59 protein-coding genes and 1 pseudogene (2 of these 60 only partly in view) are annotated in these 55,666 nt (G+C 65.8%); 27 read left to right on the top strand and 33 right to left on the bottom strand.

What is annotated here, in order from left to right; genetic code table 11:
• The 7 genes from AC1DIO_RS05040 to AC1DIO_RS05010 form a co-directional block, all read right to left on the bottom strand.
• Positions 1-698 carry the 5' portion of an ABC transporter ATP-binding protein gene (locus AC1DIO_RS05040; protein ID WP_441504715.1) on the bottom strand. The gene continues 361 nt to the left of window position 1, outside the view, so 698 of the gene's 1,059 nt are visible here — the first part of the coding sequence; its start codon is at positions 696-698; its stop codon lies off the left edge, out of view.
• A gap of 57 nt (positions 699-755) precedes the next feature.
• Entirely contained in the window at positions 756-1,580 is an 825-nt protein-coding gene (locus AC1DIO_RS05035; protein ID WP_476853188.1) for an inositol monophosphatase family protein, read from the bottom strand.
• A gap of 229 nt (positions 1,581-1,809) precedes the next feature.
• Entirely contained in the window at positions 1,810-2,811 is a 1,002-nt protein-coding gene (locus tag AC1DIO_RS05030) for a 4-hydroxyproline epimerase (RefSeq protein WP_441504713.1), read from the bottom strand.
• 12 nt (positions 2,812-2,823) lie between these two features.
• Positions 2,824-4,065 carry an NAD(P)/FAD-dependent oxidoreductase gene (locus AC1DIO_RS05025; protein ID WP_476853187.1) on the bottom strand — a complete coding sequence of 414 codons (1,242 nt, stop codon included), beginning with the start codon at positions 4,063-4,065 and terminating at the stop codon, positions 2,824-2,826.
• 87 nt (positions 4,066-4,152) lie between these two features.
• On the bottom strand, positions 4,153-5,115 hold the full coding sequence (locus AC1DIO_RS05020; RefSeq protein ID WP_476853186.1) for a dihydrodipicolinate synthase family protein: 963 nt from the start codon (positions 5,113-5,115) through the stop codon (positions 4,153-4,155).
• A gap of 123 nt (positions 5,116-5,238) precedes the next feature.
• Positions 5,239-5,946 (bottom strand): GntR family transcriptional regulator, encoded by a 708-nt coding sequence (locus tag AC1DIO_RS05015; protein ID WP_441488635.1) that lies wholly within the window; start codon positions 5,944-5,946, stop codon positions 5,239-5,241.
• A gap of 194 nt (positions 5,947-6,140) precedes the next feature.
• Positions 6,141-6,911 (bottom strand): alpha/beta hydrolase, encoded by a 771-nt coding sequence (locus tag AC1DIO_RS05010; protein WP_476853185.1) that lies wholly within the window; start codon positions 6,909-6,911, stop codon positions 6,141-6,143.
• Between the two features lie 143 nt (positions 6,912-7,054).
• Between AC1DIO_RS05010 and AC1DIO_RS05005 the strand changes: the two genes are divergently transcribed.
• Entirely contained in the window at positions 7,055-7,531 is a 477-nt protein-coding gene (locus AC1DIO_RS05005) for a MarR family winged helix-turn-helix transcriptional regulator (protein ID WP_441504709.1), read from the top strand.
• A gap of 22 nt (positions 7,532-7,553) precedes the next feature.
• On the opposite strand, the gene AC1DIO_RS05000 is transcribed toward AC1DIO_RS05005, so the two are convergent.
• Positions 7,554-8,000: a MarR family winged helix-turn-helix transcriptional regulator gene (locus tag AC1DIO_RS05000; RefSeq protein WP_441504708.1), complete on the bottom strand. Its 447-nt coding sequence runs from the start codon at positions 7,998-8,000 to the stop codon at positions 7,554-7,556.
• Between the two features lie 54 nt (positions 8,001-8,054).
• Between AC1DIO_RS05000 and AC1DIO_RS04995 the strand changes: the two genes are divergently transcribed.
• Together AC1DIO_RS04995 and AC1DIO_RS04990 are read left to right on the top strand one after the other, a co-directional pair.
• Complete coding sequence (locus AC1DIO_RS04995; protein WP_441504707.1) at positions 8,055-9,173, top strand: FAD-dependent oxidoreductase; 1,119 nt, start codon at positions 8,055-8,057, stop codon at positions 9,171-9,173.
• A gap of 146 nt (positions 9,174-9,319) precedes the next feature.
• On the top strand, positions 9,320-9,958 hold the full coding sequence (locus tag AC1DIO_RS04990) for an alpha/beta hydrolase family protein (RefSeq protein WP_441504706.1): 639 nt from the start codon (positions 9,320-9,322) through the stop codon (positions 9,956-9,958).
• Between the two features lie 72 nt (positions 9,959-10,030).
• Here AC1DIO_RS04990 and AC1DIO_RS04985 read toward each other — a convergent pair whose 3' ends face one another.
• The 4 genes from AC1DIO_RS04985 to AC1DIO_RS04970 all read right to left on the bottom strand — a co-directional run bounded on the left by AC1DIO_RS04985 (position 10,031) and on the right by AC1DIO_RS04970 (position 12,436).
• Positions 10,031-10,252, bottom strand: coding sequence for a hypothetical protein (locus tag AC1DIO_RS04985; protein WP_069876938.1), 222 nt, complete (start codon positions 10,250-10,252; stop codon positions 10,031-10,033).
• A 203-nt stretch (positions 10,253-10,455) separates the two neighbouring features.
• Entirely contained in the window at positions 10,456-11,061 is a 606-nt protein-coding gene (locus AC1DIO_RS04980) for a hypothetical protein (protein WP_441504705.1), read from the bottom strand.
• Between the two features lie 97 nt (positions 11,062-11,158).
• On the bottom strand, positions 11,159-11,830 hold the full coding sequence (locus AC1DIO_RS04975; RefSeq protein ID WP_441504704.1) for a LuxR C-terminal-related transcriptional regulator: 672 nt from the start codon (positions 11,828-11,830) through the stop codon (positions 11,159-11,161).
• A gap of 351 nt (positions 11,831-12,181) precedes the next feature.
• Complete coding sequence (locus AC1DIO_RS04970; RefSeq protein ID WP_476853184.1) at positions 12,182-12,436, bottom strand: hypothetical protein; 255 nt, start codon at positions 12,434-12,436, stop codon at positions 12,182-12,184.
• A 115-nt stretch (positions 12,437-12,551) separates the two neighbouring features.
• Between AC1DIO_RS04970 and AC1DIO_RS04965 the strand changes: the two genes are divergently transcribed.
• Genes AC1DIO_RS04965 through AC1DIO_RS04950 form a run of 4 tightly spaced genes read left to right on the top strand, consistent with a single transcriptional unit; the run spans position 12,552 to position 15,608 of the window.
• Positions 12,552-13,400: an ABC transporter substrate-binding protein gene (locus AC1DIO_RS04965; protein WP_441504702.1), complete on the top strand. Its 849-nt coding sequence runs from the start codon at positions 12,552-12,554 to the stop codon at positions 13,398-13,400.
• Positions 13,400-13,732 carry a TroA family protein gene (locus AC1DIO_RS04960; RefSeq protein WP_441504701.1) on the top strand — a complete coding sequence of 111 codons (333 nt, stop codon included), beginning with the start codon at positions 13,400-13,402 and terminating at the stop codon, positions 13,730-13,732. Before AC1DIO_RS04965 ends, AC1DIO_RS04960 begins: the two co-directional genes overlap by 1 nt.
• Before the next feature lie 11 nt (positions 13,733-13,743).
• Positions 13,744-14,817, top strand: coding sequence for a FecCD family ABC transporter permease (locus tag AC1DIO_RS04955; protein WP_441504855.1), 1,074 nt, complete (start codon positions 13,744-13,746; stop codon positions 14,815-14,817).
• Complete coding sequence (locus AC1DIO_RS04950) at positions 14,814-15,608, top strand: ABC transporter ATP-binding protein (protein ID WP_476853183.1); 795 nt, start codon at positions 14,814-14,816, stop codon at positions 15,606-15,608. Before AC1DIO_RS04955 ends, AC1DIO_RS04950 begins: the two co-directional genes overlap by 4 nt.
• Before the next feature lie 99 nt (positions 15,609-15,707).
• On the opposite strand, the gene AC1DIO_RS04945 is transcribed toward AC1DIO_RS04950, so the two are convergent.
• A complete protein-coding gene (locus AC1DIO_RS04945) occupies positions 15,708-16,739 on the bottom strand; it encodes an AraC family transcriptional regulator (RefSeq protein WP_441504699.1) in 1,032 nt (343 codons plus the stop codon).
• A 42-nt stretch (positions 16,740-16,781) separates the two neighbouring features.
• On the opposite strand from AC1DIO_RS04945, the gene AC1DIO_RS04940 reads away from it, so the two are divergent.
• The 6 genes and pseudogenes from AC1DIO_RS04940 to AC1DIO_RS04915 all read left to right on the top strand — a co-directional run bounded on the left by AC1DIO_RS04940 (position 16,782) and on the right by AC1DIO_RS04915 (position 23,307).
• Positions 16,782-17,303 carry a hypothetical protein gene (locus AC1DIO_RS04940; protein WP_441504698.1) on the top strand — a complete coding sequence of 174 codons (522 nt, stop codon included), beginning with the start codon at positions 16,782-16,784 and terminating at the stop codon, positions 17,301-17,303.
• A 1,061-nt stretch (positions 17,304-18,364) separates the two neighbouring features.
• Positions 18,365-18,778: pseudogene (locus AC1DIO_RS04935) on the top strand (cell wall hydrolase); the annotation flags it as partial.
• A gap of 88 nt (positions 18,779-18,866) precedes the next feature.
• A complete protein-coding gene (gene panB / locus AC1DIO_RS04930) occupies positions 18,867-19,682 on the top strand; it encodes a 3-methyl-2-oxobutanoate hydroxymethyltransferase (protein ID WP_441504697.1) in 816 nt (271 codons plus the stop codon).
• Between the two features lie 336 nt (positions 19,683-20,018).
• On the top strand, positions 20,019-20,993 hold the full coding sequence (locus tag AC1DIO_RS04925) for a GAF domain-containing protein (protein ID WP_441504696.1): 975 nt from the start codon (positions 20,019-20,021) through the stop codon (positions 20,991-20,993).
• Between the two features lie 158 nt (positions 20,994-21,151).
• Positions 21,152-22,669 carry an aldehyde dehydrogenase gene (adh, locus tag AC1DIO_RS04920; protein WP_476853182.1) on the top strand — a complete coding sequence of 506 codons (1,518 nt, stop codon included), beginning with the start codon at positions 21,152-21,154 and terminating at the stop codon, positions 22,667-22,669.
• A 212-nt stretch (positions 22,670-22,881) separates the two neighbouring features.
• Positions 22,882-23,307 carry a DUF779 domain-containing protein gene (locus AC1DIO_RS04915; protein WP_476853181.1) on the top strand — a complete coding sequence of 142 codons (426 nt, stop codon included), beginning with the start codon at positions 22,882-22,884 and terminating at the stop codon, positions 23,305-23,307.
• 17 nt (positions 23,308-23,324) lie between these two features.
• Here the strand turns inward: AC1DIO_RS04915 and AC1DIO_RS04910 are convergent, their stop codons facing one another.
• Positions 23,325-24,116 (bottom strand): class I SAM-dependent methyltransferase, encoded by a 792-nt coding sequence (locus AC1DIO_RS04910; protein ID WP_476768961.1) that lies wholly within the window; start codon positions 24,114-24,116, stop codon positions 23,325-23,327.
• A gap of 234 nt (positions 24,117-24,350) precedes the next feature.
• Here AC1DIO_RS04910 and AC1DIO_RS04905 point away from each other — a divergent pair, with 234 nt between their 5' ends.
• Entirely contained in the window at positions 24,351-25,241 is an 891-nt protein-coding gene (locus AC1DIO_RS04905) for a LysR substrate-binding domain-containing protein (RefSeq protein WP_476853180.1), read from the top strand.
• A 37-nt stretch (positions 25,242-25,278) separates the two neighbouring features.
• On the opposite strand, the gene AC1DIO_RS04900 is transcribed toward AC1DIO_RS04905, so the two are convergent.
• From AC1DIO_RS04900 to msrB, 4 genes are read right to left on the bottom strand one after another with little or no spacing between them, the layout of a single operon-like run.
• On the bottom strand, positions 25,279-25,692 hold the full coding sequence (locus AC1DIO_RS04900; protein WP_441504691.1) for an NUDIX hydrolase: 414 nt from the start codon (positions 25,690-25,692) through the stop codon (positions 25,279-25,281).
• A 35-nt stretch (positions 25,693-25,727) separates the two neighbouring features.
• Positions 25,728-26,480, bottom strand: coding sequence for a peptide-methionine (S)-S-oxide reductase MsrA (msrA, locus tag AC1DIO_RS04895; protein ID WP_476853179.1), 753 nt, complete (start codon positions 26,478-26,480; stop codon positions 25,728-25,730).
• A 15-nt stretch (positions 26,481-26,495) separates the two neighbouring features.
• Positions 26,496-28,328, bottom strand: a complete 1,833-nt coding sequence (locus AC1DIO_RS04890; RefSeq protein WP_441504690.1) for a cytochrome c biogenesis protein DipZ — start codon at positions 28,326-28,328, stop codon at positions 26,496-26,498.
• Between the two features lie 11 nt (positions 28,329-28,339).
• Entirely contained in the window at positions 28,340-28,822 is a 483-nt protein-coding gene (gene msrB, locus AC1DIO_RS04885) for a peptide-methionine (R)-S-oxide reductase MsrB (RefSeq protein ID WP_441488839.1), read from the bottom strand.
• Between the two features lie 444 nt (positions 28,823-29,266).
• On the opposite strand from msrB, the gene AC1DIO_RS04880 reads away from it, so the two are divergent.
• Both AC1DIO_RS04880 and AC1DIO_RS04875 read left to right on the top strand, forming a co-directional pair.
• On the top strand, positions 29,267-29,554 hold the full coding sequence (locus AC1DIO_RS04880; RefSeq protein WP_441488613.1) for a type II toxin-antitoxin system RelE/ParE family toxin: 288 nt from the start codon (positions 29,267-29,269) through the stop codon (positions 29,552-29,554).
• Complete coding sequence (locus tag AC1DIO_RS04875; RefSeq protein ID WP_441488612.1) at positions 29,554-29,856, top strand: HigA family addiction module antitoxin; 303 nt, start codon at positions 29,554-29,556, stop codon at positions 29,854-29,856. The genes AC1DIO_RS04880 and AC1DIO_RS04875 overlap by 1 nt, the downstream gene beginning before the upstream one ends.
• A gap of 6 nt (positions 29,857-29,862) precedes the next feature.
• Here the strand turns inward: AC1DIO_RS04875 and AC1DIO_RS04870 are convergent, their stop codons facing one another.
• A complete protein-coding gene (locus AC1DIO_RS04870) occupies positions 29,863-30,765 on the bottom strand; it encodes a LysR family transcriptional regulator (RefSeq protein WP_441504689.1) in 903 nt (300 codons plus the stop codon).
• A 103-nt stretch (positions 30,766-30,868) separates the two neighbouring features.
• Between AC1DIO_RS04870 and AC1DIO_RS04865 the strand changes: the two genes are divergently transcribed.
• Positions 30,869-32,284 carry an aldehyde dehydrogenase family protein gene (locus AC1DIO_RS04865; protein ID WP_476853178.1) on the top strand — a complete coding sequence of 472 codons (1,416 nt, stop codon included), beginning with the start codon at positions 30,869-30,871 and terminating at the stop codon, positions 32,282-32,284.
• Positions 32,285-32,348: 64 nt separating this feature from the next.
• On the opposite strand, the gene AC1DIO_RS04860 is transcribed toward AC1DIO_RS04865, so the two are convergent.
• Positions 32,349-33,260 carry an SDR family oxidoreductase gene (locus AC1DIO_RS04860; protein WP_441504687.1) on the bottom strand — a complete coding sequence of 304 codons (912 nt, stop codon included), beginning with the start codon at positions 33,258-33,260 and terminating at the stop codon, positions 32,349-32,351.
• Between the two features lie 67 nt (positions 33,261-33,327).
• On the bottom strand, positions 33,328-34,068 hold the full coding sequence (locus AC1DIO_RS04855; RefSeq protein ID WP_441504686.1) for an SDR family oxidoreductase: 741 nt from the start codon (positions 34,066-34,068) through the stop codon (positions 33,328-33,330).
• 113 nt (positions 34,069-34,181) lie between these two features.
• Here AC1DIO_RS04855 and AC1DIO_RS04850 point away from each other — a divergent pair, with 113 nt between their 5' ends.
• Positions 34,182-35,075, top strand: a complete 894-nt coding sequence (locus AC1DIO_RS04850; RefSeq protein ID WP_441504685.1) for a LysR family transcriptional regulator — start codon at positions 34,182-34,184, stop codon at positions 35,073-35,075.
• 184 nt (positions 35,076-35,259) lie between these two features.
• Here the strand turns inward: AC1DIO_RS04850 and AC1DIO_RS04845 are convergent, their stop codons facing one another.
• Positions 35,260-35,457, bottom strand: coding sequence for a hypothetical protein (locus tag AC1DIO_RS04845; RefSeq protein WP_441504684.1), 198 nt, complete (start codon positions 35,455-35,457; stop codon positions 35,260-35,262).
• Positions 35,458-35,697: 240 nt separating this feature from the next.
• Here AC1DIO_RS04845 and AC1DIO_RS04840 point away from each other — a divergent pair, with 240 nt between their 5' ends.
• Positions 35,698-36,222, top strand: coding sequence for a hypothetical protein (locus tag AC1DIO_RS04840; protein WP_441504683.1), 525 nt, complete (start codon positions 35,698-35,700; stop codon positions 36,220-36,222).
• Positions 36,223-36,342: 120 nt separating this feature from the next.
• Positions 36,343-37,146 (top strand): lipid II flippase Amj family protein, encoded by an 804-nt coding sequence (locus tag AC1DIO_RS04835; RefSeq protein WP_441504682.1) that lies wholly within the window; start codon positions 36,343-36,345, stop codon positions 37,144-37,146.
• Positions 37,147-37,333: 187 nt separating this feature from the next.
• Here AC1DIO_RS04835 and AC1DIO_RS04830 read toward each other — a convergent pair whose 3' ends face one another.
• From AC1DIO_RS04830 to AC1DIO_RS04820, 3 genes are all read right to left on the bottom strand, one after another.
• Positions 37,334-38,938 (bottom strand): ABC-F family ATP-binding cassette domain-containing protein, encoded by a 1,605-nt coding sequence (locus tag AC1DIO_RS04830; protein WP_476853177.1) that lies wholly within the window; start codon positions 38,936-38,938, stop codon positions 37,334-37,336.
• 370 nt (positions 38,939-39,308) lie between these two features.
• A complete protein-coding gene (locus AC1DIO_RS04825; RefSeq protein ID WP_441504680.1) occupies positions 39,309-40,481 on the bottom strand; it encodes a mandelate racemase/muconate lactonizing enzyme family protein in 1,173 nt (390 codons plus the stop codon).
• Between the two features lie 23 nt (positions 40,482-40,504).
• Entirely contained in the window at positions 40,505-41,251 is a 747-nt protein-coding gene (locus AC1DIO_RS04820) for a GntR family transcriptional regulator (protein ID WP_441504679.1), read from the bottom strand.
• Positions 41,252-41,350: 99 nt separating this feature from the next.
• Here AC1DIO_RS04820 and AC1DIO_RS04815 point away from each other — a divergent pair, with 99 nt between their 5' ends.
• From AC1DIO_RS04815 to AC1DIO_RS04790, 6 genes are all read left to right on the top strand, one after another.
• Positions 41,351-42,388: a succinylglutamate desuccinylase/aspartoacylase family protein gene (locus AC1DIO_RS04815; protein WP_441504678.1), complete on the top strand. Its 1,038-nt coding sequence runs from the start codon at positions 41,351-41,353 to the stop codon at positions 42,386-42,388.
• Positions 42,389-42,420: 32 nt separating this feature from the next.
• Positions 42,421-43,959, top strand: a complete 1,539-nt coding sequence (locus AC1DIO_RS04810) for an ABC transporter substrate-binding protein (protein WP_476853176.1) — start codon at positions 42,421-42,423, stop codon at positions 43,957-43,959.
• Between the two features lie 107 nt (positions 43,960-44,066).
• Positions 44,067-45,011 carry an ABC transporter permease gene (locus tag AC1DIO_RS04805; protein ID WP_441488591.1) on the top strand — a complete coding sequence of 315 codons (945 nt, stop codon included), beginning with the start codon at positions 44,067-44,069 and terminating at the stop codon, positions 45,009-45,011.
• A 2-nt stretch (positions 45,012-45,013) separates the two neighbouring features.
• Positions 45,014-45,877 carry an ABC transporter permease gene (locus AC1DIO_RS04800; protein WP_441488590.1) on the top strand — a complete coding sequence of 288 codons (864 nt, stop codon included), beginning with the start codon at positions 45,014-45,016 and terminating at the stop codon, positions 45,875-45,877.
• Between the two features lie 62 nt (positions 45,878-45,939).
• Positions 45,940-47,427: a M81 family metallopeptidase gene (locus AC1DIO_RS04795; RefSeq protein WP_441504676.1), complete on the top strand. Its 1,488-nt coding sequence runs from the start codon at positions 45,940-45,942 to the stop codon at positions 47,425-47,427.
• 11 nt (positions 47,428-47,438) lie between these two features.
• A complete protein-coding gene (locus AC1DIO_RS04790) occupies positions 47,439-48,617 on the top strand; it encodes a mandelate racemase/muconate lactonizing enzyme family protein (protein WP_476853175.1) in 1,179 nt (392 codons plus the stop codon).
• 17 nt (positions 48,618-48,634) lie between these two features.
• Here the strand turns inward: AC1DIO_RS04790 and AC1DIO_RS04785 are convergent, their stop codons facing one another.
• Positions 48,635-49,630, bottom strand: a complete 996-nt coding sequence (locus tag AC1DIO_RS04785) for an aldo/keto reductase (RefSeq protein WP_441504674.1) — start codon at positions 49,628-49,630, stop codon at positions 48,635-48,637.
• 107 nt (positions 49,631-49,737) lie between these two features.
• Between AC1DIO_RS04785 and AC1DIO_RS04780 the strand changes: the two genes are divergently transcribed.
• Positions 49,738-50,631, top strand: a complete 894-nt coding sequence (locus tag AC1DIO_RS04780) for a LysR family transcriptional regulator (RefSeq protein WP_441488586.1) — start codon at positions 49,738-49,740, stop codon at positions 50,629-50,631.
• Positions 50,632-50,665: 34 nt separating this feature from the next.
• On the opposite strand, the gene AC1DIO_RS04775 is transcribed toward AC1DIO_RS04780, so the two are convergent.
• The 7 genes from AC1DIO_RS04775 to AC1DIO_RS04745 form a co-directional block, all read right to left on the bottom strand.
• Positions 50,666-51,397, bottom strand: coding sequence for a DUF4405 domain-containing protein (locus AC1DIO_RS04775; protein WP_441488585.1), 732 nt, complete (start codon positions 51,395-51,397; stop codon positions 50,666-50,668).
• A gap of 18 nt (positions 51,398-51,415) precedes the next feature.
• Positions 51,416-51,898, bottom strand: coding sequence for a cytochrome P460 family protein (locus tag AC1DIO_RS04770; protein ID WP_441504673.1), 483 nt, complete (start codon positions 51,896-51,898; stop codon positions 51,416-51,418).
• 175 nt (positions 51,899-52,073) lie between these two features.
• Positions 52,074-52,502 (bottom strand): carboxymuconolactone decarboxylase family protein, encoded by a 429-nt coding sequence (locus AC1DIO_RS04765; RefSeq protein WP_441488583.1) that lies wholly within the window; start codon positions 52,500-52,502, stop codon positions 52,074-52,076.
• 78 nt (positions 52,503-52,580) lie between these two features.
• Positions 52,581-53,672: an alpha/beta hydrolase gene (locus tag AC1DIO_RS04760; protein WP_441504672.1), complete on the bottom strand. Its 1,092-nt coding sequence runs from the start codon at positions 53,670-53,672 to the stop codon at positions 52,581-52,583.
• Positions 53,673-53,843: 171 nt separating this feature from the next.
• On the bottom strand, positions 53,844-54,386 hold the full coding sequence (locus AC1DIO_RS04755; RefSeq protein ID WP_441488581.1) for a GNAT family N-acetyltransferase: 543 nt from the start codon (positions 54,384-54,386) through the stop codon (positions 53,844-53,846).
• Positions 54,387-54,643: 257 nt separating this feature from the next.
• A complete protein-coding gene (locus AC1DIO_RS04750; protein WP_476853174.1) occupies positions 54,644-54,976 on the bottom strand; it encodes a cupin domain-containing protein in 333 nt (110 codons plus the stop codon).
• Positions 54,977-55,033: 57 nt separating this feature from the next.
• A protein-coding gene (locus AC1DIO_RS04745) for a branched-chain amino acid ABC transporter permease (protein WP_476853173.1) crosses the window boundary here: on the bottom strand, positions 55,034-55,666 show its 3' portion. 246 nt of this gene lie beyond the right edge of the window; only the last 633 of its 879 coding nucleotides appear in the window; its start codon lies beyond the right edge, outside the window — the gene reads right to left on this strand; the stop codon is at positions 55,034-55,036.

Below are 55,666 nucleotides of genomic sequence, written 5' to 3'. Positions count from 1 at the left end.
ACGAAGTCCGCGACATAGCTGGTGCGCGGCTCGCGATAGATCTGCGCCGCCGTGCCGACCTGCTCGAGCCGGCCCTGGTTCATCACGCCGATGCGGTCGGACATGGCCAGCGCCTCTTCGCGGTCATGGGTGACGAAGACGGTGGTGATCTTCGCCTCGCGCTGCAGCTCGACGATGGTCTCGCGCACCTGCAGGCGCAGCTTGGCATCGAGATTGGAGAGCGGCTCGTCCATCAGCAGCACCTGCGGCTGGATGACGAGGGCGCGCGCCAGCGCGACGCGCTGGCGCTGGCCGCCCGAGAGCGCGGCCGGATGGCGCTGGCCGAGATGGCCGAGGCCGACGCGCTCCAGTGAGGCCTGGACCTTGGTCTTGATCACGCCTTCCGCCTGTTTGCGGGCGCGCAGGCCATAGGCGACATTGTCGAAGACGGTCTTGTCGGGAAACAGCGCATAGTCCTGGAAGACCATGCCGATATCGCGCTTATGCGGCGGCAGATGCGTCACCTCGGTACCGCCGAAGCGCAGATGCCCACGCTCGGCCGGGACGAAGCCGGCAATGGTGCGCAGCAGGGTGGTCTTGCCGCAACCGCTGGGGCCGAGCAGGGTGAAGAAGGAGCCCGGCTCGATCGTCAGTTCGAGCCCGTCGATGACGCGCTGGCCGCCATAGGCGACGGCCAGATTCTCGATCGCGATACCCATATCTCCCCCTCGGTGCTGGAACTCCGGCGGATCGGCGCCGTCTCGGAGCGGGTTGGCTCAGTGTTTCATGCTGGTCTCGACGAGCCGCAGCATCTCGCGGTGGCGCGCGGGATCGCCCGCCGCCATGATGCGCTTGCCCGTGCTCTGGGTGAGCGGCTGGCCTTCCCAGTCGGTGACGACGCCGCCGGCCCCTTCGATGATCGGGCGKAAGGGCGCGAAATCCCAGAGCTTCATCCTGGTGTCGAAGGCGGCATCGGTGCGCCCGCTCGCCAGCAGGCCAAAACTCATGCAGGCGCCGCCCCAGATCCGCCAGGCGGTCGCCGCGCGCATGGCGTCGAGTGCCGGACGCTCCTCGTCGTCGAAGAAATCGGGATTGCTGGCGGAGAGAATGGCCTCGCCCAGCGCGCCGCAGGCGCGGGTGCGGCAGGGGCTGCCATTATGCAGGGTCGGCCGGCCCCTGACGCCGATCCAGCGGTCGCCGGTGACGGGATGGTCGATGATGCCGATGATCGGCTCGCCCTCGCGCATCAGCGCGATCAGCGTGCCATAGACCGGCAGGCCGGCAATGAAGGCGGCGGTGCCGTCGATCGGGTCGAGCACCCAGACCAGATCGGCGTCGGAATTCGCGGAGGCTTCCTCCTCGCCGATGATGCCATGGCTGGGAAAGCGGTCGGCGATGCGCTCGCGCAGGCGCCGTTCGATGCGCGCATCGAGCGCGGTGACGAAGCTGCGGTCGGGCTTGACCTCGACATCGGGCCGGACGGTTGCCGCCTCCCGCAGGATGCTGCCGCTCTCCTGCGCCAATTGCCAGGCGAAGGCGAGCCAGCTGTCTTCCTCTTCCTTGGAGCGCATCCCCGCCTCACCACCGCTTCGAGATGTCATCAGAATGTCATGATACAAGAAAAATACAATAAGTATTTTGCTTCGCCGACTATGGAATTGAGCGCCGTGCGGGCTCGGGACGAGGAGTAATGCGCGGAAAAACCGCCGGGCCGCGCCCCGCCGCCCTTAGGGAATGCCGCGCCCCGCGAAAACTTGTTAGCCGGGAAGCAAGCGCACGGCCAGCGCGGCGTTCACCCGCCGCCGCGCTCCGTCGCTTCTGAGCCGTCCCTTATTTGACGACGAAGCCGTGGGCGAAGGGGTCGCGATCGTCGATGAAGATCGTGTTGATGCCGGTCATCCGGGCCCAGCCGGCGATGGAGGGGATGATCGCCGGCTTGCCCGCGACGGTGGTCGCTGCCTCGACGCGGCCGTTGAACAGCGAGCCGATGATCGATTCGTGCACGAACTCGTCGCCGACCTTGAGCCGGCCCTTGGCCGCGAGCTGCGCCATGCGCGCCGAGGTGCCGGTGCCGCAGGGCGAGCGGTCGATCGCCTTCTCGCCATAGAACACGGCATTGCGCGCATGCGCTTCCGGCTTCGTCGGCTTGCCCGTCCACTGGATATGGCTCAGGCCGCTGATCTGCGGATGCTCGGGATGGACGAACTCGTATTTGGCATTGAGGGCGGCGCGCAGTTTTGGCGACCAGCCGACGAGCTCGCCGGCGGTATGGTCGGCCATATCGCGAAAATTCTTCTGCGGCTCGACGATCGCATAGAAATTGCCGCCATAGGCGACATCGACCACGATCTCGCCGAGCCCTTCGACCTCGGCCGTCAGGCCTTCGGCGGCGAGGAAGCCCGGCACATTGGTCAGGCGCACCTCCTCGACGAAGCGGCCCTCCTGGCGATAGGTGATGTCGACCTTGCCGGCGGGCGCCTCGATCGAGAGCTTGCCCGGCTCGCGCGGGGTGATCAGGCCGTTCTCGATGCCCATGGTGATCGTGCCGATGGTGCCGTGGCCGCACATCGGCAGGCAGCCGGAGGTCTCGATGAAGAGCACGGCGACGTCGCAATCGGGCCGGGTCGGCGGATAGAGGATCGAGCCCGACATCATGTCGTGCCCGCGCGGCTCGAACATCAGGCCGGTGCGGATCCAGTCGAACTCACGCAGGAAATGCGCGCGCTTCTCCAGCATGTCGGCGCCTTCCAGCCGCGGGCCGCCGCCCGAGACGAGGCGGACCGGATTGCCGCAGGTATGTCCGTCGATGCAGGAGAAGGTGTAGCTGGCCATGGTCCGGGCCCTTCAGAAGCGCTGCGAGGAAAAGGGGGCAAGGTCGATTKCGGGCTCGCGCCCGGTCAAGAGATCGGCGACGAGCCGGGCGGTCCCTGCCGATTGGGTCAGGCCGAGATGGCCGTGGCCGAAGGCGTGGATCACGCGCGGCGTGGCCCGCGCCCGCCCGATCGCCGGCAGGCTGTCGGGCAGCGAGGGGCGAAAGCCCATCCACTGCACGCCGCCCTCGGACTTCAGGCCGGGCAGGAAGAGGCGCGCCTTCTTCAGCATCGCCTCCGAACGGGCGAAATTCGGCGGCAGATTCAGGCCGCCGAGCTCGACGGCGCCTCCGACGCGGATGCCGGTCGAGAGCCGGGTGGCGACGAAGCCGTGGCCGCCGAAGGTGATCTGCGTGCGCAGGTCGAAGGMGTCAGTGGGGAGGGTGGTGTTGTAGCCGCGCTCGGTTTCGAGGGGAATGTGCTCTGCGAGGCTGCGGGCGATCAGATGGGAGAAGGCGCCCGCTGCGATGACGACCTGCGGCGCGCAGCGTGTGCCGCCGTCGCGCGAATGGATCGCGACAGTATCCCCGAGTGGCGTGAGGCCCGAAACATCGAGACGCTCGATCACGCCACCCCGGCTGCGGAACGCCTCCGCGAGGGCAAGGGTGTAGAGTTTGGGATCGGCAATCGAGTACCAGCCGGGCGTGAAGGTGCCATGCGTGAAGCGCGGCGCAAGGCCGGGCTGGATCTCGGCCATGCCGGCGGCATTCAGATGGCGGAAGGCGACGCCGTGCTTTTCCCGCGCCTGCCAGCCGGGAAGCGAGGCTTTCAGCTCGGCTTCGCTCTCGTAGACCTGGAGGTTGCCCTCCTTGCGCAGCATGTAGCTGGTGCCGGTGGCCTGCAGCAGCGGCTCGAGCTCGGCTTTCGACAGGTCCATCAGGGCCGTCTGCGCCGCCGTGGACTGCTCCACGTTCCGGGGCGAGCAGGCTCGCCAGAAGCGATACATCCAGGGGGCGATCTGCAGCGCATAGCGCGGCGGCACCGAGAGCGGCCCGAGCGGGTCGGCGAGCCAGCGCGGCGCCTTCTTGAGAATGCCGGGCGATGCGAGCGGCAGGATATCGGTGAAGGCGAAGGCGCCGGCATTGCCGGCTGACGCGCCGGCCGCCGGTCCTTCGCGATCAAGCACGATGACCGACAGGCCGCGCCCCTGCGCCGCGATCGCTGCGGAGAGGCCGACGACGCCGGCGCCTATGACGATGACATCGGGATCGGCCATCAACGAAGACCTGCTTGGCTCAATCGGCGAGCGGACGCGGCGTGGCGGCGGAAAGCTCCGCCGCCACGCCCGACCTTAAACCCGCCCTCAGGCGGCATATTTCTGGACGGCGCCGGGAAGCGTGTTCCAGGCCGCATACCAGCTGTCGAAGAGCGCGAGCTGCGCCTCGGCATAGCCGCGCTGGCTCGCGGTCAAGGCATCCGTCTCGTTGAAGTGCAGGGTGTATTCCTTGGCCCCCTTCAGCACCATCATATGCTTGAAATAGAGCACGAGATCGGGACCCTCGTCGAAGGACGAGAGCACGCCGAGAGCCTGTTCGAGCTCCAGTGCGCGCTGGCGCGCCTCGGCATCGCCGGCCGCCGCCGCCTGGGAGAGCTTGCAGAGATGGATCACTTCTTTCGGCAGCACATTGCCGATGCCGGTGATCGCGCCCGTCGCGCCGCAATTCACATAGCCATGGACGACGGCGGTATCGACGCCGATCATCAGCGAAACGTCATCGTCGCCGCTGGTGATGGTCTCGGCGGCGTAGCGCATGTCGGCGGGACCGCCGAATTCCTTGAAGCCGACGAGGTTCTTGTGCTCGGCCCGCAGGGCGAAGAACAGGTCGGCCCGCGTCGCGAAGCCATAATAGGGGCTGTTATAGATCACCGCCGGCAGATCCGGCGCAGCCGAGAGGATCGCCTTGAAATGCGCCTTCTGGGCGAGGAGGACGGTGCCGCGGGACAAGACGCGCGGGATCACCATCAAGCCCTGGGCGCCGACCTTCTGCGCATGGGCCGCGTGAGCCACCGCTAAAGCGGTGTTGACCGCGCCGGTGCCGACGATCACCGGAATGCCGGCCTTCACCAGGCGCTCGACGCCTTCCATGCGCTGGGCATCGGTCAGCAGCGGCCAATCTCCCATCKAGCCGCAATAGACCACCGCCGACATGCCTTCAGCGATCAGCTCCTTGCCCTTGCGCACCAGGGCATCGAAGTCGGGGGTTCGATCCGCCTTGCACGGGGTCATCAGCGCGGGGATCACACCGGAGAAAATCTTGGCCTTCATGTCGATCTCCTTCTGGCTTGCCGAATGGTGGAGTTCGCAGCGCCGCAAGGGCGACGATGCTCGTCTCTGCGTCCTGATATATCTGTTTGCATATTATTTGTCGACAAGAATTAGGCGAGCGTCCTAAAGGGCAATCTCCAGGCGCTCGTCGCCGACCATAAGCTTCTGGATTTGCTGGACGATCTGATCGGCGTGGGCCTTGCCGAGGCGCTCTGCTGCGACGACGTCCCGGGCGATGATCGCGGCGATCATCGCTTCATGCTCCTCGACGAAACGCTGCGGCAGCCGGTCCTCGTAGGACTGATAGTAGAGCCTGAGGAAGCGCCGCCCTTCATCGAGCAGGCGGCTGAACAGGCTGTTGAAATACGGGTTGCGGCCGGCCTCGGCGATGGCGGAATGAAACGCCGCGTTCGTCGCGATCATCGCCAGCGCGTCCTGCGCCTGCACGGCGGCGGCGAATTCCTTCTGCCGGGCGCGGATGGTGACCAGATCCTGCGGGCGATGATGCTGTGCCGCGAGCTGCGTCGTCACCCGGTACATCAGCACGAGGGCGTCGAAGAACGGCGACATGTTGAGGAAATCGAGGTTCGACACCATCGTCGAGCGGTTGGGCAGCGTGTCGATCAGCCCTTCGCCCGCCAGCCGCACCAGCGCCTCGCGAATGGGCGTGCGCGACATCTTGAATCGCTCGGCGAGCTGGACTTCGTCGATCGGGCTGCCCGGCGGCAGCACGAGGTCGAGGATCTCGTCCCGCAGCAGATCATAGACGACCTTCACGCCCGAGCCGCGCTTGCGCTCGGGAGCGGCGGCAGATTGTTTCGTCGTCTTCATCGGCAGATCCTCTTGTCGACAAGAAGGATACTGGCGGCGCCAAGGCGGATCAATCGCTTCGAGGGGCGCCTTGCGCACGCAACGAAACGAAACTCGCCTGACGCACAGCCAAAGCGGGAAGGGCGGGCCCGCTCTGGGCCCGCCCTGAAGATCGATGGCGACGGTGATGGATCGGCTCGACCGTCCTGGTCCGGTCACTTCGCGTTGGCGGCTTTCTCGATGATCTCGGCGACGACGGCCGGCTTCGAGACATAGACGGCATGGCTGCCCTTGGTCTCGACGACGGTTGATCCGGCGCGCTTGGCCATCTGGTGCTGGGCCGGGGGCGGGATCATGTGGTCGTCGCTGGCGACGAGATAGAAGCTCGGCTTCATCTTCCAGGCCGGATTGGTGACCGCGCCGGCCAGCGCCGCGACGCCCCAGGGCACCTGCGAATCCGCCATCAGGGCGGCGGTGTCGGCATCGACATCGGCGGCGAAGGCGGCGGCGAACCTAGCCTTGTCGAGGGCGAGGAAGCCGTCGACGGGCGGCAGGATCGGCGGGATTGATGCGCCGGGAGGCGGGTTGGCGATCAGCGAGGAGACCGACTCGCCCTGATCCGGCGCGAAGGCGGCGATGTAGACGACCGCCTTGACCTTCGGATCGGTGCCGGCCTCGCTGACGACGACGCCGCCATAGGAATGGCCGACCAGGATGACCGGGCCATCCTGCTGGGCGATCGCCCGCTTGGTGAAGGCGACATCGTCGGCCAGCGAGGTCGTCGGGTTCTGGACGATGGTGACGCTGTAGCCCTTTTTCCGGAGGATATTGTAGACGCCCTGCCAGCCCGAGCCGTCGACGAAGCCGCCATGGACGAGGACGACGTTCCTGACGGCAGGGGCGGCCTCGGCGGCGGTGCCGGCGACGACGGCGGAGAGGGCAACGGTAGCGGAGAGGGCGGCGGCAGCGATCAGGGACTTGGTCATGACGGTGGCTCCTTCCTGTTTCTGCGATAATCATTATCGCGATATGTAACTCGATACAGAGGCCCCGCGGCCTTGTAAAGCGATTTCTTTATCGCGATATTGTTTTTCGAGATCTGGGCCCGCGAGGCCCCTGGAGGATGCCGATGACCGATGCCCCGACGCTGCCGCTCGACGGCCAGCTCTGTTTCTCGATCTATTCCGCCTCGCTGGCGATCCAGCGCGTCTACAAGCCGATGCTGGACGCGCTCGGCGTGACCTATACGCAATATCTCGTGCTGAGCGCGCTCTGGGAGCGGGACGGCCTGACGATCGGGGCGATCGGCGAGCGCCTCGCGCTCGAGCCGAGCACGATCACGCCCGCGGTCAAGCGGCTCGAGGCGGCGGGCTTTCTMGCCCGTCGGCGCAGCACCATCGACGAGCGTCTGGTCGAGGTCCATCTCACGGAGAAGGGCAGGAGCCTGCATCCCAAGACAGGGTGCCTGACCGATGCGCTCTTGCGCCATTCCGGCTTCGCCGTGCCCGAGATGATCGAGCTCAACAGCCGCGTCCAGGCCCTGCGCCAGGGCATGCGCGACGCAACCGGCGCCCACCAGGCGGCCGGAGCGGAGGGCGTGGAATGACCATGTGATCGACCGCCCGGCGCTATCGCTCCATCGCCTCGAGATTCCCGAGCACGCGACGGAGTAATGCGATCAGCGTCTGCAGGTCTTCAGCCGAGAGACCACGCGTCATCTCTTCATTGCTCTGCTGAAGGATCGCCCGTCCCGCCGGCAGGCGGTCGCGTGCCTCCTGCGTCAGCGAGATCAGGCTGCTGCGGCGATCGGCCGGATCGGGCTCCCGCCGGATGATGCCGTCACGCTCCATGCGCGCGAGAAGCTGCGCCATTGTCGGCTGTTCGACCCTTGCCCAGCGCGCGAGCTCGGTTTGCGATCGACCGTCCCCGTCTTTCAGGGCGGCCAGCACCGGAAGCTGAGCGGTGGCGAAACCGATCTTTCCGAGGCGTAGATCACCGATCCGGGCCAGGCCGCGCGCGATCCGGCTGAAATAATGGCCGGGATAGGCCATCGGGTCCCAGTCCTCGGATGTCATTGCATAGGCTCCTATGTTGTTATATAGGCTCCTATGTATATTGAGGATCCTGTCATGACAACCAGACCGAAAATCGCGATCATCGGCGGCGGCCCCGGCGGGTTGATGCTCGCCCGGCTCCTTCTGTTGCGCGGGCTTCAGCCGACAGTCTTCGAGCGGGATCGCCATGCCGGTGACCGGCCACAGGGTGGCTCGCTCGATCTCCACGCCGAGACCGGCCAGCAGGCTATCGCCCGGGCTGGGCTCGAAGCCGAGTTTCGCGCCGTGGCGCGGCCCGAGGATCAGGGCGACCGGCTCTATGACCAGAACGGCACGCTGTTGTTCGACCGCGACGGTGCCGGAGACAATCGACCGGAGGTCGACCGGACCGCCTTGCGCCAGATCCTGCTCGGCTCGCTTGCGCCCATGACGCTGCGTTGGGCGAGCAAGGTCGATGCCGTGACACCGATCGAGGCGGGCGGGTTTGATGTCGTCGTCGACGGAATCTCGGAACGCTTCGATATCGTCATCGGTGCGGATGGGGCATGGTCGCGTGTCCGCGCCCTGCTCTCCGATGCCCGGCCGCTCTACGAGGGGGTAACGCTGGTCGAGTTCGGCTTCGCTGCCGAACGCCATCCCGACGTCGATGGGTTGGTCGGGAGCGGCAAGATGTTCGCCGTCGGCGACAATCGGGTGCTGATCGCGCAACGCAATGGACACCGCCATATCCGCGGCTACGCGGGTCTGCGTCTTCCCGAGGCGGAGGCGCGCGATTGGATGTCGCTCGGCGACGATCGCATCCGGGCAATGCTGCGCGATCGTTTCGCAGGTTGGGCGCCGTCCCTCGTCCATCTCATCGACAGTGGCGAGCTTATCGCCGTCCGCCCGCTCTATGCGCTGCCGATCGATCATTCCTGGCAAAGCAGGGTGGGGCTGACCTTGCTTGGGGACGCAGCCCATCTGATGTCGCCCTTCGGCGGCGAGGGCGTGAATCTGGCGCTCGCCGATGCCGTCGACCTGGCAGACGCGCTGACAAGCGGAGATGGATGGGGCGCGGTTGCCGCTTACGAAGCCGCGATGATGCGACGGGCGAGACCTGCCGCGGAAGGCGCGGCCGAAGGACTGGCTGGTGCGGTGTCGGCCGAGGGCGTCGCGGCCGTTCTGGATCATTATCGCCAGCGGGTCGAAGCCTGACATGCTCCTGGAGGCATTCATCGGCCCGGACTTGACGAGCGCGATCTGGCGACGCTGTTGATTGCGGCGGCTTCCGCTTAATCTCAGCCGACCCGAAGATTGGCCGGCGGCGAGAAGCCGACAGCTCCGGCAAGGCGAAGGCGGCGATGGTGGCATTTCTGATGGATGGCCCGGCTGAGGCGAGGACAACGATCCTCCTGGCGCATGGCGCGGGGGCTCCGATGGATTCCGCTTCGATGACGGCCAACGCCGGCGCTCTGGCTGCGGCCGGTCTTCGCGTGGCCCGGTTCGAGTTCGGTTACATGGCAGGTCGGCGGACATCAGCTGGTCGAAAGCCACCGCCGCGCGCCGAAACCCTGATCTCGGAATATGCCGCCGCCATCGGCGCGCTTGATTGCAAGGGACCGCTCATCATCGGCGGCAAATCGATGGGTGGACGTGTCGCCAGCATGCTGGCCGACGAGTGGCACGCATCCGGCCGGATCGCCGGCCTGCTCTGCCTTGGCTATCCCTTCCACCCGATCGGCAAGCCCGAGCAGCTGCGCACGGCGCATCTCGAGACCATGAAGACGCCGACGCTGATCGCCCAGGGGACGAGGGACCTGTTCGGAACGCGCGAGGAGGTGTCGGCTTACACGCTCTCCAGCGCCATCGAGATCCTCTGGCTCGACGATGGCGATCACGACCTGAAGCCGCGCAAGGCGGTCTCGGGCTATTCCATCGACGACCATCTGAGGACGCTGTCGAACAAGGTCGCCGCCTGGGCGGATAGCCTCACGGCATAGGGGCACGGCCGGCGCGGGCAGGGGAAGCGGCGCGACCCCGGGCCCGGCGCCGCTTCGTCGGTCTGGCCGGCCTCAGGTTCCGTCCGGCCCGCTGCTTTTGAGTTCCCAGGTCAGGATCGCGAGAGCCAGGTTCTCAAGCTCCAGCTCGGCCATCGGATGGTGGGCGGCGGCGTGGAGATCACGCGCCCTGGCGCAGGCGCGAATATAGTCCGCCTCCGAGCTCAGCATCACGGAGCGCCGGTTCGGGTAGCCTGGCGCGCGGTTCCGCCGGCGGTCGGGTCGCTCTTCACGCATGCATGGCCATGCCGGTTCGTGAGACGATACTGCTCATGCCTTAGAGTGAGGCCGGTTCACGCCAATCGCAACCCCGAGATTACCATTGGGCGCGAATCGTCCAACGGCACGCGAATTCGAGGGCGTGCTTCAGCCAGGACGCAGGTCCCCGCCAGGGCATCATCTCTCCGGAGTKGGCGAGGGCGGTTCCGATCAGGTCCCGCCTATTGACGCACCAGGATGATCTCGGAGGTCTGCAGGATCGGGCCGCCGGGCGTGAGGTTATCCGCGACGGTCATCCGCAGGATGCCGCGGCCGTCATTCTGGATGACCATCGCGGCCTGCGTGTCGCCATTGACCGGGCGCGGCCACTCGATGCGAAGGTTCAGGGTGTCGCCGCTGCGCGTGCCGCTGAGCCGGGCGGGGCCGATCCGGGCGCCGGTATAGGTGCCGTGATAGGTGCCGGAGCGCGGATCATAAGTGACATCGATCGCGACCGGGCGCACGAAGATCAGATAGGCGCGGCAGCTGCCTTGCGCGCTGATCCGATTTTCGGTGGGCCGCCCCATGATCGAACAGGTCACGTGCCGCGGCTGGCTGCCGCCGTCGCGCTGGACCTTGCCGGAGCCGGACCAGTCGCCGCGAAAACGCTCGAGAAAGTCGGATTCGGCAGCGCGGGCAGGATTGCAGACGAGGATGACAAGGAGGCAGCACAGGCAAGCCGCCGCGATGCCGCAGCGTGTCGCCCTGCCGATGACCCGGTGCTGCAGGATCGCCCTGGAAGCCAGTTGGACCGGAATGCCGGGCGTAAGAGTGTCCGCGACCGTCATGCCGAGCCTCCCCGGCTCTGGCTGCCTTGAGCCCGGCTAGCGTCTGGAGCCTAGCGACTGCGGCCCTCTCAACGGGCCCGGCAGGGCCGGTCCTCGTTCACGGGCGCCTGATCACGGCAGGGGTGTTCGCTCCCGCAGTCAGCCTTTGCGCGGCGAGCACCACCTCGAGGCGGTTGCGCGCGTTCAGCTTGGCCATCAGATTGGTCATGTAACCCTTGACGGTCTTGGCGCTGAGCGACAGCTCGCGGGCGATTTCGTTGTTCATCTTGCCGAGCAGCAGCAGATTGACGATCTGCTGCTCCCGGACGCTGAGCCTGTTGCTGACCGCCTTCTGTCTTTCGAGGGTCTTTTCTTTCAACGCACAGATCAGCTTGGTCGCGAAGGAGGGCGTGACATAGACATCGCCTCGCTGTGCCGCCTGAAGAGCCTGGAAGAGGTCTTCTCCGGGACTGCCTTTCAGGACATAGCCCTTGGCCCCGGCATCCAGCGCCCTGATCGCGTCTTCCGTGCTGGCCGAGGCGGTGAACACCACGATCTTCGTCTCAGGAGCGATCTTCAACGCGTCCGCAATCGCCTGGAAGACATCCCCCGCCATGCTGAGATCGACGATCATCTCATCCGGGCGATGCGTTCTGGCGATCGGCACGATGTGATCTGCGACAGTCCCCGTCGCGGCGAGCATGAAACCGCCCCAGCGTTTCAGCAGCACGGCGATCCCCTCCATCAGCATGGGGTGATCATCGACGATCGCAACCGAAAGGTCCGGCATGGCTGACCTCTGCACTCTACCCCCAAGCCTGACCGGATGGTTGCGTAGTCAACGCTCTTTGTAAATCCTCTCAAAATGAGAACAATCTCGATTCAATCGGGTCGACAAACCTGTCTTGCTAAACCTTAGGTAGAAGAGTTCCGTTTTCTGCGCCTGAGGTTGTGGCTGGCGGCAGGCGGGAGGGCATTCTGCCGCCGCTGCGGCGGTCACCCGGGCCGGCTGAGACCAGCAATGGCAATCTCGTTCAGCGCAATCGTCAGGTCCGCCCATCCCCGTCAGGTCGGGCGCCGGCCCATCTCGCCAAGCGTTTAGTTTAAAAATATTCTAGTTATAGATTTGAGTATTTCTAAGTTATTGAAGTATCGTGACAAATCGCCGCGCAGTCTGTAACCGGTCGCTATTCTGCACGAGGACAGATGCGGTGGATCTTCTGAGCACGCGATCGATCAGGAATAATATCCGGCGTGACTGGAGCCGCCCGTCGGCCAAGCCCATGTATTGCGGAATCATGAGATCTTCTTGTTCAGCCGGTCTGCGCATCTCGGCGCGCGCGATAACCAGCGATTGCTTGAGCCGATCCGCACCAGAACCGTCTTCCTGGAGCATGAGCCGATCATGGGCGGTCGGGCGAGGGGAGGCCGCCGGTTGAACACTGGCGGCTGGGCCAGGACCGCTGCGCCATCCCCATGCGCAAACGGCAATCGATAGAGCGAGGATCATGATGGACAGGCATTCACAATCCGTGCCGGGCTGGTTTGCTTGGCTGACCCGGCGCGTGGCGCTCATGGCCGCCCTGGCCCTGCTTGCCGCACCGGGCATCCGCAGCGCGCAGGCTGCCGACACCATGATCGAGGTGACCGACCTTGCCGGCCGCACCGTCAAGGTCAAGAAGGGCGTGCAACGGGCCATCCTCGGCGAGGGCCGGCTATTCTCCGCGACGGTCGTGCTGATGGGCAAGGACAAGCCCTTCGCGCGGCTCGCCGCCATCGGCGACGATCTGCCGAAATTCGACCCCGACACCTGGAACCGCTACCTGGCGGATGTCCCTGCCGCCAAGTCGGTGACATTGGTGAGGGCGCTCGCCTCGAGCGATTTCAGCGTGGAGAAGGCGATCACGCTTGATGCGGACCTCGTCATCCTGTCGCTCGGCTTCCTGGACAAGGCGATGCAGTCCGGTGTCGTCGACAACCTGGCCAAGGCCGGCATTCCGACGATCTTCATCGATTTCCGCGAGCGCCCGACGCAGAACACCGTGCCGAGCATGCTTCTGCTCGGCCGGGTCTTCGACCGCATGGACGCGGCCAATAGCTTCATCGACTATTATTCGCAGCAGATGCGGCGGGTCTACAACGTCACGACGCGGCTGAAGCAGGATCAGCGGCCGCTGGTCTTTGCCGAGCAGGCTGCCGGCCTCAACCCGTCTGCCTGCTGCCAGTCCTTCGGCAATTTCAACTTCGGCGAATTCGTCTCCGAAGCCGGCGGCATGAACTGGGGATCGAAGTATTTTTCCGGTGCCGGCGGCATGGTAATCCGGAGAAGATCATCGTCGATGATCCGCAATTCCTGCTGATGACCGGCGCCAACTGGTCGAACAGCAACCCCGGCAATATCGCCGTCTGGCTCGGCTACGAGACCCAGCCTGAACGCGCCGCCGCGCAGTTCAAGGGCCTCGTCGCCCGGACCGGATTTCCGGGGCTGACGGCCGTCAAGAACAGGAAGGTGATGGCGATCTATCACCAGTTCTACCAGAGCCCGTATCACTTCGTGGCCATCCAGGCGCTCGCCAAGTGGCTGCACCCCAACGAGTTCAAGGATCTCGACGCCCGGGCGACCTTCCAGGAACTGCATGACCGCTTCCTGCCGATCAAGCTGACTGGCAAGTTCTGGATCGAGATGAACTGATCGCCATGGCCCTGTCCGATATGCCGGCCTTCGAGCCGCCTGCCGATACGGCCAGCGAGCGCTATCGGCGGCGGGTGCTGGGCAAGCTCCTGCTCGCTGTCGGGGCGCTTGCGCTGCTCACGCTGGCGCTCGTGGTCGATGTCTCGGTGGGGCCCGGCAATTTCCCCTTGATGGATGTGGCGCGCGTCATCCTCGAACCGGGATCGATGGGCCCGAAGCTCGACGTGATCGTCTGGGATGTGCGCCTGCCCGTCGCGGTGATGGCCATTCTCGTCGGTGCCATGCTGGGCACTGCCGGGGCGCAGATGCAGACCATCCTCGGCAATCCTCTCGCCGATCCGTTCACGCTCGGCATCTCGTCGGCGGCGAGCTTCGGTGCGGCGCTTGCCATCGCGACCGGCGTCTCGCTCGTGCCTTTCGCGGGGGCCTTCCTGGTGACGGCGAACGCCTTCCTGTTCGCGCTCGCGACCTCGGCGATCCTGTTCCTGTTCACGCGGCTGCGCGGCGTCACCGTCGAGACCTTCGTGCTCGTCGGCATCGCGCTGTTCTTCACCTTCAATGCGCTTCTGGCCTTCATCCAGTTCCACTCGTCCGAAACCCAGCTGCAGCAGATCATCTTCTGGATGATGGGCAGCCTGTCGCGCGCCACCTGGACGAAGCTCGGGATCTGCGCCGGCCTGCTTGGAGTCATCCTGCCGTTCTGCCTGCATCGCAGCTGGATGCTGACCGCGCTCACCATGGGCGACGAGCGGGCCGCCGCCCTTGGCGTGCGCGTCGCGCGGCTGCGCCTCGAAATGCTGGTCTGCATCTCGCTGCTGGCCTCGACCGCCGTCGCCTTCGTCGGCACGATCGGCTTCATCGGCCTGGTGGGGCCGCATATCGCCCGGCTTCTGGTCGGCGAGGACCAGCGCTATTTCGTGCCGGTCGCGGCGATTGCCGGCGGCCTCATCCTGTCCGTCGCGTCGACGCTGTCGAAGGGCATTACCCCGGGGATCATCTATCCCATCGGCATCATCACCGCCCTCGTCGGCGTGCCGTTCTTCCTTAGCCTCGTGATGTCGATCCGCCGGGAGCGCTGGCAATGAGCCTTTCAATCGAGTCGATCGGTTTCGCCTATCGTGGCCGCGGCGACGTCTTCGACGGACTCAGCGCTCTGKGGCTCGAGCGCGGCACCGTCACCGCCGTGGTCGGGCCGAACGGGGTTGGAAAATCCACGCTGTTTCGCCTCGTGGCCGGGCTGCTGCGCCCGCGCGCCGGCACCATGCGGCTCGACGGGGCCGACCTTGCCGGAATGACATCGCGGCAGCGGCATGATGCGATCTTCTTCCTGTCGCAGCATGTCGCGATGCGGGCTGCGCTCTGCGTCTTCGATTATGTGCTGCTCGCCCGGAAAGCCCATGGCGGCCGCGCCACGCGCGAGGATCTGCGGGCGGTGGAGGAGGCGCTCGGCACGCTGCATATCGACCATCTCTCGGAGGTTCCGGTGTCGGACCTTTCGGGTGGCCAGCAGCAGCTCGTCTCCGTGGCCCAGGCCTTGGTGCGCGCGCCCAGCGTGCTCCTGCTCGACGAGCCGACAAGCGCGCTCGACCTGCGCCGGCAGTTGCAGGTGACCAATGTCATCCGCGAGACGACGCGGCGGCGCGGCCAGGTCACGCTCGTCGCCTTGCACGATCTGGCACTGGCCAGCCGCTGCGCGGATCGCTTCCTGCTGATCGACCGCAAGACCGTCGTCGCCGATGGCCGCCCCAGGGATGTCCTCTCCCATCCGGCGGCGTCGGACGTGTATGGCGTCGACATCACGCTGGAACAGGGTGCGACCGGCAATCTCCTGGTCGACACCACGCTGCGCGCCGGCACCGAGCKGCCGACGGCCTGAGAGGGCAGGGGGCGCCGCTCTTCGCCCAGGCCGATGGGCGTCGCATGCGCTCTGGCCGCGCCGACTGCGCCAACGGCCTTGGCGTCGGCCAAGCGACATTCATCCGTTCGGGGTGCCGCCCAGCCGCATCTGGCTCGGCGCCAGCCCGGTCCATTGCTTGAACGCATGCGAGAACGCGCTGACTTCGTGGAAACCCAGCAGCCAGGCGACCTTGGAGACATGGTGGTCGCCATCATTGAGATAGCGCAAAGCCAGATCACGCCGCAGTTGCCGCAGGACCTCCGAAAAGCTCAGCCCCTCCTCGGCGAGCCTTCGCGCCAGTGTCCGTTCGCTTAATCCAAGCTGGCGGGCGATGACTTCGGCGCGAACCTTGCCGTGAGGCAGCAGCGGAGCAATCGCATTCTCGACGCTCACCCGAAGCGGGCTCGCATTGGTCGTGCGGGATGATAGCGCCGCCTCGCAATAGGTCTGGAGGAGATCGTTGAGATAAGGGTCGGCATTCACGAGATGGCGTTCGCGCGCATCGGCCTGCAGAACGAATGCATCGGTCTCGGCGCCGAACTCCACCTTCGTCCCGGCAAACCGCGACATCGCAGAGGTGTCGCCCGATCGGTGATGCGCGATCGAGACGTGTTGTGGGACGAGATTTGCGCCGGTCAGGATGCGGCAGATCCTGATTGCTCCAAAAATGCAGAACTCGGCCTGGTGCCGATCGCAATGCCGGGGAAGGCCGGCATAGCTCAGCGTGACGGTGAACCCGCTTCCCTCGGCAATGCTGAAGACCAGCGCTTCATTGGTGATCGCGCTGTAGCGCGCAATCCGTTGCGTTGCGTCGCCGAGCGTTTGTGAGGATGCCATCACGTAGAACAGCAAGCCCATGGCTCGGGGGTCGAATTCCTGGGCCAGGGTGAAGCCGAGGCAATCATCACCCAGTGCCGCCGCGGCCCGGTCCAGGAATGCGACCTGACGCCGGGAGGGCACTCTCTGATCGTGATCGGCGAGCATGTCCTCGGTCAGGCCGACCTCGTTCAGGAGAGGCGCGGCCGGTATGCCGGCGCCGGCAAGACGCGCAACGGCAAGGCGCGAGATGCCCGCTAGCGTGGTCGGCAGGGAGGTCAGGTCGCGTGGCAAAGCCGCCGAACTCCCCTGCTCATGTCCGGGACGAGCAAAATCTTGGCCGAAATTAACAAGCGTCGGATGCTCCAGCAACGTATTTCAGGGATGTCCGGTCTGCGTGCGCGCACCGGCCACGCCTCGAAGGCAATAGGCCCAGGACAAACCAATAAGCCCAGAACAAACCTGTTGCGGAATTGGAGCCTATGGATGAGATCTCGCCGGCGTCTGGCCTCATTGAGCGCTGTCGGGATCATGATTTCTTCGACCGGTCACGCTGCGACCTTTGCTTGGGAATGTAGGTTCCCTAGCTTTCGCAATGCCCTGACCTTTGTTTGGGATACCGATAAAAGCTCCGCTTCCCTGATTGGCGGCGCGGGCTCGGCGACCTTGTGGCCGAATTTCGGCACGATTGCCTCCGGGCAGGCTGTTGTCTCATTCGCTGAGCCGACCTCTGGCGGAGCCATCCAGACGACAACGATCATCGTCAACACCGGAGAAGCGATTCATAGCCGCAATGCCATCGTCGGCGGGAAGTTTGTTCCCTCGCAAGATTCGGGTCAGTGCAGGCAAAGGCGCTGAATCTAAAATCTGCGCGCCTGCTAATATGCGTCAGTATTATCTTATTGATTTATGTTTATTAAATTAAGTTAATAATATTAATTGCGATTTACCAAAATATTGATTACAAAATTCGGCGTGCATATTCCTGAGGAATCCCGGCGCGATGCGCGTCTAAATCACCTATCGGCAGGAACGGTCACAAAGTTGCCGAACTCCCTGTCCATAGCGCTTCGATCAGCGAACAATGCAGTCTCAAATCGGGAGAGAAAAAATCTTTGGTAATTAGGAAAAAGAGGCAGAGCCGTCAGCAACATTTTTCGGGTACGCCGAGCCGACGTTGTCGAGGCCGATTTGCCATGAATGTTAAACTCAACGGTGATGCAGACTGTATGTTTGCGATACAGAATTTTGCTTCGCGTAACGGTCGTCACTCTCGGTCGGCGACGGGAAAGATTGTCGCCTGCGAAGTGGTCGTCATTTCCACTGTCGCGTTCCGGCGCGGCGCCGGCGTATCCGGACGACGCGCTAATACAGATCAGTCGTCAATGAATAGCCTGAGGCCTGACGCCGTTCCGTGGTTCTCCCGCGCGTTGAGCGGCGCGGTAACGCCTCGGCACGAGGCCGCTTGATGCGGCTCTGCCCGCAGCCTCACTCCTCATCGCAATGGCCGTAACGCCAGTTAACCCACGTTAGTCAAACAGCCTTGTCGCCTTCGGCATATCGAGACGCTGCGCTACGCAGGGCCTTCGCCATGCTTCGGGACAAGCTCCAGCAAAACGAGTTCTTTTCCGCCTCCACAGCCTCCGTGAGAGCCTTGATGTGCTCGTCTCCGGTCAGGCCGCGGCGCCCAAACCCAGCAAACAGACCAAGCCACAAGGGCCGCTGATCCTGCCGACGATGGATCCGGACCGCGAACGCACGGCTTGACCCTTACCCCCCGGAGTATCCCCATGAAGCGCATCGCCCCACTGGCGTTGCTTTCGCTTGCGGCCTTTGTCGAGCCGCCCGCCACGACCCTGGCGACCACGCAGCTCATTCTCACCGGCGTGCCGGTCGTCGTCGACGGCGACACGCTGGCGAGCGAGCAGCGCTGCCTCGCCGAGGCGATCTATTTCGAGGCGCGCTCCGAAGCGGAGGACGGGCGCGTCGCCGTCGCCCAGGTGGTGCTCAACCGGGTCAAGAGCGGGTATTATCCGGGGTCCGTCTGCGGCGTCGTCTATCAGAACCGCCACCGCAGGCTCGCCTGCCAGTTCACCTTCGCCTGCGAAGGCAAGTCGTTGCGCATCAAGGAGCCGGAGCAGTGGCAGGTGGCCCAGCGCATCGCACGTGAGGTTTACGAGGGCCGGACCTATCTCGTGGAGGTCGGCGATTCCACGCATTATCACGCCGATTATGTCCAGCCCTCCTGGGCGAAGAGGCTGAAGAAGATGGATGTGATCGGCCGCCACATCTTCTACAGCCGCGGCACGACCGGACTGGCCCATTCAGGGTGACCCGGACCTGAGGCCGGCGCTCGCTTCGCAATTGCGAGCGCGGCCCCTATAGGTTGCGCGGCGATCAGTCTCGCCGGGAGTCATGCCTATGGCCTATCTGTCCGATGCCCGCGCCCTCACGCTGGCCGATTTCGCCCGGATGAAAACGGCGGGCGAGAAGGTCGCGATGATGACCTGCTACGATTCGAGCTTCGCGAGCCTGCTCGAGAGCTGCGGTGTCGAGATCCTGCTCATCGGCGATTCCATGGGGAATGTGCTGCAGGGGCACGCCACGACCCTGCCCGTGACCATGGAGCAGATGGTCTATCACACGGCCTGCGTGGCGCGCGGCGCCAGGCGCGCCTTCATCATGGCCGACATGCCGTTCGGCTCGTATCAGGAAGGTCCTGCCCAAGCCATGCACAACGCCGCCAGGCTGATGGCTGCCGGCGCCCATATGGTGAAGCTCGAAGGCTCCGACTATGCCGTCGAAACCGTTCGATTTCTCGTCGAGCGCGGCGTCCCGGTCTGCGGCCATCTCGGGCTGACGCCGCAATCGGTGCACCAGCTCGGCGGCTACCGGGTCCAGGGCAAATCGGCTGATGCTGCGACCAAGCTCAAGGCCGACGCCGCCGCGCTGGAGCAGGCGGGTGCGCGCTTCCTCGTGCTGGAAATGGTGCCGTCGACGCTCGCCGCCGAGATTGGCGAGGCGAGCGACGCCATGCTGACGATCGGGATCGGCGCCGGTGTCAACTGCAATGGCCAGGTGCTAGTCCTCCACGACGCGATCGGCGTCTATCCCGGCAAGAGGCCACGCTTTTCCAAGGACTTCATGGTCGGCGCGGGCTCGATCCAGCAGGCGGTCGAGGCCTATGTCGCCGCGGTGAAGAGCCAGGAATTCCCGGGGGCGGAGCACAGTTACTGAGAGCCGGCTCCGGCCGCAGGGGCATGTGGCCGGCCGCCGATCTGTCGCTGCAATGCAGGCAGCGAGGGACGGACATTATCAGTCGGATGCGCCCGCTATCTCCGGGGCGGCCTCCGTTAGAATGGCCTCGGCGCGATCTTTCATTATATAAGTTGGAATATAACGATCGGCTTCGTCAATTCCTACCAGAACGCTTTCCTATCCTGACCTCCGCCTATCGGACGGTTGACAGCGGTGCCGGAACGGCCGGAACATGCCGAAAATCGCATGGCTGCCGGTAGTGACGCGCCTCGGCTGGCAATGACGGTGCGAAGCGGGTGGAAATGGATGCCGAGCATGGTCGAGACTGCGCGAGGCCTGCACGCTGATCGGATATATTCGACACTGAACAACGCTGCGGCAGTGGCGCAATCGGCCGTGGCGGCGTCCTGGTCGCGTTCCGCGGTCAGATACGGGCTCGATCCCAACCACGCCCGGCCGCCCTGGCGGCTCAGCCAGCATGAATTCGATGCCGCCTTCGAACGCCTGGATCCGCTGATCCGAGTGGCGCAGTCGACCCTTGATCGGCTCTTCCAGTCGGTCGGCGATGCCGGCTGCTGCGTGCTGTTCACCGATCGCGAGGGCGTGCCGCTCGATCGACGGGGCGTCGTCGGCGACGATGTCGATTTCCGCAATATCGGGCTCTGGACCGGAATGGTCTGGAGCGAGGCCAGCGAGGGCACCAACGGCGTCGGAACCTGCCTCGCGGAGGGGCGTCCGTTGACGATCCACCGCGACCAGCATTTCCTGACGCGCAATATCGGCCTGAGCTGCAGCGTCGCCCCGATCTGGGACGCGCAGGGGCGGCTGATCGCGACGCTGGATGTCTCGACCTGCCGGGCCGACCTGACGCCGGCCATGCTGAAGCTTGTCGCCAGCGCGACGCTCGAGGCGGCGCACAGGATCGAGGCTCATCATTTCCGGATGGTTTTTCCCAAGGCACGCATCGTCGTCGCCCAGGACCGCTTCGGCGGCGGCGGAGGTCTGCTGGCTGTCGACAAGGAGGATCTCGTCATCGGGGCGAGCCGGGCGGCGCGGCTGGCCTATGGGCTGACCGACGAGCGCCTCGCGCACCCGTTTCCCGCCGACGATCTCCTGGCGGGTGACGAGGCAAGGCCTGCCGAGGCGTTGAGCGCCGCCGAGCGCGGCGTCGTGCAGCGGGCTCTAGCGCGGGCCAATGGCAATGTCTCGGCGGCGGCGCGCATGCTCGGGGTCAGCCGCGCCACCATGCACCGGAAGCTGACAAGGCTCGGGCTCCAGCGCGGCCGGTGAGCGCACGGGTGGCCGAACATGCAATCTCTTCCAAAACCTGTCGCAAAGCTGAGACAGTCGGGCATCTGAAAGCGCCGCACGCCTCCTGACAACGCCAAGCATTGCGGCCGATCCTGCCCTCCAGGGCGCGGCCTCACAGCGCTGCGATGGAGGATGAGATGAACAAGCCCGAATTCAACCGCACGACCGCGACGCCGTTCAAGGCGCGCTATKGCAATTTCATCAACGGCAAATGGGCCGAGCCCCAGTCAGGGCGCTATTTCGAGAACACCTCTCCGGTGAATGGCCGGCTGCTCTGCGAGGTCGCGCGCTCCGACGCGAACGACATCGAGGCGGCGCTCGACGCCGCCCATGCCGCCAAGGGTGCCTGGGGCCGCACCAGCGCCGCCGAGCGGGCGCTGCTCCTCAACAAGATCGCCGATGTGATGGAGGAGAATCTCGCGCTTCTCGCGCTGGCCGAGACCTGGGACAACGGCAAGCCGATCCGGGAGACGACCGCTGCGGATATGCCGCTGGCGATCGACCATTTCCGCTATTTCGCCGGCGCGGTGCGCGCGCAGGAAGGCGGCATCTCCGAAATCGACCATGATACGGTCGCCTATCACTTCCACGAGCCGCTCGGCGTCGTCGGCCAGATCATTCCCTGGAACTTCCCGATCCTGATGGCGGTCTGGAAGCTGGCGCCGGCGCTCGCCGCCGGCAATTGCGTCGTGCTGAAGCCGGCAGAACAGACGCCCGCCTCGATCCTCGTCCTGGCCGAGCTGATCGCGGACATCCTGCCGCCGGGCGTCCTGAACATCGTCAACGGCTTCGGCCTGGAGGCCGGCAAGCCGCTCGCCTCGAGCAACCGCATCGCCAAGATCGCCTTCACCGGTGAGACCACGACCGGCCGCCTGATCATGCAATATGCCAGCCATAACCTGATCCCGGTGACGCTGGAGCTGGGCGGCAAGTCGCCGAACATCTTCTTCAAGGATGTGACGCTCGAGGATGACGATTTCTTCGACAAGGCAATCGAAGGCTTCGTCATGTTCGCGCTGAACCAGGGTGAAGTCTGCACCTGCCCGAGCCGCGCCCTGGTCCATGAGAGCATCTATGACCGCTTCATGGAGAAGGCGCTGAAGCGCGTCGAGGCGATCAAGCAGGGCGACCCGCTGGATAGCGCGACGATGATCGGTGCGCAGGCCTCGTCCGAGCAGCTCGAGAAGATCCTGAGCTATTTCGATATCGGCCGGCAGGAGGGCGCCGAGGTGCTGATCGGCGGGGCGCGAAACGAGCTGCCAGGCGATCTGGCGGGCGGCTATTACGTCAAGCCGACCGTCCTGAAGGGGCACAACAAGATGCGGGTCTTCCAGGAGGAGATCTTTGGGCCGGTCGTCTCCGTCACGACATTCAAGGACGACGAAGAGGCGCTCTCGATCGCCAATGACACGCTCTATGGCCTCGGCGCCGGCATCTGGACCCGTGACGGCAATCGCGCCTATCGCTTCGGCCGCGCGATCCAGGCGGGCCGGGTCTGGACCAATTGCTACCACGCCTATCCCGCGCATGCGGCCTTCGGCGGCTACAAGCAGTCCGGCATCGGTCGCGAGAACCACAAGATGATGCTCGACCATTACCAGCAGACCAAGAACATGCTGGTGAGCTACTCCCCGAAGAAGCTCGGCTTCTTCTGAAGCCCCTGGGGCTTCTCCTGAAGATGTTCAGCTTCTCCCTGAAGAAGCTGGCTTCTTCAGGCGTTTGCCCGCCCCTCCATGGGCACAGGCCCGGCACGCCCGCAGCGAACGTTGCTGCTGGCGTGCCGGGCTCTCCCTCAAGCCGCATGGCCCGGCGTTGAGCCTGGGCCTACGGCAGGTTTTGGTCGTCCCACGCCACGGGGAGCTCCGGCATGAGCGAGCACGTCATCGGACAGGTCCCAGTCATCGAGCAGGCACAAGGTATCGAGCAGGTCACCGCCACTCCGACCGCCTTGCGCCTGATCTCGCGGCTGCAGGCCGAGCACGGAGACATTCTGTTTCATCAGTCGGGAGGCTGCTGCGATGGCTCCTCGCCGATGTGCTATCCGCAGGGCGATTTCATCGTCTCCGATCAGGACGTGAAGCTGGGCGAGGTTGGCGGCGTTCCGGTCTATATCAGCGGTTCGCAATTCGCTCTCTGGCGCCATACCCAGCTCATCATCGACGTCGTCCCTGGGCGCGGCGGGATGTTCTCGCTGGAAAACGGCACCGAGCAGCGCTTCCTCACGCGCTCGCGTGCCTTTTCCGGCGAGGAGATGTGCCGCCTCGACGGCGGAACAATCAGCTCCKCCAGCTGAGCTGGGTCCGGCCGGCCTCACGGCTCKGCGATGATCAGCCGCAACGAACCATCGAAAGCCGCTTGCCGGCGCAATGCCCCGTGACGCGTGTCCCAGCTGCCGTCTTCGAGCGCGCGCTGGAGATCGGCGACATAGCCCGCGCGGACCGGCTCGCCGACGAAGCTCCAGGCCGAATTCGCCGCCCGGGCACCGGCCTCGAGCAGGCGTTCCGGGCGCCCATAATAGGCCTCGTTGAAACCGTCCCGGCAGTCGAAGGGAATGGCGACCGGGTCGGCGCGCGTCTGGCCGCCGAGCAATGTGCGGATCCGGCCAAGCGCGGGGTAGCGGCGGGCCTCGGTGGCGAGAACCTCGGGCGCGTAATCGTTCAGCCAGAAGCGTTGCACGAGATCGGGGTCGCAGCTCAGGATGATGACCCGTCCGCGCGTCACGCGCCGCATATCGGCAAGCCCGGCCTCCAGGTTCTTCCATTGATGGATGGAGAAGGTCGTCATGCTGGCGTCGAAATGCCCGTCCGGGAAAGGCAGCGCCTCGGCGACCGCGTCAATGGCAGGGGCGAGATCGGCGGGACGTTGGGCGCGCATCGAGGCCGAGGGCTCGACGGCCGTGACGTCGCGATCCCGCGGTTCGTAGGAGCCTGCGCCGGCTCCGACATTCAGCACGGTCCGCGCGGTGCCGAGGGCCTGCTCGATCTGGGCGGCAATTGCCGGCTCGGGCTGCCGATACGCGGTATAGCCCGCGCCGATGACGCCGTAATTCGCGTCCCCGGCGCTGCCGTCCGCTTGGCGTGGATTCACCGAACCGACCGTCATCGAGACCTCCCTGTTGCGTCAAAGGGGCTGGCAGATGCGTGCGGGCCTTGCGCCGCGCATCGCCTGCGTTCCGTTAACTCAGTGCACAGCCACCTGCCTTCCTCGACCCGCCCATGAAGACACGGGATCGACTGAAAGCTGGCCGGCCATGGCGGTTCTTCTAGAGGTACACTGCCCCTCATGCTATCGAGTTAAAATCCGATCATGGTGAGCTAAACTCACGGACCATCAGTCATGCCGCGCAAGCTTCCGCCGCTTTCCGCCCTCAGGGCCTTTGAGGCGACGGCGCGTCTCGGCTCGGTGACGCGTGCGGGCGAGGAGCTCGGCCGAACCCATGGCGCGGTCAGCCGCCAGCTTCGGAGCCTGCAGGATCATGCGGGTGTGGAGCTTTTCGAGAAGGCGGGGACCGGCTTGCGGCTGAATGAACGCGGCGAGGCCTTGCGGCAGGTCGTCGCCGGATCGCTCGATGCGCTCGAGCAGGGCTGGCTGCGCGTGCTGGAGGAGGCGCGCGGGCCGAGCGTGCATGTGGCCTGCAGCGCCACCTTCGCCATGCGCTGGCTCGTGCCGCATCTGCAGGGCTTCTACCGTCGCCATCCCGAGATCCGGCTACGCCTGTCGATGACCTCCGCGCAGGAGATCAGGCACCAGGGCGCCGATCTGGTGCTGGTCTGGGATCGCCGCTCCTATCCCGCGCGCGACCGGGAGAGGGCGATCCGCCTGACCGATATCGCCTTCGGGCCCGTCTGCGCTCCCGGGCATGCGATCACGCGGGACGGCGAGCGCCTGGTCTGCTCGACCCGGATTGCCCATGAGCACAGCGCGAGCGCCTGGGAGACCTGGCAGGTCAATACGGGCCTGACGGCGAGCCACGAGGCGGAGCTCTTCTTTCCGCACACGCATCTCTGCATCGAGGCGGCGCTGGCGGGCTTGGGCGTGGCGCTTGTCGAGCAGCGCATGGGCGGGGAAGACCTTGCGGCCGGCAGGCTGGTTGCGCCTTGCGGGTTTGTTCCGTTCGCCGATGGCCTTGCCGCCATCCCCGCCAGGGATCATGGCGTTTCACCGGCCGCGCGCGCCTTCCTCGTCTGGATCGCCGAAGAATTTGCCGCCGAAGCTGCCGCCCCCTGAGCCGTCGCCTGTCGCCGAGATCGCGGGAGACGGCGTGTCAGGAACCGGCGCGTGTCCGATGGAGCGGCAGGATGGCATCGCGCGTCAGCGGGGCGAGTTCGGGATGGGGCGCGCAAGCCGGATCGAACCGGATCAGCTCCGCGATCTCCGCGGCGGGGGCGAGCGTCCGATCCGTGGACAGGCTGAACAGCTCCGCCTCGACGGTAAAACCCTGCTCATGGGCTGCAGGCGCCGCGAAACAGCCGAGATAGCGCGGCGACGACGGCGCGACGACAAGGCCGAGTTCTTCGTGCAGCTCGCGTATCAGCGCCGCCAGCGGCGTCTCGTCGGGCTGGATCTTGCCTCCGGGCTGCATGAAGGCGCTGGTGCCGCGCTTCCGCACCAGGATCAGCCGGTCCTGTCGGTCCGTGAGCAGGGCGGCCGCGATCCTGATCGTCGGCGGGGTGTTCAAAGGCATCTGTCCGGCAGGCCGATTGGTCAGTTCCTTCAGTTGGAGAGACCGGTCTTGGCGACGAGCGCCGGGTCCGGGCGATAGAGCGCGGGATACAGGCGCTTCAGGCTTTCGATCTTCGGCAGGTCGTTGATCACGATATAGGGGTGGCTCKGGTTCTTCGTCAGGAAGTCCTGATGATAGGCCTCGGCCGGGTAGAAGGGCCGGTCCGGCTCGATCTTGGTCACGATCGCCGCGTTAAAGGCCCTGGCCTGGTTGAGCTGGGCGATATAGGCCTTGGCGATCCGGGCCTGGTCCGCATTGGTCGGGAAGATCGCCGAGCGGTACTGCGTGCCGATATCGGGACCCTGGCGGTTGAGCTCGGTCGGATCATGCGCTGCCGAGAAATAGACCTGCAGGATGCGCGCATAGCTGATCTTGCGCGGATCATAGGTGATCTGGACGGCTTCGGCATGGCCGGTACGGCCCGAACCGACCTGCTCGTAGCGGGCGGTCGCCTTCTCGCCGCCGGCATAGCCGGAGACGGCATTGCTGACACCGTCGACATGTTGGAAGACGCCTTGCACGCCCCAGAAGCAGCCGCCGGCCAGGACAGCGACTTCGGACGTGGCTTGCGGGGCCGGTTCAGCGGCCGACAGGGCGGGAATCGCGCGGGGTGCATTCTCGGCGGCCGATGGTGAAATCCGCAGGCCGAGGCCGACGAGCCCGATCAGCGCCAGGGCGGCGAGGGCAGGCCGGCCGTAGCGCGCGACGGGCGATCCGGCGGTCTTGGCGCGTGGATGTGTCATGTCCAATCTCCCTGTTCAGCCGAAGGTGAAGGCATAGGCCTGTACGCCGGGGTCGAGGAAGCGGATCTCGAACAGGCGATCGCCGACCTCGCCCTTCTGGCGTATGAGCTGGTGGAGCCGCTGCTCGCTCACAATCCCCTGGCCGTCGGCATCGCTGTCCATGCCATGGTCGTCGCCGGGCGGGGCGCCGTCGATGGTGACGCGAAAGCGCACCGGTTTGCCATCCGCTCCCGGGCCGAGAACCAGATGCAGGTCGCGCGCATGGAAGCGGAAGCCGATGCTACCATCCTTGTCGTCCAGCGCGGCGTGCTCCGCACCGATCGTCCAGCCGCCTGACAGGCCCCATTCATTGAGCCGGGGCTGGCCCAGCGCATAGGTCCGGTGCGTGTCCTGGACGATCCCGCCGGGCGAGACGAAGTTTTCCGCCCGCTCATAGCCCAGATAGGTCTCCGGCGAGCGGACATTGCCGGCATCGGATGCGGCTTCCGCGCCGACGGCCTTGACCGCAACGAGTTCTGTCGGCGTACCGGTCCTGCCGGCCTCGGCCAGCAGCGTCTGGATCACCCGTTCGGAGGCGTCATAGTCCCCCTCGCCGAACTGATGGTGGCGGACCCGGCCTCGCGCGTCGATGAAGTAATGCGCCGGCCAATAGCGGTTCTTGAAGGCGCGCCAGATCGCAAAATCATTGTCGATCGCGACGGGGTAGCCGATCTGAAGATCGTTCACCGCCTTCTTGACGTTGCCGATGGTCTTCTCGAAGGCGAATTCCGGCGTATGCACGCCGATCACCATCAGACCCTGATCCTTGTACTTCTCGGCCCAGGCGCGGACATAGGGGATCGTCCGCAGGCAGTTGATGCAGGAATAGGTCCAGAAATCGATCAGGACGACCTTGCCCTTGAGCTGCTCATTGGTCAGCGGCGGCGAGTTCAACCATTCGACCGCCCCCGCCAGCACCGGCATCACGCCCTCGACGGGCAGTTCGTCACTCGCCTGCGCAGGCTTGCCCTGCATCATCATGGCGTTGCCGCCCGTCATGGCCGGGTTCGCGGCCATCATGGCGGGGTTGGCGCCCGTCATCGCCGGGCCGCCCTGCATGGCCACCGGGGACTGTCCGGGCGCCTCTGTTTCCGGCCGGAGCCGGTCGACCAGCCGTTGCTCCAGCGCCGATGTGCTCGCCAGCGAGACGCGTGTCAGGAAGCCGGTGTCGAGCCCGAGCGCGATCGCCGCGACCGAAGCCAACACCGCAACACCCATACCCCGCCGTAGCCACTCGCCGGCGCCCAGCGAGCGCTTCATGGCGGAAAAGACCCGGCCGCCGACCAGGAGCGCCAATGCGAGCGAGGTTGCAGCTCCGGCGGCATAGGAGAGCAGCAGGAGCGAAGTGCCGGCATTCGCCCCCTGCAGGGCCGCTCCGGTCAGGATCAGTCCGAGAACCGGCCCGGCGCAGGGCGCCCAGAGCAGGCCGGTTGCGACGCCGAGCAGCAGCGAAGGCGCGACTGCGCCCTTGCCCTGTTCCGCCTGCTCGGAGAGGCGGCCGCCGAGCGCCACCAGCGGGCGTGTCGCCCAGTCCGAAAGGGAGGGGAACAGCAGCGCGAGCCCGAAGACGGCGAGCAGGCCGATTGCGATCAGCCGGCCATATTGGTTGGCTTCGACGGCCCAGCTGCCGCCGACGGCCGCCAGCGTCGCGATGCCGGCGAAGCTCGCGGCCATGCCGACGAGCATCGGCAGCCCGCTGCGCAGGAAGGGCTGGCCCGCACGGGCGAAGACGAAGGGCAGGACAGGCAGGATGCAGGGGCTGACGATCGTCAGCACACCGCCGAGATAGGCGAGCAGGAACAGGGTCATCGCTGCCGCTCTCAGGCCGCCATCGGCTTGAAGGTCATGGAAACGCCATTCATGCAGTAGCGCAGGCCGGTAGGCTTCGGACCGTCGTTGAAGACATGGCCCTGGTGGCCGCCGCAGCGGCTGCAATGCACGCTCGTGCGCTGCATCCCGAGCGAGTTGTCGGTCTCGGTGCCGACCGCCTTGTCCAGGGGCGCCCAGAAGCTCGGCCAGCCGGTGCCGCTGTCATATTTCGTGGTCGAGGAGAAAAGCGGCTGGTCGCAGCCGGCGCAGGCGAAGTCGCCACGGCGCTTCTCGTTCAGCAGCGGGCTCGTATAGGGGCGCTCCGTGCCGCTCTGGCGCAGGACGGCGTATTGCTCGGGCTTGAGCAGGCGGCGCCATTCGGCGTCGGTATGGGTGACGGGGAAGGTCACCTCGGAACGCGCGATGAGGGCCAGCAAGGGCGATGATGCCGCCGCAAGGCCTGCGCTTCTCAGCAGGATATGTCGCCTCGTCATCATGGTGCTGGCCTCCCGCTCCGGGATGATTCCTGTGTCCCCGAACAAGCTAGCGACGAGACCGCTATTCTTCCATGGGCATAGCGCTCACCGCGCGACCATGTGATCGCTGCGTGATGTCGCAATCTCATCCCGGCCGGCTATCGCGAAGGGGCGATGACACGGGGCCGCGAACGGCCCGGCGCTGTATCCATGAGGGCGCAACGCGGGGCCGCTACACGCATGGCGAGAAGCCCGCGCCGAAGGCACTCCCGCCCCGCGGCGGCCAACGGGACGGATGCGGCTGGACCAGATCGGCACCACGTCAATCGCAGCCGGGCGGGGCTTCCGGAGCTGGGGCAATGTCGCGGGGGCAGGATGGCACGTCTACAAGCCAGCTGCGGCTTGCCTTCTGGGTGTAAAGCGACACTTGACGCGTGACGGCTGCGGGCCTACATCGTCGGCGTGGACATCGAGAGCATCAGGCATAAGGCGCTCCGGACGTTCGCGGAGACAGGGAGAGCCAAGGGGGTGCCTGGCAATCTCGTCGGACGACTTCGGAATATGCTGGCCTATCTGGCCGTGATCGAGGCAGTCGAAGAACTGAACATTCCGCCCAATTTCGGCGCTCACCTTCTGACTGGCGATCGCTCTGGCGTTTGGTCGCTCACGGTCACGAAGAACTGGCGAATGACCTTTCACATCAACGAGGCGGGCGCGATCGAGGACATCGATCTGGAGGATTGTCACTGATGGCCATCAAGCTTCATCCAAGCTTCGCCGTCCACCCGGGGGCGTGGCTTAAGACCGAGTTCGTCCTGCCGCATGGGCTGAGCGTAACCGTCACCGCGGAGAAGTTGGGCGTGACCCGTCAGGCCATGAGCAATCTTCTGAACGGCAAGGCCGGCTTGTCGGCCGAGATGGCGATCCGCTTCGAGAAGGCGTTCGGCGTCCGCGCCGATACGATGCTGCGGATGCAGGCGGCGCATGATCTCGCCGAGGCCAGGGCCCATGAAGACGACATCAAGGTGCAACGGATCGCCGTGGCTGCCTGAGGCCGTCTATTTGCGGCTCCGTTCATTCGTCTCCCGGATCAGCGCGATCAGCGCGCGCAGGCCCGCCGGGACGTGCCGGCGGCCGGGATAGTAGAGACAGAGGCCGGGAAAGGGCGGGCTCCAGTCCTCCAGCACCGGGATCAGTGCCCCTGAGGCGATATGCGGTGCGACCGACCATTCGCTGAGATAGGCAAGACCGGTCCCGGCCAGGGCCGCCTCCAGCATCAGGGTCATTTCGTCGAGGGTGAGTGATCCCGGCACATCGATCTCGACCTGCTCGCCGCGCTGCTCGAACTCCCAGTGATAGATCGCGCCGCTCGCCATCCGCGCGCGGATGCATCGGTGCTGGAGCAGGTCGCCCGGCACGACAGGCCTGGTGCGCCCCTGGAAATAGCCGGGCGATCCGACCACGACCTGTCGCAAGGCGGGGCCGATCGGAACCGCGATCATGTCCTGCGGGACCGTCTCCGCCAGCCGGATACCGGCGTCGAAGCCCTGTCCGACGATGTCGACCAGGCGTCCCTCGGTGACGAGCACCACGTTCATGTCCGGGTAGCGCCTGAGATAGTCCAGGATCACCGGCGTCAGGACCATTCGCGCCGCGCCGGCCGATGTGTTGATCCTCAGCGTGCCGGCCGGGGTTTGCCGATGGCTGTTGATGCCCTCGATCGCGCCGCTGATCTCGGCGAGCGCCGGAGCGATCCGGGCGATGAATTGCTCGCCGGCATCGGTCATCGCAACGCTTCGCGTCGTTCGGTTGAACAGCCGCACCCCCAGTCGCGCCTCCAGCGCAGCCACAGCATGGCTCAGCGCCGAGGAGGACATGCCGAGTTCGGTTGCGGCTGCCCGGAAGCTGCCGAGCCGCGCAACGGCGGCGATCGCGTCGTATTCGCCGAGGCCTGTCTTCATTGTCCCGAATTCCGCATCACTTCATGCCGCTTTATCCTGATTATCCAATCGATCCGAGCGGCCTATCTCGGCTTCATCAAACCCGAGGCACCGGAGGCCAGCCATGAAGACCATCGACACGATCTATATCGACGGGGCGTTCGTCACGCCGCACGGAACGGAACTCTTCGACCTCCACAACCCGGCGACCGGCCGCGTGATCGGCCAGGTCCAGCTCGGCGACGAGATCGACACCCGCGCCGCGATCGCAGCCGCCAAGCGCGCCTTTCCCGCGTTTTCACGCAGCTCGAGGCAGGAGCGCATCGCCTTGCTCAATCGGTTGGCCGACGCGGTGCAGGCGCGCAGTGCCGAGCTGACCGAGGCCGTGATCGAGGAATATGGGGCGCCCATATCCCGGGCGGAGTGGATGTCGGACTATGCGGTCGGCGGTTTCCGGCTCGCGGCGCAGACGCTGGAGACCTATGAGTTCACCCGCCGGATCGGCTCGGCGAAGGTGACGATGGAGCCGCTCGGCGTCGTCGGGCTGATCACGCCCTGGAACGCCAATGCCGGCTTCATCTGCAACAAGCTCGCGATGGTGATCGCCTCGGGCTCGACGGCCGTGATCAAGCCCAGCGAGATGAGTGCGATCCAGACCCAGATCGTGACCGAGGCCCTGCACGAGGCCGGTGTTCCCGCCGGTGTGTTCAACATCGTCACCGGTCGCGGCGAGGTCGTTGGGGCAGAGATCAGCGCACATCGCGATATCGCCAAGGTCTCGTTCACGGGATCGACCGCGACCGGCCGCGCAATCCTGCGTGCCGGGGCCGAAACGATGAAGCGCGTGACGCTCGAACTTGGTGGAAAATCGCCTATGGTCATTCTCGACGATGCCGATTTCGCTGAAKCCGTGCCCTTCGCATTGATGGCCGGCTTCATGAACAGCGGCCAGGCCTGCATCGCCGGCACCCGTATCCTGGTGCCGCGGGCGAGGCTCGCGGAGTTCGAGGCGGCGATCAAGGCGGCCGTGGCGGAGGTCAGGTCGGGCGCCCCGCGCGATCCGGAAACGGCGATCGGCCCGATGGTCAGCCAACGGCAATGGGACCGCGTCCAGTCCTATATTCGCAAGGGAAGCGAGGAAGGGGCGACGCTCCTAATCGGAGGCGAAGGACGGCCAGAAGAGACGAAGGATGGCTGGTTCGTGCGGCCGACCGTCTTCACCGATGTCCGCAACGACATGACCATCGCGCGCGACGAGATCTTTGGGCCGGTCCTGTCGATCATCCCCTATGGCACCGAGTCTGACGCGATCGCGATCGCAAACGACACCGATTACGGCCTCCACGCCTATGTCGCCGGTTCCGATCCCGCTCGCGCGCAGGCCGTGGCGGACCAGCTGGTCGCCGGGCGCGTCGTCATCAACGGCGCTCCCATGGAGCCGATGGCGCCGTTCGGCGGCTTCAAGCAATCCGGTATCGGGCGCGAGAACGGCGTGTTCGGGCTCGAGGCCTATCTCGAACCCAAGGCGGTGATGGGCTGATCGGGGCAGGCTAGTATCCGGGGCCCGGCTGAACGGCGGGCCCCTGCCTCCACCCGCACGCGGTTCAGGCGTTGATCGCGGGATGGAGCAGGTTTTCCAGGCCGATAGTGCGGTAGATCTCGCGGCGCATGCGGTCGGCGACGCCGTTGACGATCTCCGCGCCGTCCTGCGACGGGTCGACATGGACGCGGAACGGGCGTTTCCCGAAAGGCGCGTCGACGACCCGGACGATCGCGCGGGCGACCTCGTCCGGGTCGGCATCGGCGGGTTCCAGACCGGCGAGGCCCTTGAGCGCCTTGTCGGCGATGCCGGCATAGGGGCCTGACGCATATTCCGCCGCGCGTGCCTCGTCGGCAGGCTTGCCGGAATGGGCGAAGTGGTTGGTGCCTTTKGTGAAGGCGCCGGGCACCATGAAGGTGGTCTCGATGCCCCAGAGCGCGAGCTCGGTGGAGTAGGAGACCGCCAGCGCATCCATCGCTGCCTTGGCGGCGAAATAGGGTGCGAGGAATGGTGGCGTGCCGCCACGCGTCGAGCTTGAGCCGACCCAGACCAGCAGGCCCTTGCCCTGGGCTCTCAGCCGGGGAAGGGCCGCGCGGTTGACGCGCTGCGCGCCGAGCACGTTCACGTCATATTGCTGGATGAACTGGTCGGGGGTGAAAGCCTCCGCCGGCCCGAAGACCATGTGGCCGGCATTGTGGACGATGACGTCGAGCCGGCCGGCTTCACTGATGATCCGGGCGACACCGGCCTCCGCGGACGGGTCCGACTGGACGTCGAGTTCGACCGTGCGCAGATCGACGCCTTCCGCGCTCGCCCATTGCGCCGCAGCCGCGACCTGCGGTGCGTTGCGGCCTTCCGTCTCGCGCATCGAGGCGTAGACGATGTGGCCGGCCCGCGCGAGGGCCTTGGCGGTCATCAGGCCGAAGCCCGAGGAGGCGCCGGTGACGAGGATGACTTGGCTGGACGGGCTGGGCATGACGCTGGTCCCTTGCTGAGCGTGAGATGAAGTGCAGCGGTCCCGGGGAAATCCCGGGCGTGCCGGATCAGATGATCCCGCCATTGGCTCGCAGCGTCTGGCCGTTGATCCAGGCGCCGTCCGGCCCTGCCAGGAACGCGACGGCATCCGCGATGTCTTTGGGCTGGCCGAGGCGTTCGAGCGGGGCGAGCTTCGCGAGGCGGTCGATCACCTCCTGCGGCTTGCCGTCGAGGAAGAGCTTGGTCGCTGTCGGGCCGGGCGCGATCGCGTTGACGGTGATGTTCCGCCCGCGCAACTCCTTGGCGAGGACGCTCGTCATCGCCTCGACCGCAGCCTTGGTCGCGGCATAGACGCCGTAGCCCGGCTGCAGCAGGCCGACGACGCTGGACGAGAAATTGACGATCCGGCCGCCATCGCGCAGCCTCCGGGCGGCTTCGCGCAGGGTGTTGAAGGTGCCTTTCAGATTGACCGCGATCTGGCGCTCGAACAGGGCGTCGTCACTGTCTGCGATATTCGCCAGGGTCATGATGCCGGCATTGTTGATCAGCACATCGACGCCGCCGAAGGCGGCCTCGGCGCTGTCGAACATGCGACGCACCGCCTCGACATTCGTGATGTCGGCCTGGGCGGCGACGGCGCGACCGCCCGCGGCCTCGATCCGGGCGACGAGCGCCTCGGCCGACGCGGCATTGCCGGCATAGTTCACCACCACGGTGAAGCCGTCCTTGGCGAGACGCTCGGCAACCGCAGCGCCGATGCCGCCTGAGGCGCCCGTCACGATCGCGACCTTGCTGCTCGGGTTCGTCATGGTCTTTCTCCTTGGCTCACTACCGGTGTCCGGCGGCTGTGAGGGGAGAATGGACGTTCCCTTGCGCGGGATAATCAGCCATTATCCGGCATCACTATTCGAACAGGCGAATAATGGACCGCTTCGATGCCATGCGGGTCTTCACCCGGATCGTGGAGCGCCGCAGCTTCACGCAGGCCGCCGAGGATCTCGGCCTGCCGCGCTCATCGGTGACCGATGCGGTCAAGGGGCTGGAGGCGAGGCTGGGCGTGCGCCTGCTGCAGCGGACGACCCGACAGGTCAGCCCGACGCTCGACGGCGAGGCCTACTACCGGCGCTGCCTGGCGCTGATCGCCGATCTCGAAGATGCGGAAGGCGCTTTTGCCGGTGCCAAGCCGAGCGGCCTGGTGCGGATCGATGTCCATGGCACGCAGGCCCGGCATTTCCTGCTGCCGGGGCTGGGCCGCTTTCTGGAGACCTATCCCGGCATTCGCCTGCATATCGGCGAGGCGCATCAGGCTCTCGACCTCGTCCGCGAAGGGTTCGACTGCATCCTGCGGGCGGGCCCGCTCGTCGACAGTCCCCTGATCCGGCGCAAGCTCGCGGAGCTCGGCCGCGGCACCTTCGCGAGCCCCTCCTATCTCGAACGCTTCGGCGAGCCGCGGACGCCGGACGATCTGGAGCATCATCGCATCATTGGCCTGTTCGCTCCCGATGCGGCGAGCGTCAGTCCGCTGGTTTTCACCGAGCGCGACCGGGAACGGCAGATCACCCCGCCTTCCGTGGTGACCGTGACCGGCCCCGAGACGAATGTCGCCTGCGCCTGCCTCGGCCTCGGGATCATTCAGGTCCCGCGCTACCGCGTCGCACCCGAACTGGCCAGCGGCGCGCTCGTCGAGATCCTGGCGGACTATCCTCCGACCCCGTTGCCCGTCCATGTCCTCTATTCGCATACGCGCCAGCTTTCGCCGCGCGTGCGCGTCGTCATCGACTGGATGGCGGAACAGTTCCGGTCCCGCACCATGTAGGGCGGGGAGGCCGCTTGTTGGTATGGTGACGGGGGCGTGGCGCGCCCGAAACCGAGCCTATGATTCTCAAACAGCAGCATCGGCTGCCACCGCCGAAGCGCAGGCACCAGGCGCTGCCCCGTTCATGGCGGTGGGGAGCTCCTGTGCGTTGGGCCCGGCGGCCGCAGTCGGGCTCAGAACCGTTTCAGGCCCTGTGCCGAAGCGTGCGCAACTGGCGCTCGAGAAGCATCAGCCGGATGCCGTGCTGTTTCTGAATGCGGCACATGTCTTCGAGTATGGCCAGCAATTGTGCCATATTGACACCGGCTCGGGCTGGCTCGGGCTCAAGGCCAAGCCGCTGAAACAGGGAGGGGTTTTCGACCAGGCGAGGCATATCCGGCATGGTGTGATCCTCATTTCTGGTGCCCATTGGGCTGTCTTCACGGCCCCGAGGTGTTCCATTCCGGAACACCTCACGCCCGCACCACATGCCCAGCAAGAACGCCGCCAGACATGTCTGGGCCCTCCGCGCGAACCTTCGGCTCAGGACGGCGTTCCGATTGAACGGGGCCAAGGCGCCTGCCGGGAACCAGCCGGCGCAATCTTGGTTCAGTCCAAGGCGCATCAAGCGAGGACGGATCTGATGACACGCACGATCATCCGCTCATTCGACGACCCTGCCGATGCCGAGACTGCCATCACGAGACTGGAAGCAGCAGGCCTGCCGCCAGATGACATCAGCATCATTCGCTCCCCCACAGCGACCATCAGCAAAGATGCCTCCCGGGGAGCCGAGCTCGGCGGCGCTGTCGGCGCGGGCGCGGGCCTTCTGGCCGGGGTGGCAGCACTTCCCCTGCCTGGTATCGGGCCGGTTCTGGCGGCCGGGTGGCTGCTCGGCACATTGGCCGTCGGCACCACGGCCGGCGCCGCAGCCGGAAGCCTGATCGGGGCGCTGACCGGCGCCGGACTGAGCGAGGACGAGGCCCATTTCTACGCGGAAACGATCCGGCGCGGCAGCACGGTGGTCTCGGTCCGCACCTCCGATTCCCATGCCGCGGTCATCGAGAAGATCCTGGATGGAGCCGGTCCGATCGATGCGAAGGCGCGCCGCGGCGAATATGAGCGGGCAGGCTGGAGCCGCTTCGACGAAACGACATCGCCTCCGTGACGCCGCCTCGAGGCGGCCGTCCTCTGAAAGGAGAGGCAAAGCCGGGGTCATGGCTGAGGCTCGGTCGGCATGATAGCGCTGGGCCCGGGACAGGGATCACGGCCGCCTGGGGAGGGAACCATGGATTTTCAGTTGGCGCTCATCATTGGGCTGACCTTCGTGATCCACCTGATCGGCACGCTCGCCTATGCCTTCAGGATTGCGGGCATCCGCACCGGCCACATCGCCATCGCGTTCTCCCTCTTCAACGTTCTCGTCCTGATCTCGCGGACTTCAAATTCATTTCAGGGGCCATTCCTGGCCAAGCGTGTCGAGAACGCCATCAAGAGTCCCATACTCCATGATCTTCATTTCGATTTCGCGCTGATCATCGCCAGTGCCTCGGCCGCCACCTTGATCGGTGGCCTGCTGATCCCGACCTTTCAACGCTACTCGACGATCGCGGTGTCGAGCTTCAAACGAAATCGTTCGATGCCGCGCCTGTTGGCGCGCTCTCTGACGCCACGCGGCGTTTCCCTCCTCGGGACATCGGCCAAGATCCCGAGCTACCAGAATCTCTATCTTCTCAAGCTCCCGACAGATGTTCCCGTGTCGGTCATCCTGATGAATTTCGTAGCCAGTGCGCTTTGGACCGTTGGCGTGCTGGCGGCGATCTATGCCGGAACGATCGATCCGGACTTGCGCGTGACTGCGAGCACGCTGTCCTCAGTGATCAACGGCGTCGCGACGATCATGATGTTCATCCTGATCGATCCCTATCTTGCGGCCCTTACGGACGACACCGTCAGCGGAACCTCGGATGACGGCTTCTTCCGAAAGGTCGTGGTCTGGATGATTGCCGGGCGTTTGGCGGGAACCATCGCTGCTCAGGCCATTCTGGTGCCTGCTGCGCAGTTGATCGTCTGGGTCGCCAAGGCAATCTAGCGCCCGTTGCCTGAGCTCCAACAGTGGGGGGCAAGCTGACTGATCGAGTGCTGCCCGCCGACCCTCGCCAGCAGCGGCGGCCTGACGGCTGCATCGGCCATCATGCGAGACAGGCTTCGCCGCCCGCCGCGACGATCTCCTCCTCGCACATGCTCCGATGCGGCGCCGGTCACCTTGCTTCCGCTCGCTAAGACAGTGTGGTCGCTCTCCCCGACGGCAGTTCCAGCCGCCGGGAGATTTGCGACGCCTCCAGGAGTGCTTCGTCGTGGCTGACGACGACGAGCGCGCCGTCATAGGCGCGCAGCCCGGCCTCCACAGCCTCGATCGAGTCGATGTCCAGATGGTTCGTCGGCTCGTCGAGCAGGAGCAGCGGAGGAGGGGTCTTTCCGCCGAGAACGCAGGCGAGGCCGGCACGCAGCATCTGTCCACCGCTGAGGGACAAGACGCGCTGAAGCGCGGCATCGGCCCTGAACATGAAGCGGGCGAGCGCGGCCCGGCAGGCATTTTCGTCGGCCTGCGGATTGATCCGAAGGAAATTGTCCCTGATCGAGAGCGCTGGATCGAGCAGGCTGACGCGCTGGTCGAGCATGGCGAAACCGGTCAGGACGCGGACGCTCCCCGCCCAGGGCCGCAACTGTCCGGCGATCAACGCAAGCAAGGTCGTCTTTCCCGAGCCATTGGGGCCGGTGACGGCCAGGCGCTCCGGGCCGGTCACCGTCAGGGAGAGGTCGCGGAGAATCGGCCGCTCCCGCTCATGGCCTGCGCTGACGCGATCGATCGTCAGCACGGTTCTGTTCGCCGGCAGCCCTGTCGAGGGCAGGGTTACAGAGAGCGGCTGCAGAATCTCGATGCGCTCGCGTGCGGCAGTCGCGGCCGCCAAGGCCTGCGAGCGTCTGTCCTCGGTGAGGCGGGCATTGCCGCCTCCGCTGTCTTCGCTGCGATCCTTCAGCAGGCCCAGGGCGATCCGTGGCATGCCGCCCTTCGCACCTGTCCTGCGGCCGGCCCCGTCCTTGCGGGCCTTGCGTTCGGTTGCCGCCTGGGCCTCGCGGGCCAATTCGGCGAGATGTTTGTCGGCGTCCGCGAGATCGTGCTGCGCGGCGGCGAGCTCGAGCGCCTTGCGCTCGCGATAGGCGCTCCAATTGCCGCCACAGCGCGTCGCGCCGAGAGAGGTCAGCTCGACGATGGCATCCATGGTCTCGAGCAGTTCGCGATCATGGCTCACGACGATGGCACCAGAGCGCCAGTTGGCGAGGAGATCGATCACGGCGCTCCGGCCTTCCCGGTCGAGATTGTTCGTGGGTTCGTCCAGCAGGAGGAAATCGGGTTCCGCGAAGATAAGCGCAGCGAGGCTGGCCCGCGTGCGCTGCCCGCCGGAGAGGGCAGTCAGTCGCGCCTGCGGTTGCACTTCAAGCCCAACCTGGGCGAGGGCGGCCGACAGGCGCGCCTCAAGCGTCCAGTCGGCTTTCCCGAGTTCGTCGATGGTGGCTTCGCCGGCCGCGGCACGGTGCAGGAGCGCCAGCGCCTCAGTCGCTCCAAACAGCCCCGCGATCGTTTCGTCGGGATTGATCTGGACGGCCTGGCGCAGGACGCCGAGCGTTCCGCTCACAAAAACGCGCCCCGACTGGGGGGAGAGTTCGCCAGAGATCAACCGGAGAAGCGAGGTCTTTCCGATGCCGTTACGGCCGACGAGGCCGACGCGTTCCGGCCCGAAACTCAGGTCGAGGTCAGAGAGGAGAGAGCGGCCGTCAGGTGCCGACAGCGTCAGATGGGACAGGATGATGGAGGCAGGCATGAATACGGATCTCCCCGGGGGCAAGGCGGACTGGCTTTGCGGTCGGGGTGAAATCCATGGCTGCAGACATCCTGTGGGAACTGATAACGGGCGTTATCTAGCTCCGTGATCCCTCCGGATCAAGCGTCGTACGGAGGCTTTGCATTGCACGCCGGGTCTGGACGGTCGCGCTTTTGGCACAGCCGGAGCTGGGCGAACAGGACAGGGGGCTGTCAGCTAAATGTCAGCTTGCTGAGTGTATGTTTCTCCCAGCGCGGCACATCTTCAGCCCCCCAGCTCTTGTGTCGCGCTTGCATCGGCCCCGCCGTTTCGCACGATCCGGCGGGGCTTCGCATGTCGGTGCCTTGCCCGCGCGGCCCCAAAGTCTGGCTCAGGCGAAGAGCAGTCCGGGGTTCGGCGTGTAGCGGGCGAGCTTGTCCTGGTCGATGCTGACGCCGAGGCCCGGCCGGTCGGGGATCGTCAGCCAGCCCTCGCCGTCGAGCACGAAGGGCTCGGCGAGGATGCCGTCGACATAGGGGCTGCCGCCAATGAACTCGACCAGATCCGCGCTCGGGAACGCGGCGGCCATCTGCAGGTCGGCTGCGAGGCCGAGCGCCGTGTTCCAGCCATGGCCGATATATTTCACGCCGAAATCGTCGGCCATCCAGGCGATGCGGCGCTGCTCCGACAAGCCCCCGACCTTGGTGACGTCGGGCTGGACGATATCGACGGCGCCGCGCGCCAGCCAGGGCAGGAAGGCCTGGCGCCGCGTCAGCACCTCGCAGCCGGCGATCGGCACCGGCGAACATAGCCGCAGCTCGCGATACTCCTCGATCGCGTCGGGCCGCACCGGCTCCTCGAACCAGCCGACATCGAAATCCGCCAGCATTTCCGCGGTGCGCTTGGCCCATTTGAAGCCATGCGGCCAGAGCGCATCGCTCGCGCCGGCATCGACGAAGAGTTTTGCCTTGTCGCCGGCCGCCTCCCGCGCCGCTCGCACGATCGCTTCGTCGAGCCTGGTGTCCAGCGCCCGGCCGAACGGACCCCAGCCGATCTTGAAGGCGGTGAAGCCCTTGTCGCGATAGGTCGCGATCACCTCGCGCATCGCCGCCGGCTCTTCCATCAGCAGCGAGCAATAGGGTTGCACGCGGCGGCGATAGCTGCCGCCGAGCAGCCGCCCGACGCTGAGCCCGGTCGCCTGGCCGAGAATGTCCCAGAGCGCGATGTCGATGCCGCTGATCGTATGGGTGAGCGTACCGCCGCGTCCCATCCAGAACGTGTTCTGGTGCAGCCGTTCGCTGAGATGATCGGGGGAGAGCGCGTCCTCGCCGAGGTACAGCGGCTCGAGCACCTTGAGCCCGGCCTGCACCAGCCGCCCATCCGTGAACGAGCTGCCATAGCCGATCAGCCCCTGGTCGGTATGGACCGCGATCAGGGCATGGATCGAGTCGTCGGGCCGGATCTCCGCCGACCAGCCGCCCTTGGGGCTCTCACCGAAGAGCGGGGCGGCCTCGATCCGGGTGATCTTGAAGGGGGGCAGGCTGGTAGGGCGCTGGGTCGTCATGGCTAGGCTCGTCTGGGAAACAGTCACGCTTCGTCCCTTTCTGCGCGGCGGCGGGCAATGATGGCTTCGTAATCCATGGCCTGGTTCATCACGGTGATGTGCTCGTCCAGCGCGGCGCGGATCGCCGCGATGTCGCCGGCCTCGAACACCACGAGCAGATCCTGGTGCTCCTCGACGACACCGAGCATCGGTTTGCCGAAGGTCGCCAGGCCGAAAATGATGGTGAATTGCCGCGACAGCGTCTCCCAGAGATCGAGCGTCACGCTGTTGCCGCCGAGTTCGCAGAGCGCGCGGTGGAACAGCGTGTCGGCCGCGGCGACGCCATAGGCATCGTGGCGGGCCGCCATCAGCTCCATTTCCGCAACCGCCTTGCGCAGCGGGTCGAGATGGTGGCCGCGATTGCGCCCGGCCGCGGTCGCCCGCCCCATCGCGCTGGCTTCGAGCGCGATGCGGGTTTCGATGAGGTCGGCAACCCTTCCATTCGTCACCGGGCGCAGCCGGATGCCCTTGTAGGGCTCGTTGACGACGACGCCCTGGCTCTCCAGCAGCCGCAGCGCCTCGCGCACCGGCACGCGGCTGACGCCGAGCTTGCGGGCGAGTTCGGCCTCGACGATCCGGTCCCCGGGCAGGATCAGGCCGGCGGCCGCGCCGGCGATGATGGCCTCGATCGCCTGGTCGACCAGGGTCTGCGGCTGCAGCGGCAGCCAGCCCGTGCCGCGCGATACCGGCCTTGGCGCCTCCGCCCTCGCATTGGTTTTTGTCTGCTGCATCTTCGTCTGCTGCACTTGCCTCGCCCTGCGGCGGCCTTACTTGACTAATCGTAGAATCGTATACGATCATACGATCACAAGAGCAAGGAGGGGGTAGGGATGGTCACCGTTGCCGAGAGCCGCATTCGCTGCGAAATCGATCTGGATGCGCCAGGCCGCCAGGCCGGCTACCTGAAGGCGCCGCTCTCGCGAAACACCTCCGGCTGGGGCACGGTCGAGATCCCGATCATCTCCGTGCGCAACGGCACTGGGCCGACCGTGCTGTTTACAGGCGGCGTCCATGGCGACGAGTATGAGGGTCCGATCGCCATCTCCCGGCTCGCGCGCAGCCTGGATGCTGGCGCGATCCAGGGGCGCGTCATCATGATACCGGCGCTGAACATCCCGGCCGTGATGAACGACACGCGGCTGTCGCCGGTCGATAACCGCGACATGAACCGCTGCTTCCCCGGCAATCCGCGCGGGACCTTCTCGGAGATGCTGGCGCATTTCGTCGATGCGGTGCTGCTGCCGCATGTCGATATCTCCGTCGACCTTCACACGGCCGGCCATTCCGGCGATTCAGCTCTGTCGACGAACATGCATTACGTCGCCGATGCCGGGCTCCGGGAGCGCACCATGGCGGCGGCCGCGGCCTTCGGTGCGCCCTATAATGTCGTGTTCTGGGGCGTCGACGAGGGCGCGACGCTGACATCCTCGGTCGAGCGCCGGGGCATCCTCTCGCTCGGCACCGAGCTCGGCGGCTGGGGGCGCGTCAATGTCGAGGGCGTGCGCATCGCCGACCGTGCGCTGCTCAACATTCTCAAGCATTTCAAGCTGATGGAGGGCAGCCCCGATACGCGCCAGCGCGATGGGGCGCAAGGCACCCGCCACATGATGGTCCGCAACGCCGCCGGGTACAGCTTTGCGCCATCGGGCGGGCTGTTCGAGCCGAAGAATGTCGTCGGTGACATCTGCCGGGCCGGCGAGCTCGCCGGGCTGCTGCATTTCGTCGAGGATGTCGACCGGCCACCGATCGAAATTCGCTACCAGCTCGACGGCGTCCTGTGGATGTCGGCCGGTCCGGGCCGCGTCCAGCGTGGCGACGCCGTGGCCGTGGTGATGGAGGATTACGACGAGACCCGCGCTGCCCAGTGACGTCCTGAATAATCAAAAAGGGGAGATCAGGCATGAAAAAGCACAGCATTCTCGGCCACGCGCTTGCAGCAACCATGCTCCTGTCGATGCAGGCCGGAGCCTCCGCCCAGCAGAAGGGCGGGGACGTCGTCATCGGCATCAGCCAGGCGCCGCCTTCGCTCGATGCGCAGATCACCTCGGCGCAGGCCTCGCGCAATGTCACCCTGCATATCTTCGAGACGCTMTATGCCCGCGACGAGAACGCCAAGCCGGTGCCGGAGCTGGCCGAGGGCGTCACCATCTCGCCCGACGGCAAGACCTATGTCTTCCCGATCCGCAAGGGCGTGAAGTTCCATAACGGCAAGGAGCTCGACGCCAATGACGTCGTCGCCTCGCTCGAACGCTACCGCAAGATCGGCGCCTCGCTGGCCCTGGTTTCGGCCATCGACAGCATCAAGGCGACCGGCCCGCATGAAGTCACCATCACGCTGAAGCAGGTGCAGGCGACATTCCTCGACAACCTGTCCTCGCCGCGGGCGCCGCTGGCGATCTATCCGGCGAGCGAAGCCGCGAAAGAGGCCGGCAAGATCGAGATCATCGGCACCGGCCCCTATAAATTCGTGGAGTACAAGCCCGACAGCCATGTGAAGCTCGCGCGCTTCGACGGCTATGTGCCCAATCCCAACGGTACGGGCCGCGATGGTTTTGCCGGCAAGAAGGAAGCCTTCCTCGACACCGTGACCTTCCGCTTCATGCCGGAGGGCGGCGCTCGCACCGCAGCGCTCGAATCCGGTCAGATCCAGTTCAACGAAACCGCGGATGGGCCGACCGCCAAGCGCCTCGGCAGCGATCCGCGCTTCGCGATCCACAAGGTGGTGCCCTTCGGCCTGCAGGTGATCAAGTTCAACCATGCCGAGGCGCCGGGCAACGACAAGAATTTCCGGCTCGCCGTCCAGGCCGCGTTGAACATGGACGACATCATGAGCATCGCCTATTCCGACATCAACCAGATCGACCCGAGCTGGCTCTATCCCGGCGCGCCGTTCTACAGCACGGCCGGCAGCGCCAAGTACAACAAGGCCGATCTGGCTGAGGCCAAGGCGCTCCTGGCAAAATCCTCCTACAAGGGCGGCAAGACCACCTTCATCGTCGACAACCTGCGGGCCAATGTCGACACCGCAACCGTGCTGCAGGAACGGCTGAAGGAGATCGGCATCAATGTCGATATCTCGATCGCCGACTGGCCGACGGTCTCGAAGATCGGCTTCACCCCGCAGGGCTGGACCTTCTGGACCCACGGCTTCGGCATCGAKCCCTTCGAAGGGCCGGCCTCCGTCATGGCGCCCTGGGTCAACGGTCTCTCGCAGCAGGCCAAGGACCCCGTCATCGACGAGCTGGCGGCGTCGCTCGGCAGCGAGATGGACGAGGCGAAGCGCAAGGCGCTGTTCGACCGCTTCCAGACCCATATGTACGACAACGCGGTCGCCATGAAGGCCGGCAATTACGGCGTCTTCCAGATCAGCACTGCCAAGCTGAAGAACTTCAAGCCCTACCGCATCCCGCGCATGTGGGGTGTCTGGCTCGAGCGCTGACGCCAGCCTGCGGGCGCGTCAGACAGCGCGCCCGCAGATCGGCCCGCTATATGCCGGCCCGCCGCTGGCGGGCTGCGCGGCTGCGCCTTCTCGAAGCGGAACAACTGATGGCAAGCTTTATGATCCGGCGGATCGCCAGCGCGATCCTGGTGCTCGCACTGGTCTCGCTGATGTCCTTCGCCCTGATCTGGCTGGTTCCGGGCGATACGGCGGCCGCCTTCCTCGACGCCTCGGCCACGCCCGAGCAGGTCGCGGCGCTGCGCACCGCGCTCGGACTGGACAAGGCGCTGCCGCTGCAGATGGCGGAATGGTATGGGCGCGTCCTCAGCGGCGATCTCGGGCAATCCGTGCTGCTGAACCGCTCCGTCGCCGGCGCCTTGCTGGAGCGGCTGCCCGTGACGCTCTCGCTCGCCAGTTTTGCACTCGCCATCGCGATTGCGCTCGGCGTGCCCGCCGGAGTGGCTGCCGCCGTCTTCCATAATCGCTGGCCGGACCAGCTTTTCATGACGACGGCGCTGCTCGGCCTCTCCGTCCCCGATTTCTGGCTGGGGCTGGTGATGGTTCTGGTCTTCGCCGTCTCGCTCGGCTGGCTGCCGAGCGGCGGTTTTACCGCTTTCGGCACCGACCCGCTCGGCTGGCTCAAGACGGTCATCCTTCCCGCCTTCACGCTCGGGCTCGTGCAGGTCGGCTTCATCGCCCGCATGGCGCGCGCCTCGATGCTGGAAACGCTGAACCAGGATTTCGTCCGCACGGCCAATGCCAAGGGCCTGTCGCGCTTCTACATCGTGGTGCGCCACGGCCTGCCCAACGCCATGATCCCGATCCTGACCGTGATCGGCATCGTCGCCGGCGCGCTGCTCGGCGGCACCGTCATCATCGAGCAGGTCTTCTCGATTCCGGGCATCGGCCGGCTGATCGTCGGCGCCATCGCCTCCCGCGACTTTCCCGTGCTCCAGGGCGGCCTGCTTTTCCTGGCGGTGGTCTATCTCCTGATCAATCTGATCGTCGATCTCCTCTACGCAGTCGTCGACCCGCGGGTGAGGCTGTCCTGACCATGACGATCGCCTTTCATAAACCGGCCCTGAGCCCGCGGCAGGCAAGCCTTCGCCGGCTCGCCCGCAGCCGCTCCTTCCAGATCGGGGCCGCGATCGTGCTCGCCATCGTCCTGGTCGCGCTGCTGGCCGATCTGCTCGCGCCCTTCGATCCGCTGCGCAGCAATGCCCGCATGCGCCTGACGCCGCCCAACGCGACGCACTGGTTCGGCACCGACCATTTCGGCCGCGACATCCTCTCCCGCGTCATGGTCGGGGCCCGGATCTCGCTCAGCATCGGGGCGGCGACGGTCCTTCTCACCGGCCTCTTCGGAACCGTGATCGGCGCGGTCGCAGGGTTCTTCCCGCGCTTCGACAACCCGATCATGCGGCTGATGGATGCGCTGATGGCGTTCCCCTCCATCGTGCTCGCCATGGTGGTCAGCGCGGTGCTCGGCGCCTCGCTGACCAATGTCGTGATCGCCCTGTCGATCGCCACCATGCCTCACACGGCCCGTATCGTCCGCGCTTCGGTGCTGGTCGCGCGCGAACTCGACTATGTCGAGGCCGCCCGCTCGCTCGGCGCGGGCGAATTGTCGATCCTGTTCCGGCATGTGCTGGTCAACGCCATGGGGCCGCTGATCGTCCGGCTGACCTATGTCTTCGCCGTCGCCATCCTGGCCGAAGCCGCGCTCTCCTTTGTCGGCGCCGGACCGCCACCGCCGGCACCCTCCTTCGGCGCGATCATCGCCCAGGGCCGCGATTTCATGCGCGAGGCGCCGTGGATCACGATCTTCCCGGGGCTTGCGATCGTCCTGTCCGTGCTCGGCCTCAACCTGCTCGGCGACGGTCTGCGCGACGCCCTCGATCCGCGTTCGACCATGTAGCCACCGCCATCCCGAAGGCCKGCGCGGAGAGCCGCGCCCGAGCGATAAACCGGAGACCAGACGTGAAACGCATCCTCATCGCCGAATGCAAGCAGGAGATCTCGTCGTTCAATCCGCTGCCGTCGGGCTACGGCAATTTCCACATCAGGCGGGGGGACGCGCTCTATGAGCAGCGCGGCACCAACCAGGAGATMGGTGGCGCGCTGGCCGTGTTCGAGGCGCGCGGTGACATCACCGTGGTGCCGACCATCGGCGCCCGCGCTGGCAGCGCCGGCCTGCTTTCCGCCGAAGGCTGGAAGCGCCTGTCGCAGGAGTTCCTCGACGCCGTCTTCGCGCGTCTCGACGGCATCGACGGCATTTATATCTGCTTGCACGGCGCGATGGCAGCCGAGGGCGAACTCGACCCGGAGGGCTACCTGCTCGAGGCGCTGCGCAAGCGCGTCGGGCCGGACATGCCGATTGTCATCTCGCTCGACCTGCATGGCATCCTGACCGATCGCATGCTGCGGCAGGTCAACGGCTTCGCGATCTACTGGACCTATCCGCATGTCGATTTCGCCGATACCGGGCGCCGCGCCGCCGCGCTGCTGCTGCGCCTGATGGAGGGCGGGCTTCGCCCTGTCGCCGCACGCGTCGTCATGCCGACGCTGGTCCGCGGCGACGAGCTCATCACCAAGACCGGCTGCTATGGCGATCTCCTGCGCGACTGCCGGCGTCTCGAGGAGGAGGGCAGGGCGCTGGCCGCCGGCATCATGATCGGCAATCCCTTCACCGATGTGCCGGAACTGTGCTCGCAGGTCCTGATCCTGACCGACGGTGACGCGGCCACGGCTGAACGCGAGGCGCTTCGCCTCGCCGAGGAATTCTGGCCGCAACGCTTCCGGATGCAGGGCAAGCTGATCGGGCTCGAGCGCGCCATCGCCCAATCCCAGACGATGGCAGGGCCGCTGATCTTCACCGATGCGGCCGACGCCACCTCCTCGGGCGCGTCGGGGGACAGCAACGCCATCATCGCGGCTTTGTACGCGGCCGGCTACGGCGGCAGGGTCCTGGCGCCATTGGTCGATGCCGGGGCGGCCGCAGCCGCGCACAAGGCCGGCGTCGGCGCGACGATCAGCGTTGCGCTGGGTGGCGCCATCGACCCCGCCCGCTTCACGCCGATGCAGGTCGAGGCCAAGGTCAAGCTGCTCTCGGATGGCGAAGCGCTGCTGGAAACGATGAAGGCGCCGCTTGCGGCAGGCCCGACGGCGGTGCTGACCTTGGGCCCGTTCACGATCGTGGTCATGAGCCATTCGGTTAGCCTGTTCGACCGGGCGATGTATTACGCCAACGGCCTGAACCCGCAGGATTTCGACCTCGTCGTGGTCAAGTCGCCCCATACCGAGCACCACATGTTCGAGCAATGGTGCGAGCATAATTTCAACATCGATGCGCCCGGTGCGACCTCGGCCAATCTGAAAAGCCTCGGGCACAGCATCTGCGCCCGGCCGATGTATCCGCTCGAGGCCGATGCGGCCTTCGCGCCGAACCCCGTCATCTACACGCTGTGAAGGACAAGCCCGTGCCGACGATCGATGCAGTCGATTTCTTCTACCTGTCCATGCCCGTGGTGACGGACGAGGCCGATGGCAGCCAGGATGCCCTGCTGGTGCGGGTAGCCGCCGGCGGCCAGATCGGCTGGGGCGAGTGCGAGGCAGCCCCGTTGCCCTCGATCGCAGCCTTCATCTGCCCGATGTCGCATGGGGTCTGCCGCCCCGTCGCCGATTCCGTTCTCGGCAAGCCGCTCGAAAGCCCGGCCGATATCGCGCAGATCTCGGCTKACGTCGCCTATAACTCGATGGACCTGCTGCAGGCGCCGCACACCTTGTCGGGCGTCGAAATGGCGTTGTGGGATGTGCTCGGCAAGCTGCGCGGAGAGCCCGTTTGGCGCCTGCTCGGCTATGAGCGCAGCCACCCCAAGACGCCCTATGCCTCGGTGCTGTTCGGCGACACGCCGCAGGAGACGCTGGCGCGCGCCCGCGATGCGAGAGCGCGCAACTTCCGGGCCGCCAAGTTCGGCTGGGGGCCGATCGGGCGGGGCAGCGTCGCCGCGGATGCCGAGCATTTCGTCGCCGCGCGCGAAGGGCTTGGCGCAGACGGCATCCTGCTGGTCGATACCGGCCAGATCTTCATCGAGGATGTCGAGCGCGCCGCCGCAAGACTGCCCGCGCTGGAGAAGGCAGGCGCGCTCTGGTTCGAGGAGCCGTTCCAGGCGAGCGCCGTCGACGCCTATGCGGCCCTGGCCAAGCGCAGTTCGACCGTGCGCCTGGCGGGCGGGGAGGGTGCCCATAACGTCCATATGGCGAAGCAGCTGATCGATCATGGCGGCGTCGGCTATATCCAGATCGATTGCGGCCGGATCGGCGGCGTCGGCCCGTCCAAGGAGGTGGCCGACTACGCCGTTGCCAGGGGCGTGACCTTCGTCAATCACAGCTTCACCTCGCATCTGGCGCTCTCGGCCTCGATCCAGCCCTATGCCGGCCTGAAGGACCACGTCATCTGCGAGTATCCGGCCATGCCAAAGCCCGTCGCGCTCGCCTTCACCCGCAACCACCTGGAAAGGGACGGGAATGGCGACATCAGCGTCCCGGACGCGGTCGGGCTGGGGCTGGAGATCGACGAGGAGGGCATCCGCCAGTATCTCCAGGATGTCGAGATCAAGGTGAACGGCAAAGTGCTCTACGCGACGCCGCAGATCTGAGGCGGGGCCTGACGGGGCTAGAGTCCTGTCAACTTCAATGCGGCTGCGGGCAAACGCTCCCCGGTCAAGGTCATCGTCGACAGGGCCTGATCGATCTCGTGGAGATCGGCCGCGGTCAACTGCACCGCGGTCGCTGCGATGTTCTCCTCGAGGCGATGAGGTTTCGTCGTGCCGGGGATGGGAACGATCCACGGTTTCTGCGCCAGGAGCCAGGCCAGCGCGATTTGCGCGGGCGTCGCGCCCTTGTCCTCGGCGACGTCCTCAATGAGCGTGACCAAGGCTGCATTGGCCTTGCGGGCTTCCACCGAGAAGCGTGGCACTGCATTGCGGAAATCCGTCGGTTCGAAGGTCGTGTTGCCGTCGATCTTGCCGGTCAGGAAACCGGCGCCGAGCGGGCTGAACGGCACGAAACCGATGCCGAGCTCTTCGAGCACAGGCAAGATCTCCGCTTCCGCGTCGCGATAGAACAGCGAGTATTCGCTCTGGACGGCAGCGACGGGATGAACCGCATGCGCCCTGCGGATCGTCGCCGCGCCGGCTTCGGACAGCCCGAAATGGCGGACCTTGCCTTCCGCGACCAGGGCCCGGACTGCGCCGGCCACCTCCTCGATGGGAACCTCGGGATCGACACGGTGCTGGTAGAATATATCGATGACATCGGTGCGAAGTCGCTTCAGGGACGCCTCGGCGACGCGCCTGATATGCTCGGGCCGGCTGTTCAGCCCTGGGCGCCGTTCTCCGGAATTCTGGTCGATGTCGAACCCGAACTTGGTCGCAATGACGACGTGCTCGCGGATCGGCGCGAGCGCCTGACCCAGGAGCTCCTCATTGACGAACGGCCCATAGGACTCGGCGGTGTCGAACAAGGTCACCCCTCGGTCGAAGGCCCGGCGGATCAGCTCGACGCCGGCTTTCCCCTCGACGGCTTGGCCATAACCATAACTCAGGCCCATGCAGCCGAGACCGAGCGCCGACACGCTCAGGCCGCTCTTGCCGAGTGTCCGTTTCTGCATGGTCCACCTCACACTCTGCTCACGATGTTGATGGCGCGTATGTAGCGAGCGTGGCCCGCGGTGATTAGGAGTTATAATCCGCAAGAGCTCATAAGGTCCCCTAATCAATGGCGCAGCCGAACTTCAACGATCTCGCTGCCTTCGCCATGGTGGCGCGGGAGCGCAGCTTCACCAAGGCCGGGGCCAAGCTGGGCGTCTCGCAATCGGCCCTGAGCCAGACGATCAAGGCACTCGAGGAACGACTGAAGCTGCGCCTGCTGACCCGTACGACGCGCAGCGTCGCGCCCACGGAAGCGGGCAAGAGACTTCTGGAGACGGTCGGTCCGCGCTTCGAGGAGATCGAGGCGGAGATCGCGGCGCTCGGCGAGTTGCGAGGTAAACCCGCGGGAACGGTACGCATCACGGCCGGAGAGCACGCGGCGGTCGCCATGTTGCAGCCGGCCCTGCGCAAATTCCTGCCGGATCATCCCGACATCACGGTCGAGATCATCGTCGATTATGGCCTCGTCGATATCGTCGCGGCTGGCTACGACGCCGGCGTGCGCCTTGGCGAGCAACTGGCGAAGGACATGATCGCGGTTCGCATCGGCCCGGAGATGCGCATGGCCGTGATTGGCTCGCCGGACTATTTCGCCCGCTACGGCATTCCCGAGACTCCTCAGGACCTGACCGCTCATAACTGCATCGCGTCGCGCCTGCCGACCTATGGCGGCCTCTTTGCCTGGGGGCTGGAAAAGGACGGCCGCGAGATCAAGGTCCGCGGCGAGGGGCAGCTTGTGTTCAACAGCCTCGCCATGCGGCTGAACTCCGCCTTGGACGGGTTGGGGCTCGCCTATCTGCCAGAGGATCAGGCCATCCCGCATATCCGGGACGGGCGCCTTGTGCGCGTGCTGGAGGATTGGTGCCCGCCATTCCCTGGCTATCACCTGTACTATCCGAGCCGCCGGCATGTCTCGCCGGCCCTGGCCGTCCTGATCGACGTCCTGCGCTACCGGGAATGATCTCGCCGGTGAAGCCGATGGCGGTCGCGCTACGTCATGCCTGGCTGGCCTGACCGGGCTCCGCGCCTGGCAATTCCCGTTGGCGATTGCTGCCGATGGGCCAGCCGGGCTGGACGAGCTTCAGGCCGTAATAGGTTGCGACCATGAACAGCCCGGCGGCAGCCGCGCAATGGATGAAGAAGCCCGCCACCGCTTCCTCGAAATTCCACCAATCCAGTGTCGTCTGCATGGAAAGCCTGGTTCCGAGCCCGAGGACGATGCAACTCCAGGCGCCGTGGACGGCGATCGTCACTGCTGCTGCCCGCAGCAGGAGCGTTCGCAGCCTGCTGGGCGTTCTGATGCCGAACAGGTTGCGGGCCACGCCCATCAGCATCGGCCAGCGCAGCCCGAGATGGATCGCGACGATCACCAGGACCCAGTAGGCGGCAAGGGTGTGGATCTGCCGAATGGTGAAGCCGCCCCAGGCCGGCAGATAGGCGGCAAGGGCATGCGAGATCAGCACGCTGGTCGCGACCAGCGCCAGCATGGCGATCAGGAGCGCGACGGTGACGCTGATGTTGAACAGGCTGCGCGGCCCGTGCCGGGTCCGTGCGACGGCGCCATACCAGCGCCGGTTGAAGACGTTATGGGCGATCAGGAGCAGGAACAGCGCCGTTCCCGCGATCTCATGGATGGGGTTGCCAAGCCACCAATAGGCAAACCCGAGCAGCAGCAGGCCGGCCGCCAGAGCGTCGAGCCATAGCCGGGATATGAAGAGAGAACTCACCTTCGTGCTCCCCTGGACCTATTCGACCGGCTTGCCGTCGAAACGGGGGATGCGATAGCCGGTGAAGAGGAATTCGCTGCCCGACTGGCTCTGGTGGCAGGACTGGCAGCGGGCGGTGTTCTCGCTCGTGTTGATMGTCCGATCCGGCCAGAACCACTGGAACTGCCAGTCGCCGGTGCGGCGGTCGTCGTCGTAATCCGCGCCCCAGTTCTGGCCCTTCTCCATCACGAAGTAGCGGAACAGCTTGCCGTCGCGATGGTCGACCAGCACGAAATGGGTTCCGGCCGGCACTGGCTGGCGGTTCTTCACGGCCTCGATCGCCGCGGGCGTCGTCATGATATGTTCGGTGACGTTGCCGCGCCGGACGGTGGTGTAGTGGACCAGCGTGTCGAGTTCGGGAAACGTCACCCTCGTGGCCTCCGCATGGACCCGCCAGCCCACCGTGAGGACGGCGGCCATGGACAGGCTTGCCAGGGCGATCTGAAGCGTAGGCACCTTCATGAATGGGTTGTCCTTGGATTGCTCATTGGAGACATGATTGCTTCTGGCCGCGGCCGTGCCGTCGAGGGCCGGGGAGGTCGCGGAATGGCCACGCCCTGCGTTGCAGAGGGGCTGCGCCGACCGTTCGCTCCATCGGGACCAGGTGGTGCAAGCTCTGGAACGACCATCCCGGGCCTCATTTCGGCTTGAACACGTCGCGCGCAACCGCGACCGCCGAAACGGCGTTCGGCCAGCCCGTGTAGAAGGCGAGCTGCGTGATCGCCTCGACGAGCTCTTCCTCCTTCACGCCGTTCTGCCGCGCCAGGGCGAGATGGGACCGCAACTGATCAGGGCGGTTCATGGCAATGAGAGCGCTGACGGTGACCAGGCTGCGGTCGCGCCTGGAGAGGCCTGGCCGCTCCCAGATGTCGCCGAACAGGACAGTGTCGGTGAGCTCGGCCAGCTTTGGCGCGATATCGCCCATCAGCTGCTGCGCCCGGGAAGGCGGCTTTGGCGTCGCCGGCTGGGCCGGGGCTGGCGCCTGGGGTTGGGCGTAGGAGGTCGTTGCGTGGCCAGCAGCGAACAGGCATGTGGCGGCGAGCAGGGCACGCGCGAGGGGGCTCATGGTGGGGCTTTCCTTGTCCGAATGAGTGGCCGCGACAGGCATGCGCCGTCGTCGTGCCGGCGAGAGTGCTGGGAGTGATCAGTCCAGCTGCTTGTCCGCCAGGAAGCGCGAGACCTGGTCCGCAATCTCGATGTTGTTCAGGTCCGAGAACGGGAAATGCGTGTTGCCCCGTATGCCGATCTCCGGCAGGTGGACCAAAGTGACTTGGCCGCCACGCTTGTTGACGGTGTCGCGCCAGATCCGAGCCATCTCCAGCCGGCCACGCCAGGCGTCCTGGGTCGGAACATCGGACGCCTTCGACGGGATATTGTCGCCGTAGAAGATGATGATCGGCAGCTTGGTCAGTGCCATGAAGTCCGACATCGGCACCGGCGTGCCTTCAAGCGTGTCGAACGCGGTCGGCACAGGCTTCGGCAGCTCGCCCTGCGGGAAGACGAAGCCGCTGCCGGGCTCGAAGGCGACGATCGCCTTGACGTTTTTGCTCTTGATCGCGGTCAGCCAGCCTGGCCCGCCGCTCTGCGAATGCGTCATCAGGATGCCGGGACCGATCCTGGCGAACAGCGCCGACACGCCATCGGAAATCAGGTTTGCATCGAACGGGCCGGTGTTCGGGGTCATGGCACGGAAATACTGGTTCAGCGTCTCCGGCTTGCGGTCGAACTGGACGCCGTCGAAATAGGTCGGCCAGATGCCGACGCGGAACTGGCCGAACCAGAACTGCTCGTCGGGAGTCGGCTTGATAGTCGCCTCGACCGTGCTGCGGCCGGCATTGCCGCGCCGCGGCTGGTCGATGAGATAGGTCGCGAAACGGCGGCGCAGGAAAATGTTCTGGAAGCCTTCGCGCCCGTCTGGTGTCGTCTCCCAGGTCTTCGAGAATTGCCCGGCCCCGTGCCACATCACGATGGGGAGTTTCCGCGGGGCGACCGGCAGCTGGTAGAAGGCGTAGAGATGATCGCCATGGAAGGTCTGCCCGGCCGGCTGCAGGGGTTTCATCGCATCGAATGTGCCCGGGGCGCTGGCGATCACGCCGCCGACCGCGAAACTGCCCTGGTCCTGAATGACCAAAGGCTCTGGCTTCCCGGCAGATTGTGAAAGCGCAGGCGTCAGACTGAGCAGACCGGTMGCGATCAGGATGGATGGAAGCAGGAATAGCGTCTTGATCGTCGGCATGCGCCCCTCGGTTGCTGCGTCAGCTTCGCGGGGAACCTAACGATCTGGCCGATATTCGATTAGGCTCAATGATTCACTAGGACAGATAAGCGGTGCTAATGAATGCCGGCGGTGCCGCGATCGCCGACCACCGCACGGAAACGCGGCTGTCCCGGGGCGGCCGCCCCTCGCTCACTCCAGCGTTACGGAGGCGGGCAGGACGTAGCGGCGCTGCAGGATTGTCTCGCCTCTCGAGCGGGAGCTTCGCTGAACGGTGTCCAGTGGGCGAAAGCCGAGTTTGAGAAGCACCTGCCCCGAAGCTGCGTTGTCGACGGCATGTCCGGAGAGAAGCTGCGACAGGCCGACTGTTCGAAACGCGAAGTTCAGGACCGCTCGTGCCGCTTCCGATGCATAGCCGCAGCCCCAGCTGGCCTGCTCGAACCAATAGCCGAGTTCCCCCTCGCCTTGAGAGATCTCATCGACGTCGATGACCCCGATGGCTCTGCCCTGGAGCTCGACCGCAAAACGATAGGCTTCTCCCGCTGCCCATTCGCGCGGATGGTCGGCGAACCATTGCGCGATGTCTGCTCGATCGGGCGGAAACGACGCCATTCGCAGCATGCGCGTCACCTCCCAGTCCGACTGTATTTCAAAGGCGCGATCAGCATCCGCGAGGCTCGTTGGGCGCAGAACCAGGCGATCCGTTGTCAAATGTTGCGGAGGGATGCGAGCCATAGTCTACCGCCAGCTGATCATCATGAGTGCCACCAAGGCCATGACGATAAGCCCGTCGTGATTGCCCGCAATGGGCGACATCGGGCCCCGCCGCACCGTCCTGCCTAGGTCCGTATTCGGCCAAGAGGCCGACGTCCGGCACTGGCGCGACCCGGCGGGATGCGGCCGGACGCGCGATCGACCAGCCCCTCGGCTCCCTCGTGGGCTGTGACTTTTCCCTCGAATGCGCCCCCCCTTGGGCCTGGAACCCCTTGGTTTCAGGCGTATTCCGGGCGGCGCGGTGTGAAGACGTCAAGATTGAGCACGGGCTCGTCGCCGACGACCTCGCCCCAATGCTCGACATTGKACGGGATCACGACGAGCCCGCCGGGGCCGACGAGATGCTCTTCGCCGCCGATGAAGAAGCGCAGCGTCCCACTCACGATATAGGCGATCTGCTCATGGGGATGGCTGTGCGGCCTGGGCTCATGGCCAGGCATCAGCCGGTGCAACGCCACTGTCGCGGCACTACCGGAGAAGGCCTTGCGGTCCACGCCTGGACGCACTGGCGTCCACGGAATCTGGCTCCAGTCGATCTTGTGAATGTCCATGGTGGATCTCCCGATTGAACAAGAGCGACCGTCCGGGCGGTCGGGTGCGTCGCTTGTCTACTTGGCCGCGCCGAGGATGCCGGACGGCCGGATGAACAGGAAGAGCAGCAGCACCGACAGCGCCGCGACGTTCTTCAGGCCCGCGCCGAAGCCGACGATGGCGAGTGCCTGCAGCAGGCCGAGCAGCAACCCGCCGAGAAAGGCGCCGAAAGGCCGCCCGAAGCCGCCGACGATCGCGGCGATGAAGCCGCTGATCGCGAAGGGCACGCCGACATTGAAGGCGGTGTACTGCGTCGGTGTGATCAGGATGCCGGCAATGGCGCCGAGCGCCGCGCTCAGCGCGAAGGCCAGTGCCAGCATGCGCGCGACCGGGATGCCTTGCAGCGCAGCCGCCTCGCGGTTGATCGAGCAGGCGCGCATGGCCTTGCCGGTCCGCGTCAGGCCGAAGAAGGCGGCAAGCGCTGCGACGATCGCAAGCGATCCCCCGACGATCCAGATCAGCTGGTAGCCAATCGCGACGCTACMGATCATCAGCGGCGGGAGGTCGGTGAAGACCGGCAGGGTCTTGGGCTGGTCGCCGACTGCGATCAGCGTCAGCCGCTCGATCACGATCTGGGCGGCCAGCGTCGCCAGGATCATCACGAACATCGTCGCCTTGCGGTTCCAGAGCGGCCTGACGACGACGCGCTC

It is taken from the genome of Allobosea sp. 05T439 (genome assembly GCF_056396005.1).
This window is presented reverse-complemented; position numbering and strand designations above follow the sequence as displayed.

Excerpts from the sequence above, each read along its gene's own strand:
- AC1DIO_RS04970 (WP_476853184.1), bottom strand. The coding sequence starts at position 12,436 with ATGCTCCAGGAAGACGGTTCTGGTGCGGATCGGCTCAAGCAATCGCTG.
- AC1DIO_RS04995 (WP_441504707.1), top strand. The coding sequence starts at position 8,055 with ATGACAACCAGACCGAAAATCGCGATCATCGGCGGCGGCCCCGGCGGG.
- AC1DIO_RS04780 (WP_441488586.1), top strand. The coding sequence starts at position 49,738 with ATGGCGCAGCCGAACTTCAACGATCTCGCTGCCTTCGCCATGGTGGCG.
- AC1DIO_RS04835 (WP_441504682.1), top strand. The coding sequence starts at position 36,343 with ATGGATTTTCAGTTGGCGCTCATCATTGGGCTGACCTTCGTGATCCAC.
- AC1DIO_RS05030 (WP_441504713.1), bottom strand. The coding sequence starts at position 2,811 with ATGGCCAGCTACACCTTCTCCTGCATCGACGGACATACCTGCGGCAAT.
- AC1DIO_RS04825 (WP_441504680.1), bottom strand. The coding sequence starts at position 40,481 with ATGACGACCCAGCGCCCTACCAGCCTGCCCCCCTTCAAGATCACCCGG.
- AC1DIO_RS04830 (WP_476853177.1), bottom strand. The coding sequence starts at position 38,938 with ATGCCTGCCTCCATCATCCTGTCCCATCTGACGCTGTCGGCACCTGAC.
- AC1DIO_RS04845 (WP_441504684.1), bottom strand. The coding sequence starts at position 35,457 with ATGCCGGATATGCCTCGCCTGGTCGAAAACCCCTCCCTGTTTCAGCGG.
- AC1DIO_RS04925 (WP_441504696.1), top strand. The coding sequence starts at position 20,019 with ATGGTCGAGACTGCGCGAGGCCTGCACGCTGATCGGATATATTCGACA.
- AC1DIO_RS04890 (WP_441504690.1), bottom strand. The coding sequence starts at position 28,328 with ATGACCCTGTTCCTGCTCGCCTATCTCGGCGGTGTGCTGACGATCGTC.
- msrB (WP_441488839.1), bottom strand. The coding sequence starts at position 28,822 with ATGACGAGGCGACATATCCTGCTGAGAAGCGCAGGCCTTGCGGCGGCA.
- AC1DIO_RS04805 (WP_441488591.1), top strand. The coding sequence starts at position 44,067 with ATGGCAAGCTTTATGATCCGGCGGATCGCCAGCGCGATCCTGGTGCTC.
- AC1DIO_RS04965 (WP_441504702.1), top strand. The coding sequence starts at position 12,552 with ATGGACAGGCATTCACAATCCGTGCCGGGCTGGTTTGCTTGGCTGACC.
- AC1DIO_RS04980 (WP_441504705.1), bottom strand. The coding sequence starts at position 11,061 with ATGACGGTCGCGGACACTCTTACGCCCGGCATTCCGGTCCAACTGGCT.
- AC1DIO_RS04870 (WP_441504689.1), bottom strand. The coding sequence starts at position 30,765 with ATGAAGACAGGCCTCGGCGAATACGACGCGATCGCCGCCGTTGCGCGG.
- AC1DIO_RS04840 (WP_441504683.1), top strand. The coding sequence starts at position 35,698 with ATGACACGCACGATCATCCGCTCATTCGACGACCCTGCCGATGCCGAG.
- AC1DIO_RS04820 (WP_441504679.1), bottom strand. The coding sequence starts at position 41,251 with ATGCAGCAGACAAAAACCAATGCGAGGGCGGAGGCGCCAAGGCCGGTA.
- AC1DIO_RS04855 (WP_441504686.1), bottom strand. The coding sequence starts at position 34,068 with ATGACGAACCCGAGCAGCAAGGTCGCGATCGTGACGGGCGCCTCAGGC.
- AC1DIO_RS04905 (WP_476853180.1), top strand. The coding sequence starts at position 24,351 with ATGCCGCGCAAGCTTCCGCCGCTTTCCGCCCTCAGGGCCTTTGAGGCG.
- AC1DIO_RS04815 (WP_441504678.1), top strand. The coding sequence starts at position 41,351 with ATGGTCACCGTTGCCGAGAGCCGCATTCGCTGCGAAATCGATCTGGAT.
- AC1DIO_RS05015 (WP_441488635.1), bottom strand. The coding sequence starts at position 5,946 with ATGAAGACGACGAAACAATCTGCCGCCGCTCCCGAGCGCAAGCGCGGC.
- AC1DIO_RS04875 (WP_441488612.1), top strand. The coding sequence starts at position 29,554 with ATGGCCATCAAGCTTCATCCAAGCTTCGCCGTCCACCCGGGGGCGTGG.
- AC1DIO_RS05010 (WP_476853185.1), bottom strand. The coding sequence starts at position 6,911 with ATGACCAAGTCCCTGATCGCTGCCGCCGCCCTCTCCGCTACCGTTGCC.
- AC1DIO_RS04785 (WP_441504674.1), bottom strand. The coding sequence starts at position 49,630 with ATGCAGAAACGGACACTCGGCAAGAGCGGCCTGAGCGTGTCGGCGCTC.
- AC1DIO_RS05000 (WP_441504708.1), bottom strand. The coding sequence starts at position 8,000 with ATGACATCCGAGGACTGGGACCCGATGGCCTATCCCGGCCATTATTTC.
- AC1DIO_RS04960 (WP_441504701.1), top strand. The coding sequence starts at position 13,400 with ATGACCGGCGCCAACTGGTCGAACAGCAACCCCGGCAATATCGCCGTC.
- AC1DIO_RS04755 (WP_441488581.1), bottom strand. The coding sequence starts at position 54,386 with ATGGCTCGCATCCCTCCGCAACATTTGACAACGGATCGCCTGGTTCTG.
- panB (WP_441504697.1), top strand. The coding sequence starts at position 18,867 with ATGGCCTATCTGTCCGATGCCCGCGCCCTCACGCTGGCCGATTTCGCC.
- AC1DIO_RS04800 (WP_441488590.1), top strand. The coding sequence starts at position 45,014 with ATGACGATCGCCTTTCATAAACCGGCCCTGAGCCCGCGGCAGGCAAGC.
- AC1DIO_RS04765 (WP_441488583.1), bottom strand. The coding sequence starts at position 52,502 with ATGAGCCCCCTCGCGCGTGCCCTGCTCGCCGCCACATGCCTGTTCGCT.
- AC1DIO_RS04850 (WP_441504685.1), top strand. The coding sequence starts at position 34,182 with ATGGACCGCTTCGATGCCATGCGGGTCTTCACCCGGATCGTGGAGCGC.
- AC1DIO_RS04985 (WP_069876938.1), bottom strand. The coding sequence starts at position 10,252 with ATGCGTGAAGAGCGACCCGACCGCCGGCGGAACCGCGCGCCAGGCTAC.
- AC1DIO_RS04975 (WP_441504704.1), bottom strand. The coding sequence starts at position 11,830 with ATGCCGGACCTTTCGGTTGCGATCGTCGATGATCACCCCATGCTGATG.
- AC1DIO_RS04990 (WP_441504706.1), top strand. The coding sequence starts at position 9,320 with ATGGTGGCATTTCTGATGGATGGCCCGGCTGAGGCGAGGACAACGATC.